The following is a 57,671-nucleotide window of genomic DNA, read 5'->3' on the forward strand; positions in this document are numbered from 1 at the left end:
CACCTCTGACCGTGGGAAAGAATTTGCTTGTTATTCTGACATCGAACAACAAGAGATCGCTTTTTACTTTGCGGATGCTTATAGTGCTTGGCAGAGAGGGACTAACGAGAACGCCAACGGATTACTGAGAGAATTCTTTCCTAAACGCACAGATCTAGCTAAAATTACGGAAGATGAACTTTTCAATGCGCTATGGTTGATAAACAATCGACCTAGAAAGTGTTTAAATTTTAAGACGCCCTTTGAGGTATTCATGCACGAACTTGTTCAGTTAGAATGATTTTTTGTCGCAATAATTATTGCAATTCATCAAATATAAAAAACAGCCCAAAGGCTGTCCAGCCTGAAGACAAAGTCATCGTTTCATTACAAAACCTCTCACAAAATACTGATATAACAGTATTAGTGAGAGGTTTTGTAGTATAATAAGAGTATAAAATAAACAGAAATGGGTGATGACATATGATGACACAAAATGCCGCCAGTAAATGTGCTGAATCACGTAACCAATTTCAATTTGTTGTCCTAGATGAATGAGTCCCTCAAAATCATTTATTACGCCTTATTGATCAATATATAGATTTCACCTTTATTTATGATCTTGTCGAAGAAAGATATTCCCAGAACAAGGGGCGTCCAAGTATTGATCCCATCACCCTCATAAAAATTCCGTTGATTCAATACTTGTTTGGTATTCCCAGTATGCGTCAAACCATTCAAGAAATTGAAGTTAATGTAGCCTACCGCTGGTTTTTAGGGTTAGGCTTGACAGATGAGGTTCCTCACTTCACGACATTTGGAAAAAATTATAAACGACGCTTCGAGAATACATCGTTGGCAGAACAGATTTTTTATCATATCCTATCGCTGTGTATTGACGCAAATTTGATTGATTCGGACGCAATATTTATTGATGGTACGCATGTCAAAGCATGTGCAAATGGTAGAAAATTTCGCAATGAAACCATTCAGGTAGAAGCTAAATGGTTGGCTGATGAATTAGCTCAAGTGATTAATGACGATCGAGATGACCACGGAAAAAAGCGTTAAAACCATCCCAAAAGACTGAGACAAAATCTCAAAAAGTCAGTCTTAACGACCCCGATAGTGGATGGTTTCATAAAGGGGAACATAAGCAAGTGTTTGCGTATAATGTTCAAACGGCTTGTGACGCGCACGGTTGGGTCTTGGGATATGATGTTACCTCAGGAAACACGCATGATACTCAAGCGTTTCCTAATATGTTTGAAAAAATAAAAAGATTCAATCCCGACTATTTAGTGGCAGATGCTGGTTATAAGACACCAACAATCGCCAACTATCTCATTAATGAAGCCCATGTGACTCCCGTATTTCCTTATACTCGCCCTCGACGAAAACCAGAAAATCGTGATATTGTTTATGATGAATATTTTGACTGTTACATTGATGAAGCCCAGCGCATCTACCATTATAGAACAACGAATCGTAAAGGTTATAAAGAATATCAGATGGATAGTCAAGACGACGACTTCTGTGAACGAGTCATTACACGCCATGTTTGGCAAGAAGCTCTAGAAGAATGTGAACATATTCGGCATCAAGTTGGTATGAAGGAACGTTATAAACAGCGCAAAGAAAGTATTGAACGATTATTTGGCACTGCAAAAGAGCACCATGGTATGCGCTATACTCAATTAGTAGGCAAAGAGCTCATGGACTTTAAAGTAGGGCTCACTTTTGCTTGTCTCAATATGAAGAAATACGTCAAACTCTTAGCAGAAAGAAGTTAAGAGCTTTTTTTATTTTCATAGGAACCATTAAAATAACAGAAAAAAGACAAATCACATTCTTAAGAGGTGATTTGTCTTCAGTCTGAACAGCCCAAAGGCTGTCTTTTATTGATTCATTCTTATCTACAATCTTCATCTTATGACCAATATTCTTAGCGTAGCAAATTCTAACAACTCGAGCCAAAGCCCTTGATTTCGATTTCCATTTGATTTACCGGCTATGGCTTAAGTTAGATCAAATCATTCTATTAGGAAGATTACCCCAATTTAGATTGAATAGCCTGCAGTCGCTCACTATTGATTCCTGTGTATGGCAGGATTAATGAAGGGGAAGCCCCGTTTTGCAACATGGTCATGATGCTTCGCTCAAGACCTTCTTCTCGTCCCTTTTTAAGTCCCTTTTCAAGTCCGCTTTCCTCTCACAACCGGTCACGATTGGATAGGTAAGCTTCTAGATTGGCTAGGTGATATTCTCTTTCTTCAATCATTTCAACCTCTCCTTTCGTCATATTATCGTGGTCAATCAATGGGTAAGCCTGGTTGATGTATCTAGGTGCATCTTCTAGAGCCTCTCGACCAATGAAGTAACGCCACCAATGGTAGGCCGGTTCAGATGGTTCTAAGTTACGATTCGTAAAGTCTAAGTAGATCAAGGTCACATGATAGTGGGACTGGCCTCCTATTTGAGATAGGGGTTCGCCAGTCAGCTTGTCGCGCATCTCATAAGCTCTAAGCGCTCGGTAAGAATGGTCATAGAGCGGTGAAGCTGAGATATTGATCCCGTATACTGACCAGGGCTGCTGTATTTATGGTGCGCATCAGCCACCTGATCTTGGACCGCATAGCCCGATACATAGCAAGCGAAGGCATAGTATTCCGTTCGCTCAATGAAATAACTAGGAATTCTAATCTGCATCTCAATGGTAACCAGTTCACCGTCCAGCGTTCGCGCTCTCACATCAACCTCGGTGTAGCTCAAGGGCTCGCTTGTTCAGTCTGCAGTTTTTGGAAGTCGTAAGTGCTGGTTGGAACCACTTCCTTAAACTTTTCACCGGTTAGGTCTTCCACGAGTGCCTGAAGCAAGGCTTCATGTCCCTTATTAGTAATAGTAGTCTCCTTTATAATGAAGTGCTACTTACCTCCTTATCTTTTTCCTATCCTCATTCTACGATGATTGAGCCCTAAGGACTACTTTCCTAGCTATTTTACCAAGATCAACAACCACAAAAAAAGACAGCCCGAAAGCTGTCTACTAGGTCTTAACGGCGACGTTTCTTCTTGAGGAGTTGGCGAATCTTCTTCTGTTCACGTTCCTTGGCCATTTGTTCAGGTGACTTGAGCTTCATGCCTGGCATTCCTCCTGGCATACCGCCTTGTCCCATCATATTCTGCATTTGATTCATCATCTTGTTCATGCCACCCATCTTACCATTAGAGACTTGGCTCATCATCTGACGGGTCTGGTTGAACTGCTTGATGAGTTGGTTAACGGCCTGGAGGTCTTGACCAGAACCTCTGGCAATCCGGCGCCGGCGGCTTTGTGAGATGATATCCGGATGGGTCCGTTCTTCCTCGGTCATGGATTGGACAATGGCCTTGATCCGGTTCATATCCTTGTCGCTAATATCAAATTCATCAATACCTGGCATTTTGTTAAGGCCTGGAATCATCTTGATAATATCCTTGATGGAGCCCATCTTGTTGACTTGGTCCATCTGATCAATAAAGTCATTAAAGTCGAAGCTGGCGTCCTTGATCTTACCAGCCATCTCTTCGGCCTTAGCTTCATCGAAGTCACGTTGGGCCTTCTCGATCAAGGTCATCATGTCTCCCATACCTAAGATTCGGCTTGCCATCCGGTCTGGGTGGAAAGGTTCAAGCGCATCGAGTTTTTCCCCTTGACCGGTGAACTTGATCGGCTTGCCAGTAATTTGGCGGATGGATAGAGCGGCCCCGCCTCGGGTGTCCCCATCCAGCTTAGTGATAATAACCCCAGTGACATCCAAGGATTCATTGAAGGCTTGGGCAACGTTAGCTGCATCCTGCCCTGTCATCGCATCTACCGTTAAGAGGATCTCATCGGGTTGGACGGCTTGCTTTATGTTTTCTAATTCTGCCATCAACTGCTCGTCGACGTGTAGACGGCCAGCCGTATCGATAAGGACCACTTCATTACCATTTAGGCGCGCCTGGTCAACAGCCTTGCGGGCAATGTCAACGGGGTTGGCTTGAGTTCCTTCTTCATAGACTTCAAAGTCTAATTGGCGGCCGATCGTTTTCAATTGGTCAATGGCAGCCGGACGATAGACGTCAGCCGCAACCAGTAGAGGCTTTTTGAGGTTTAGCTCTTCCTTGGCATATTTAGCTAGCTTCCCGACTGAGGTGGTCTTACCGGCCCCTTGGAGTCCAGCCATCATGATAATAGTTGGTGCTTGCTTGGAGACATTGAGTGGCGCTTGTTCGCCCCCCATTAAGTCCGTTAATTCTTCATCCACAATCTTCAAGACTTGTTGGGCGGGTGATAAGGATTCCAGAACCTCAGAACCCAAGGCCCGCTCGTTAACCTTCTTAACGAAGGTCTTTACTACCTTGAAGTTAACGTCGGCTTCCAGCAAGGCGAGGCGGATTTCCCGCATCATTTGCTTGAGGTCCGCTTCGGTGATCTTACCACCCTTACCTACATTAGATATCGCCCCTTGTAGGCGATCAGATAAACTTTCAAATGCCATATTCATTCCCCTTTTATCGTTGGTATTCTTGTTGGAGTAGCTGGTCGAGAGTCTGGTGAACTTGCTCTAAGTCCTCCGTGTCCAAGAGTTGACGGTAGATGAGCGCTCGTTGGTTGGAACGCTCTAGGTTGCCCAAGACTTCTTCATAGTGAAGCAAGGTCTTCTCGCTTCGCTTGATCGTATCATTGACCGCTTGACGACTCACCTCATATTGGTCAGCTATCTCCCCTAGGGACCAATCTTCCTGGTAGTAGAGACGCATCATTTCCTTTTGCTTGGGTGTTAATAATTCCATATAGATGGCTAGCAATTGGTTGATATACATGGTCTTTTCTAACACGTGGGTCCCTCTTCTCTTCAATCATATCTTCCATATTCTACCATGATTACTAGCCAGTAACAAATATAATTCGCTATCAATTCTGCCTGTGGTTTGCTACAATGGTCCTATTCTATTCAAAAAAGGGGAAGTCTATGTTTAAAAGAATCTTACTTGTCGCACTTGCTTTTGTCCTCTTGCTGGCCTTGGTCCTAACCGCCAAGCCCTACATTCCAGCCCTGGACGCCCAGGTGACCCAATTCCTTGTTGACCACCGTCAAGATTGGACCACTGACTTGTTGCTTATTATCACTCAACTAGCAGGTCCCATTATGACCACTCTATTGGTGATTGTTCTAGGCGGTCTGGTCTACTATTATACCTTCAACTGGCGCATGAGTGCCTTGAGCCTCTTGCTTCTAGCTATAGGCTCTCTGGGGGTGAACCCCTTGGTCAAGAACCTCGTCCAGCGACCTAGACCCAATGAAGCCTTACGCTTGGTCACCGAGACGACTTATTCTTTTCCAAGTGGCCATTCCTTTAATGCCACGCTCATCTTCGGCTTGCTAGCCTACCTGCTTCAAGCCCTCATTTTCCAAGACAAAAAGCCCGCCGTCAACTGGCTCCTTGCCGGCTTGGTCGCCCTGATAGGCTTCAGCCGCATCTACCTCGGCGCCCATTTCCTAACAGACGTCCTAGCCGGCTTCGCCCTCGGCTACCTCTACCTCACCCTTGCTACCCAAATCTTCGACCACTACCTAGCCAAGTACGGCCTGGACCTCGAAGACCAAGACCAGTAAACCAACAAGCCACCCTCTGCATGATCTGAGGGTGGCTTGTTTAGTGGGAATCTTCATTTGAAGTAGCTCTCGATAGAGGCTATTGCACAGTAAAAAAATTGACCCCGTCTATCGCACTCATAAATTATTTCATGGGCAATTGGAAGGGCCAATCACACTCAAAAATTAGTTCATGGGTGATTGGACGCTCCCATCGAACTCCAAAATTATTTCACACCCAATTGAACTCCCTCATCACACTTAAAAATTATTTCAAGGGTAATTGAACTCCCCTATCACACCCCAAATTTATTTCATGGGTAATTGGACGTTCCCATCGAACTCCAAAATTATTTCACACCCAATTGAACTCACCCATCACACACCAAAGTTATTTCATGGGGAATTGAACTCGCCCATCGCACTCCAAATTTATTTCATGGGGGATTGGGCGTTCCCATCGCACTCCAAAATTATTTCACACCCAATTACCCCCCTCCCATCAAACATCTTACCTATCACCCTAAGCCAACCAGCTAAGAAGGCCACTTAAGGTTTGGTGTTCCCAGAGGATATAGAGGCCCAAACCAATAAATACCACTGGTACAATCAGGCGTTCATATTTTTCGATCGTTTCTTCGATCATCGGTAGGCCCGCGATTCGCTTGGCAAACCAGCATAGGCCGTAGGTGGCTAGCGCAAATATGAAGACGACCCCTAAGATTTGAGCTGGCGTGAGTCCTGTGAAGTAAGGAATGTAAATTCCCAGATTATCTCCTCCTAGTGCGATGGATAAGGCTGCCACTTGCATGACTAAGCCAGACGGCCCGCTGACCTGCTGGCGCACCTCCTCTTCCTCGACATCTTCATCCACATACAGCGAGCGAATACCCAAGAATAAGGGTACCAATCCCAAAAGGCCGATCATCCATTCTTGGGGAAAGGCCTTCAAGAAATAAGCTGCGATCAGACTGGCAACCACTAAGACTCCTATTCCTAGAAGCTGGCCTCCAAAGACGGCATTTGCCCGCCGCTCGCCGACCACAGTGAATAAGATCATTATGACCAGCAAGTAATCAATTGACGTCGAGGCAAATACGAGTATGGCTGATAATAGCAATTCCATAGCTAACTCCTTTCAATTCAGGGCACTAACCCAATTAAACGAGCCCATCACATAAATTCATTATACACTGCCACCCCAGAAAGCAGATCGACAAGGCATTTTGTTGTCTTTTTATCTCTATAAAAGCGTATAATAACACAAAATCCCTTGGATAATTAATCAGTCAATTCGCTGCCCAATCTTATCCATAGAAAGAAAGTAGGTACACCGTGACCAATGAAGAAGCACTCCAACTCTTGAAAGATATAATCGCGATTGATTCCGTCAACAGCCAGGAAAAAGCCGTCGTCGACATCATCCAACCGGTCCTTGAAGAGGCTGGCTTCCACTGCCATCAAGTCGTTTTTGCCGGAGATACGACCCGGACGCAACTCCTCGCCACCCTGGACGGACAGGAAGCCGGCCGGGTGCTCGGTTTTTCTGGGCATACTGATGTGGTTCCTGTTGGACAAGTGAAATGGCGGACCGATCCCTTCCAAGCCACAGAGATTGATGGCAAGCTTTACGGCCGTGGAACGGCTGATATGAAGGCCGGTCTGGTGGCTCAAATTGCCGCAGCCACTCAAATTGCCAAGGAGAAAATTCCCTTCAAGGGGCAAATCAAGCTCCTGATCACTGCTGCCGAAGAAGTGGGGCTCCAAGGAGCGGGAGAATTAACGAAAGCCGGCTACGCGGATAACTTGGACGGGCTGGTAATTGGGGAGCCGACCGATCTTCAAATCGCCACCGCCCACAAGGGAGTCTTCTGGTTACAAGTCAAGACCTTTGGCCAGTCTTCCCATTCTTCTAGACCCCACCAGGGTATCAATGCTATTGACCACTTAATTCTAGCCATTCAAGCTATCCAGGCTGAGCTTAATCTTGAGGCCAATGACCCAATCGTTGGGCCTTCTACTCTATCCTTGAACCATATTGGCGGGGGGAATGGGAATAATGTGGTTCCCGATCATGCGGAAGCGCTCTTTGACATTCGAACCATCGCCAGCCAGGACACCCAAGCCATCTATAATCAAGCCCAGACCATCCTCGACAAGCTAGCGACTCAAGTGGATGCCTTCCATTACGAGCTGACGGTTGAAGCCGATGTCAAAGCTGTCTCCACGCCCCGAGACTCCGACTTAGTTCAAGCCACTGAATCCGCCCTTATCAAACATCAGCAACCGATTAACTACTCTAGCTTTTCCGGCGGAACCGACGCTTCTCAGTTCACCCAGGCGGGGGACTTTCCCATGATTATCATCGGACCAGGCAAAATGGACATGGCCCACCAACCCAATGAATATGTGGACCTTCAAGATTTTTATACCATGATCCAAGTCAACAAAGACCTAGCCCTCAACTTCCTCAACCAATAACAACAAAAGCTGACCTTCACCGGGTCAGTTTTTTTGCTTGTGTGGTTTGAAAGTTATAGATGATTTTTATACCTAATAGAATCAGGTTATTATACGCCAAATTTTTTTCGTACTCAATTGAACCGATCATTTATACACCAAATTATTTTCACACCTAATTAGACCGATCATTTATACGCCAAATTAATTTCACACCTAATTAGACCGACCTTTTATACGCCAAATTATTTTCGCACCTAATTGAACCGATCATTTATACGCCAAATTATTTTCGCACCTAATTGAACCGATCATTTATACGCCAAATTAATTTCGCACCTAATTGAACCGATCATTTATTCACCAAATCATTTTCGCACCTAATTGAACCGACCTTTTATACGCCAAATTAATTTCACATCTAATTGAACCGCTCATTTATACACCAAATTAATTTCGCACCTAATTGAACCGCCAATTTATACACCAAATCATTTTCACACCCAATTGACCCAACCCTACCAAAGGCCAAATCCTTTTCTCACGCAATTGAAAGCCCACCCATTGGGCTTCCAATCACTTACCACCTCATCATAACTTTCTCAACAAGCAAAAAAGGCCAGCTCCAGCTGACCCTGGCTTCGATTCTATTTACCTAATTGGCGGCTCACTTCGGTGGCTGCATCGATGGCTTCGTGTAGAGCCTGGCGGAAGCCGTTGGCATCCAAGGCCTTGACTCCGGCGATGGTGGTGCCGGCCGGGCTGGTTACTCGGTCTTTGAGCACAGCTGGGTGGTCGCCACTTTCCAGTACGGTCAGTGCTGAACCTAGGACTGTCTGGGCGGCTAGGTGGATGGCCTTGTCTCTTGGGATTCCCTGGCTGACGGCTGCGTCGCTCATGGCTTCGATCATAATATAGACAAAGGCCGGGCCGGAACCTGAGACCGCTGTGATCGCATCAAATTGGTCTTCAGTGAATGGTGCAACATAACCGGCTGCATTCAATAACCCACAAAAAGTCTCGACCGATTCTTGACTCGTCTCTTGCCCGGGGCAGTAGGCGATGGCTCCTTGACCGTAGTGGGCCGGTGTATTGGGCATGATTCGAATCCATTGGTGACCCCGACCGCTTGGCGTCAAGCCTTCTAGCTTGGCCAATGGGACACCCGCAGCCATAGAGATCCACAATTTTCCCTCACTAGACGCCAGTGCTTGAGCCAAGTCAGCAAAGACGCCTGGAACATCCTTGGGCTTAGTGCCCACGAAGATTACATCGCTTTTGGCTAAGATTTCTTCAGTGGAAGCAACAATCTGTCCGTCCACCTCCCGAGCAAAGTCCTTAATCTTATCTGGATAGTGGTCTGACAAATAAATAGCTACATCCAAATCCGATTGGTGAACAGCCTTCACCAAGGCAGAGGCCATGTTTCCCACTCCGATAAATCCTACTGCTAAAGTCATCTATATTCATCCTTTCGTATCCAATGTTCAAACCAATGTCGATAAGCATTCCGCTCATCTGCTTCTTGAAGTTGACGGTCCACTAATTGCCACTGGCTCTCATCAATAACCGGCGCATAAGTATCTGCTTCAAAGGTGTCATCAATCACCGTGCGGTATATCTCTTGACAATCATCCATGAATGCTTGGTAGATCTGACCGCCACCCATGACAAACAATTCGCCTCCTAATTCCCGGTCCCATTCACGGATCTGGCTGGGGCTACTCACCACCTCCACCCTTGAATCGCCTGGGTCAAAGTCGGACTGACGGGTTAGGACAATGTTGCGCCTTTTTGGCAGGGGCTTGCTGCCGATTGATTCATAAGTCAAGCGACCCATCACCACTGGGTAGCCCAGGGTGGTCTGCTTGAAGTGCTTCAAATCATTGGGGAGGTGCCAGGGCATCTGACCGCCTTGGCCAATGCCACCCGCTAGGTCTTGGGCATAGATATATTTCATCTGGTCTCCTTACTGGCTTAAGCCACTCAAGTAGTCGTAGCGTTCATAATAGTGGTCCAATTGCTCCTTATTGGAGTCCAACTCCCGCTGAAGCTCCATCAAGCGACCCGCATCATGGCTATGGGTTAACATCTCTTCACCAATCTCATCCTGGCGCGCTTCCAATTCAAAAATATCATCTTCCAAAGTCACCCACTCTTTCTTTTCCTGGTAAGTCATACGCTTCTTCTCAGGAGCAGGCTTTTTGGCCTTAGCTTCTGACGCTGGAGACGGTGAGGCTGAGGAAGTCTTAGCCTCCTCCTTGCTGTTAGCCTCTTGGCTGGCTAGGTATTCACTGTAGCTGCCGTAGTAGAAGTCATAGTCTCCTTGCCCCTTCAAGACCAAGAGCTTATCGACGGTCTTATCTAAGAAGTAGCGGTCATGAGAGACCACAATAACGACGCCCTGGAAGTGGTCCAAGTAATCCTCAAGCACCGTTAAGGTATCGATATCCAAGTCATTGGTCGGCTCATCCAAGAGCAAGACATTCGGTTCTTGAATCAAGAGGGTTAACAAGTAAAGACGACGCCGTTCGCCCCCAGACAAGGTCTTGATCTGATTGCCATGCGTGATCCGAGGAAAATTAAATTGCTCTAACATAGAAGAAGCACTGGCTACCGAGCCATCCGGACGCTTGAATTGGTCAGCCACCTCACTCAAATAGGCCAAGACCCGCATGTCACCAGGCAAATCTTGGTCCAACTGGCGGTAGTAGGCTAACTTGACTGTTTGGCCCATCTTATAGACACCGGAATCAATTGGATGAAGGCCAGCAATGGTATTCAAGAAGGTAGACTTACCCACCCCGTTGGGACCCACCAGACCAACCCGGTCACCCTTGACAAAGTGGCGGGTGAAGTCTCTAATCACTGGCTGGTTGTTTATCGAGACCGACACGCCTTCCATCTCCAAGACTTGGTTACCCATTCGAGCTTGGTCGAAGTTTAATTCAATATTATTCGGATCCTGATGGCGACCCTTAATCGAATCCGACAAATCATTAAAGCGGTCAATCCGAGCCTGTTGCTTGGTAGTTCGAGCCTTAGCCCCTGCCCGCATCCAGGCTAATTCTTGCTGGTAGAGTCGGTCCTGCTTGTCCTGTTGCTTGGCTAGAATTTCCGCCCGCTCAGCCCGCTGGACCAAGTAAGCTTGGTAATTACCTGGGTAGACTTCTAGTTGACCGTTCCGCAGTTCAACAATCTGATTCACCACCCGGTCCAAGAAGTAACGATCGTGGGTCACTAAGAGTAAGGCGCCCTTGTAATTAGCCAAATACTTCTCCAACCATTGAATAGAGTCTACATCCAAGTGATTGGTCGGCTCATCCAATATTAGAAGGTCCGGTTCGGCAATTAAGACTTGGGCTAAGCCAATCCGTTTTTGTTGGCCGCCGGAAGCTTGGCCGACCCGCTTGTCGAGATCAGAGATACCTAATTGGCTAAGAATCGTCTTAGCCTTGACTTCCATATCCCAGCCTTGGTCACGGTTCATAGCCTCACTCACCTGGTTGAAACGATCCTGAATCGCTTCTTTGGTCGGATCTTCCGCCAGGGCCAGGCTAACTTGCTGGTAGTCCAAGACTAATTGCACTAAGGGAGACTCGGATTGGTAGACCGTCTCTAGAACTGTCTGGTCCGGATCCAAGTCCGGGTGTTGGCTCAAGTAGGCAATGGAATACTGGTTGGGATGGCTAATTTCCCCCTGGTCATAATTATCCAAGCCGGCAATCACCTTCAAGAAGGAAGACTTACCGGTTCCATTTGGACCGATTAGGCCCACCCGGTCGCCCGTTCGAATCTTCAAGTCCACCCCTGATAAGAGTTCCTTGGTCCCATAAGTTTTGTGTAAATTTGTAATTGCTAATTCCTTCATCTTGTCTATCCTTTATCTTTGATTTGCCAATCAATTGGTTCTTGCTGCCACTCGGCTAGCTTCTCATTGATCTTGGAAAAAGGCTTGGAGCCAAAAAAACCACGGTAAGCGGACAGCGGGCTGGGATGAGGAGCTTGAATCACATAGTGACGGTCTTGATTGATTAATTTGGCCTTTTGTCTGGCTGGACGTCCCCAGAGGACAAAGATCACCGGCTCTTCTCGTTGGTTGAGTCGCTGGATCACCAAGTCCGTTAATTCTTCCCAACCCAAGCCGCGGTGGGAGTTGGCTTCATGAGCCCGGACGGTTAAGACAGTATTCAAGAGCAGGACTCCTTGCTTGGCCCAATCAGACAAGTCTCCATGGTTGGGGGCTGGAATATTCAAGTCGGATTCCAGCTCCTGGTAGATATTGCGTAAGGAAGGCGGAATCTGAACGCCCGGATGAACCGAGAAGGCCATCCCGTTAGCTTGTCCTTGGCCATGATAAGGATCTTGACCCAGAATCACCACCCGCACCTGGTCAAAGGGCATCAAATTCAAAGCCCGAAAGACTTCATCTTGAGGGGGAAAGACCGTCTGGGTCTGATACTCTAGGCCAATGGTCTGCTCCAAGACCGACCAATTCGTACTTTCTAAATAATCTGCTAAGTGGTCTTGCCAACTAGCCTCCAAGTCAAACATCCACTCACCCTTTCCAATTGTAATCACTCTCTATTCTAGGTCAAAACCGGCTTAATAACAAGACAGAGCTTATGCTAAGCCTCGGATTTTTAGCCTAAATACCTACCTTATAACCAAAAAAGCCGAGCAGCTCCTTGAATGGTTAAACCATTCAAGAAAAGCTACTCAACTCTACTTATATATAAGCCTTCATCTAACCGGCTGCTTCTTATGCGAATAATCCTTGGAAGAATCCAACAATCGCTTGCCATAAATCACTTAAGAAGCTCATAATGGCATTCTTATCTGCTTGATCCCAAGCCGTTTGGGCATCCTTGAAGAGTTGACCGCCTTGTTGGGTAATCTTCTGACCCAATTGACGGAACTGGGCTTGTTGCTCAGGTGTGAATTCCAAGCGTGAAAAGTTATTCATTTGATTGACCAGCATTTGCACATTATTATCTGAGATCACGTTGTTCAGATTATAATTGTTGATGACGTTATTGACGATATTGTGAACTTCTTGGTTGGAAATATTGCCGTTACCAGTTTGCTTAACTTCTTGAATATTCGTCTTAATTTCTGCGATAGCGGCGTTCAAGACTTCATCAGAATAGTCACTGTTGGCTTTATTTTCTTCGGTGATCTGGGAAGTGACCGCTAATTCATCTTGGGCCACACTCACAGCTTGAGAGTCCAAGGCCTGCCCCGCTTGTTGGAAGGACTTGTAGACACCCGCCAAGGCTCCCGACCCATCTACCCGAACAGCAGAAGCAACCTTGATATTCACATCCACTGCCCCAGCAGTAATCGCAGCATTCTGGTATTGGAGCGGCGTGATATCCGTAATCGTTTGTGGGGTCACAATCTCTACGGTCACGCCCCCTTCATTCTTAGCCGGGGTAATATAGGTGGATGAATAGACTTGGTGATAAGGATAGGTATCGTTCAAGAGGCCGTTAAGTTCATTGATCTTAACTTCGATCTCTTGGACGCCATCAGCCACTCCCAAGGCCTTCTTGGTCTCTTGGTATTGACTGGGGCTCAAGGATTCCCCATAAGTGAACATGGGGTCAATTGCCACCCGATCCGCCAGAGCCACCGGTGTACCAAGCGCTAGAACAGTCAAGGCTGTTAAGAGTAAGTAAGTTATTTTTTTCATGATTCTCCTCCTTGCTTGCTAAGTATACCATTTAATGGAAGCAATTCCCGCTCAAAAAATAGAAATCCCCAAATATTTCATTGGGGATTCATGATTTCATCAATCTTTAGGAATAATTAGAAGAGACCGGTGATCTGACCTTGACGGTCAATATCAATCCCCTCAGCTGCTGGATGCTTAGGAAGGCCAGGCATGGTCATGATGGAGCCTGTTAAAGCTACGATAAAGCCAGCGCCAGCTGATAACTTCAACTGACGAATGGTCACATCGAAGTCTTCCGGTGCCCCTAGGCGTTTAGCTGAATCTGAGAAGGAGTATTGGGTCTTGGCCACACAAATTGGTAAGTGGCCGTAGCCCAAGTCCGCCAACTGTTGGGCTTGCTTTCTGGCAGCTGCTGTTAGGACGGCTCGTTTACCACCATAGACCTTCTCAACCAAGGTTTGCAACTTATCTTGAATGGATAAGTCTAGGTCATAACTGAATTGTCCTTGAGACTCTTCTTGGCAGAGGTCTACGACTGCTTGAGCTAAGGCTAAGCCTCCCTTACCTCCTTGAGCCCAGACATCGGATTCGACGATTTGAACACCTAGGCGGTCAGCTTGACCAGCCAACCAAGCTTGCTCCTTGGCTGTATCTGTCGGGAACTTATTGATGGCCACAACGACGGGCAGTTGGAAGACCTGACGAATATTAGCCAGATGACGCTCCAAGTTCACCAGACCTGCTTCTAAGGCTTGAAGATTTTCCTGCCCTAGGTCATCCTTGGCCTGGCCACCATGCATTTTTAAGGCTCGAATGGTCGCTACTAGAACCACTGCATCCGGCATCTTCCCTGTCTGGCGGGCCTTGATGTCAATGAATTTCTCAGCCCCAAGATCAGACCCGAAGCCGGCTTCAGTTACCACATAATCCGATAGGTCACGGGCTAATTCAGTGGCAATCACTGAATTACAGCCGTGGGCAATATTAGCAAAAGGGCCTCCGTGAATAAAGGCGGGGGTTCCTTCCAAGGTCTGAACCAAGTTGGGATTAATCGCTTCCTTCAGTAAGGCCGCCATGGCATGGTGGGCCTTCAAGTCTTCGGCAGTCACCGGTTGGCCCTCATCATTAAAGGCTACCACAATCCGTCCCAAGCGATCCTTCAAGTCTTCTAAATCACTAGCCAGACACAAGATAGCCATTACTTCAGAAGCCACAGTAATATCAAAGCCATCTTCACGGGGAACCCCGTTGGCACGTCCGCACAGTCCATCGACAATTTGGCGTAATTGGCGGTCGTTCATATCGACCACCCGCTTCCAGCTGATGGTCCGTGTGTCAATGGCTAGTTGATTGCCGTGGTGAATATGGTTGTCCAACATAGCTGCTAAGAGGTTATTGGCAGCCCCAATAGCATGCAAGTCTCCCGTGAAGTGTAAGTTAATTTCTTCCATCGGTACGACTTGAGCATAACCCCCGCCGGCTGCGCCCCCCTTCATCCCAAAGACTGGTCCTAAGGATGGCTCTCTTAGAGCTAGAGTGGTCTGATAACCTAGTTGGTTCATCGCATCTGCTAGACCAACAGAGGTTGTGGTCTTTCCTTCTCCCGCTGCTGTAGGAGAAATCGCCGTGACCAAGACAAGTTTGCCTTGCTTATCGGTAAAGCGACCGCGGTCCAAGCGATGGTCTACCTTGGCCTTATTCTTACCATACAAGGCATAATCTTCTTCTGAAAGACCTAATTTAGAAGCAATTTCTTCCATTGGTTGTAACTGATAAGCTTGTGCAATTTCAATATCTGTTAAATGTGACATTCCTTAACCCCCTTATTTTTACTTATTTTACCACGATTAAGGGGCCGTCCATAGATAAAAGACAAATAATTTGTCTTTTATCGATAAACATTCGTAAAAATAACCTCCACCCCATTCGGTTGGAAAATGACAATCCTACTTTACCTGGAATGAGCTCAAAAGTAAAAAAAGATCCGAAAGCCACAGTCTCAAAGGGGTCAAAGCAATATAGGCCTAATGGATTGGCCTGGAAGCTTGATAGCCCGATAAGCAACTGAGAGCCAGACTCCCAGCTTTCCTATGGCAAACGGATCGATTATGTTAATTTTATTAGCTAGTGGGTCTAGCTACATCTTCTATTACTCTTACTTGTCGTCATCCATGGATAAGACCGCCATGAAGGCTTCTTGCGGAATTTCAACCGAACCAACGGCTTTCATTCGTTTCTTACCTTCTTTTTGTTTTTCTAACAATTTCTTACGACGGGATACGTCTCCACCGTAGAGCTTGGCGGTTACGTCCTTGCGGTAGGCCTTGATGGTTGTCCGTGAGATGATCTTGTTGCCAATCGCTGCTTGAACGGGCACTTCGAACATCTGACGCGGTATAATATCCTTCAACTTGCTAGCCAAAGCTTGGCCACGCTTGAAGGCGAAGTCCCGGTGGACAATAGTTGAGAAGGCATCGACTACTTCACCGTTCAAGAGAATATCCAACTTAACCAAGTTAGAGGCCTTGTTACCAATAACATGGTAATCCAAGGAAGCATAACCCTTGGTATGAGACTTCAAGGTGTCAAAGAAGTCATAGATAATCTCTGCCATCGGCATCTCATAGACTACATTCACCCGGTTGGCATCCAAGTATTCCATGGTCTTGAAGTCGCCCCGCTTACGCTCACACAACTCCATGACTGCTCCAACATAATCGTTGGGAACCATAATAGTCGCTTCAACGTAAGGTTCATAGATCTCTTCTACTTCGGTCTGATCCGGCATATCGGATGGATTGTCAATGCGGACGGTCTCCCCATCGGTCTTCAAGACTTCATAGATAACTGACGGTGCAGTGATAATGAGGTCAATATCGAATTCTCGCTCCAAGCGTTCTTGGATGACGTCCATATGAAGCAATCCTAGGAAACCAGTCCGGAAGCCAAAGCCAAGCGCTTGAGAGGTCTCCGGTTCAAACTTGAGAGCCGCATCATTCAGTTGAAGCTTCTCGAGTGCTTCCCGTAAGTCATTATAATCGTTGGAATCCACTGGATACAAACCTGCAAAGACCATCGGGTTCAATTGGCGGTAACCTTCAAGTGCTTCAGCTGTCGGATTATCAGCCAAGGTGATAGTATCCCCCACCCGGGTATCTTGGATAGTCTTAATGTTGGCTGTCACATATCCAACGTCACCAACCATCAAGAAGTCACGAGGAACAGCGTTGGGCGAGAAGATACCCACTTCAACCACTTCAAAGGTCTTACCATTACTCATCAATTGAATCTTATCACCAGGTCTTAAAACCCCATCAATTACTCGTATATTCAAGACAACCCCGCGGTAATTATCATAAGCCGAGTCAAAGATCAAGGCCTTCAAGGGGGCTTCCAAGTCACCCGCTGGGGCTGGAACTTTCTCGACGATTTGTTCCAAGATTTCGTCAATTCCTAGACCCACCTTAGCTGAGGCATAGACCGCTTCAGAAGCATCCAGACCAATAATATCTTCAATCTCTTGTTGGACGCGTTCCGGATCAGCAGCTGGTAGGTCGATCTTGTTAATAACCGGGAGAATTTCTAAATCATTATCCAAGGCTAGATAGACATTGGCCAGGGTTTGAGCTTCAATTCCTTGGGCCGCATCAACGACTAGGATAGCCCCTTCACAGGCCGCCAGCGAACGGGACACCTCATAAGTAAAGTCCACGTGTCCAGGGGTATCAATTAAGTGGAAGGTATATTCCAAGCTATCATTAGCTGTATAGGTCAACTCCACCGCATTTAATTTAATGGTAATCCCCCGCTCCCGTTCCAAATCCATGGAATCGAGGAGTTGTTCCTTCATATCACGGTCAGCCACCGATTCTGTTTGTTGGAGAATCCGGTCGGCCAAGGTCGACTTCCCGTGGTCAATGTGAGCAATAATCGAGAAGTTGCGCGTTCGTTCTTGACGCTCTCTCATTTCTTGCAAATTCATCTTATCTTCACTTCCTTCATACAGGTCAATTTATATACCTTCTAATCATATCAAAAAAACAAGGCAAAAGGTAGCTTTTTAAAAGTCTCTTCTCATAGCTCTGAGCTAAGAGGAGGCGATTATTAGCTAACTGGTTTATTCTCTCAGCGGATTCAACCTAGCTCACCAAATCTAATTTACAAGTCACTAGCAAAGTGTTAAAGTAATGGGTGTTGGAATTTTGAGAGATTCAAGGAGGCTTTGAATATGAGAAAGATTGGCTTTTCAACCCCCGCTTATTTAAAGAAACAATCCGAACAAATCCTAAACCGAGTCCAGGATAAGGATAAATTATATCTGGAATTTGGTGGCAAATTAATCGGCGACAAACACGCCAAACGTGTCCTGCCTGGCTTTGATGAAGATGCTAAGATGAAGCTATTAGCAACCATCAAGGACCAGGTCGAGATCATTATCTGTATTTACGCTGGTGACATTGAAAACAACCGCATCCGCCGGGACTATGGGATCACCTACAATGAAGATGTCTTACGCTTGATTGAAGAATATCAAGCTTATGATATTCCTGTTAATAGTGTCCTCTTGACCCGTTATAATGATGAGCCCAATGCCAAGGCCTTTATGACAAACTTAGAGAACCGGGGAATCAAGGTCTACGCCCACCGATCCATTGCCGGATACCCAACCGATATGGAGGCCCTTTTTGGTGAAGAAGGATTTGCTAAGAATCCCTTTATCCCGACCACGAAGCCGGTCGTTGTCGTCTCTGCCCCGGGCGCTGGCAGTGGTAAGCTAGCAACTTGCCTCAACCAGATGTACCACGAACACCAACGGGGCATTAACGCCTCCTACGCTAAGTTTGAGACCTTCCCGGTCTGGAACCTTGCCCTCAAGCATCCGGTTAACATTGCTTATGAAGCTGCCACTGTCGACCTGAATGATGTCAACATGATTGACAATTACCATTATGAAGCTTATGGTCAAGTCGCCGTTAATTATAACCGGGATATCAATATCTTCCCTGTGGTTCGTCGGATCATTGAGAATATCACTGGCCAAGATTCTGTCTACCAATCCCCGACAGACATGGGCGTCAACTGTATTGCAGCTGGTATTACCGATGACCAAGTGGTTCAAGAAGCAGCCCTGCAAGAAATCATTCGCCGCTACTTCGACATCGAAAACGACACCTTCAAGGGCACACAAAGTCCAGAAGTGCGTCGCCGGATGCAGATTATAATGGAAGAAAGTAATCTCCAAGATACCGACCGCCGGGTCGTTCAACCCGCTCGTGACTATGAGGATGAACTACGCCAACGCTATGATAGTAATGAAGTAATTGGAGCGATCGCCTTGGAACTTCAATCAGGCACCATTATTACCGGCCACTCCAGCCCACTGATGGATGCTTCAGCAGCGGTTATTATTAATAGCTTGAAGTCCCTGGCTGACATTAATCCGGATATGGACCTATTGGCACCTTCTGTGCTACAGACCATTCAGGAATTGAAGTCCACTGCCCTACACAGCCGCCATCCTATCTTAACTGCCAAGGAAATTCTAATTGCCCTATCAATTTCAGCAGTAACCAATCCTACAGCGGCCTTCGCCTATGAGCAGCTTGTTCACCTGGAAGCCTGCCAAGCGCATGCCACTTATATTCTAACCAGAGAAAATGAACAGACCCTCAAGCGCCTTGGCATCGACATTACTAGCGACCCTGCCTATCAATCCAATAAGTTTTCTGAAAATTAACCATCCCCGCTCTCCTCAAAGGGAAATCCCGATTCATCGACCGTCTTTTAGCCTATTAGCTGAGAGGTGGTCGATTTTTGTTTACAAAATAAAGAGACGACCGAAATTTCGGTCGCCTCAGTAGGTAAGAACTCGTTAACTCAAGGGATGTTAGGTGGGGGGATAATTTTGGTAGGAGAATCATCCCCTTCCCTCAAGTTAACTCATTATCGTAGCTAGACACTCGCTCCATCTAGCTACCCAATTATTATACACTCTTTTTTTAACTCAGTGTGAACTTTTTGACAGAAAATGGATTATAAATCCAGATTTTAACAATTTTTATTCGATTTAGGATAAATAATCTCATTCTTGCATTCCCCTTACTTCTATTAGTTGAATAAGAAATAAAATAAAATTGGTTAAGCGTTTTCATAGCTATCATTAATCGCTTTTGATATATTTATGTCAGTTAGGAGGGAGCGAGATGACAAAATTTAAGGCGATTGTTGTCCGTGAAACGGAAAATAAAGACGTTGACTATGCTTATGAAGATTTGACAGTGGACCAATTAGATAAAGGAACTACCCTCGTGGAAGTTCATTATTCATCCTTGAATTACAAGGATATGTTAGGCTTCCAGAAGAATGGCGGAGTGATCCGCACTTACCCGATGATTCCAGGAATTGATGTGAGTGGTGTGGTCGTTGAAGATACCAGTGGCAACTTCCAAGCGGGAGACGAAGTGGTCATTAATGGATGCAATATGGGAGTAGACCATACGGGAGGCTTCAGTGAGTATGTCCGAGTACCAAGTGAGTGGATGATTAAGTTACCGGAAGGTCTATCCATGAAGGATGCAATGATTATCGGGACAGCTGGCTACACAGCCGCCCAGTCCATCTATGAATTAGAGCAAGCAGGTATGAGCCCTGATGAAGACCCAGAGATCCTAGTGACTGGGGCATCTGGCGGCGTTGGTTCAGTGGCCTTGGCTATATTGAAGAAGATTGGTTATTCCAACTTGACCGCCTTGATCCGTAAGGACTATCAAGAAGAGATCGTCCGCCAAGTTGGAGCGACTGCTATTATCACGCCTGATGAATTGGGTCCAGTTAAACCCCTGGGCTCACAGAGATTCCACCATGTCGTCGATACTGTCGGCGGTGAGACAGCTGCCAGTGCACTGTGTCAGATCTATATGGAAGGATCCATGTCCATGTGCGGAAACGCTGGCGGCAATGACTTTCCAACCACAGTCCTTCCTCTCATTCTAAGAGGGGTTAAGATCTTAGGTATTAACAGCCTAGGTGGTTCATGGAAGAAACGAGAAGAAATCTGGCGTCGCCTCGGTCAAGAATGGCAGGTCATCGCTGACTTAAATTACCATGAAATCAGCTTTGAGGAGATTCCAGAGACCGTCCAAGCACTAAAAGACGGCAAGCACTTGGGACGAACCATTGTTAAGATGAAGTAAATTTTAATCCAGTTAAATAATCCATGTGACCGATCCAAAAGACGGTTGCATGGATTTTTTTGTGGATGATTTTATATATCAGACTTAACAGACCTAGCTCCTATAATAATGAAGAGCTGGCCCCAACTTATGGATCCTGTAGACGATTGGCGTCTATGTGATGTATAGATAATTTTGATATTACATTGGCGAGCTCTATGGGATATATCAATGGTTTTCACATAACGTAGGTACGGTCTATGTGGTGTATAAATTTAGTTTATATCACGTAGACTAGTTCTATATCATGTATAGATAATTTTCATATAACATAGCCAATCTTTATCCTATGAAAACCTGCTGTCATTCTTCCTCAATTTATTAACTATGCACAAAATATAAATAATCCCAATTATTTTAATGGATTTGGCAAAATTATGTGTATTTATATAGTAGAGAGGAAAGGAGCTGCCTTATGAAAAATATAGCTTTGCAGGTTTGGGAGGCCAAGGCGCGCCGGCGCTTAATAAGCGAATGGGAAGTTGCAGACTACCAGAAGACCAAGCGAGGGTTTATTGGAGAATTGACTATGGCCGGCTTGTTGCAAGAATTTGGCTTGAAACATTATCAGTTAGTCCATGATTTAGCCTTGGATTTTCAGGGAAAATTTCAAGTGGACTTCTTGTTGGTGTTTGACGACGTGATTTATCTCCTTGAGGTAAAGAATTACCTTGGGCGCTTTGACTATGTTGCTGGTAAGACTTGTCAGCTTCGAGGGAAATCGATGAGTGAAGATATTATCAGCGGCTTAGCGCGACGAAGCCATAAGTTCCATCAATTGCTGAAAGAGTTGAATTTGGGACATTTTCGAGTCGAGCCGGTCTTAATTTTTGTGAATAATTACTGCCAAATCGGTGAGCTGGACCACCCTCATGAGAACCTGCAAGTCATCGCTCGAGCTTGGATTCCTAACTGGATCTATCAGCTAAAGACCCGACATCATGGCAGGATCCAGACCGAAGATTATCGATATTTATTAAGTGGGCTTGATCTTTATCGTGATCCAACCAACTATTTACCTGATCCTGTATCCAACTTGTCTCACTCAACCAGCAGACTCGGATTGTTCTGTTCAAAGTGTAGACAGTATCTTCCAAAGGTGGGCAAAATTTATACTGAATGTGGTGAGTGTGGCACGCGCCACCACAAGGGTAAGCTTTTGGACCTAGCATGCTCAGACTTGGCATTGCTTTGCCATGATGATCCTAAAATTCTCACTTGCCCTCAACTTCAAGTAATCGTTGGCTCAACCATTAGTCGTCAATTCATCCGTGCTCACCTCAATACTCACTACCAAGCTCATAGTCGCTTTCGCCATCGTTACTATACCTTTCTACCCGATCAAGACCCAGCCCGAAATTTCTCACCAGCAGATCTGGCTATCTTAGAAAAATACTGGTAACGTCTGTTTAAAAACCAGCTGATAATGAGTGATTTTGTTTCCATGCTGTCTAATTCTATAGATTCAGTATAAGCACTGGGACGCTATGTAATACCAAACTATTTTATACATCACATAGATTCAGGCTATGTAATACAAAATTATTTTATACATCACATTGACTCAGGCTATGGAATACCAAACTATTTTATACATCACATTGACAATAGACACCCTTACCCTACCCGGTATTCAAGGCCATCTTCCGAGACAGCCATTTACTTATCCGACAAAAAAACACCCGACAAAACGCCGTCAACCAGCATTTTGTCGGGTTTTTAAAATATAAAGCAAGATCCGCAGCAGAGTCGACTACTAAAGCTAACTCCAGCTAAAAAATCATATTAATCGCCATCAAAGACATCTCGAACCTTGTCGAAGAATCCCTTAGAATTTCCCTTGACCGATTGACCAGATTCCTTGGCCAATTCCTTGTAAAGTTCTTCTTCACGTTCCGTTAATTTCTTCGGTGTCACTACTCTGACCTTAACGTGTTGGTCCCCATTAGAACCCCCACGAAGGGACGGAGCACCCTTGCCTCTTAAGCGGAAGCTGGTACCTGTTTGAGTACCGGCTGGTATCTTGAACTTAACATCGCCGTGGACGGTCGGTACTTGCAGTTCATCCCCTAGGGCTGCTTGAACGAAGCTGATTGGTAAGTCATAGTAGATCTCTGTTCCTTCACGGGTGAACTTGTCACTGTCTTTAACCTTGAAGACCACATACAAGTCCCCATAAGGGCCACCATTCTTACCTGCTTCTCCTTGACCGCTCAAGCGAATTTGTTGTCCGGTCTCAACACCAGCTGGAACAGTAACCTTAACCGTGTGCTTGCTAGATTCAATCCCTGAACCATGACAAGTTTGACACTTGTCCTTAATTTCCTTACCGGTTCCTTGACATTGGTCACAAGTTGCCTGGGTCATAACCCGACCAAATGGGGTATTTTGTTCCACTTGAACAACACCACGGCCGTGACACTTAGAACAGGTGACTGGTTCAGTACCCGGTTTGGCCCCTGATCCATGACAAGTGTGACATTCTTCTTCACGTTGGTAAGATAAAGTCGTCTCCTTACCAAAGATTGCCTCCTCAAAAGTCAAGGTTACTTGGTACTGGAGATCGGCACCCTTTCTCGGAGCATTCGGATTGCGGCGACCGCCGCCACCCCCGGTAAAGAAGGATTCAAAGATATCTTCAAATCCACCAAAGCCACCTGATTCAAAGCCGCCACCGAAGCCACCAAAGCCACCGCCAAAACCACCAGCGCCAAAGTTGGGATCATTGGCTGCATGACCGTATTGGTCGTAAGCGGCTCTCTTTTGTGAGTCGGAGAGGACTTCGTAGGCTTCTGCTACTTCCTTGAACTTATCTTCTGCATCGGGTTCCTTGTTAATATCGGGATGGTATTTCTTGGATAATTTCCGGTAGGCCTTCTTAATCTCAGCTTCCGAAGCATCCCGTGAGACGCCGAGGACTTCATAATAATCGCGTTTTTCAGCCATATTTAACCTCCTTTAATTCTTTCTCCTTAATCTTATAAAAGCCAAGGGTTAGTTCCCTTGGCTTCAATTCGATCTGAAAGAACTAATTATTTGTCGTCTACTTCTTCAAAGTCAGCGTCTACTACTGTGTCATCACCAGAGTCTGCTTGAGCTTCGCCGGCTTCTTGGCTAGCTTGTTGCTCAGCCGCTGCTTGTTCATATAATTTAACGGTTAGCTCTTGAACGATTGAATTCAAGGCGTCACGTTTTTCTTTCATTTTTTCTAGGTCGTTTTCTTCAACGGCTGCCTTCAATTCGTCGCGGGCTTCTTCTGCCTTCTTAACTTCTGCTTCGTCAACCTTGCCTTCTAATTCACCTAAAGTCTTATCGGTAGTAAAGATTAATTGGTCAACTTCGTTACGTAAGTCAGCTTCTTCACGACGTTTCTTATCAGATTCAGCGTTGGCTTCTGCATCCTTAACCATGCGGTCGATTTCTTCATCAGATAGACCAGAAGAAGACTTAATGGTAATGGATTGTTCCTTATTGGTTCCTAAGTCCTTAGCGGATACGTTTACGATACCGTTCTTATCAATATCAAAGGTTACTTCGATTTGAGGCACACCACGAGGGGCTGCAGGAATATCGGTTAATTGGAAACGTCCAAGTGTCTTGTTATCAGCAGCCATTTCACGTTCCCCTTGAAGGACATGAACATCTACAGCTGGTTGGTTATCAGCGGCTGTTGAGAAAACTTGAGACTTAGAAGTTGGGATAGTTGTGTTACGGTCAATTAGCTTAGTGAAGATACCACCCATTGTTTCAATACCTAGTGATAATGGAGTGACATCTAGTAGGACAATATCCTTAACGTCACCGGAGATAACGCCCCCTTGGATAGCAGCACCCATAGCTACTACTTCGTCTGGGTTGACTGATTTGTTAGGTTCCTTGCCTGTTTCTTTGCGAACAGCTTCAACAACAGCAGGGATACGAGTAGATCCACCAACTAAGATCACTTCGTCAATTTCAGAAGCTGAAAGGCCAGCATCAGATAAGGCTTGACGAACTGGTGTCTTAGTCCGTTCAACTAATTCATGTGTTAATTCATCAAATTTAGCACGTGTTAGGCTTGTTTCTAGGTGAAGTGGGCCATCAGCAGATGCAGTAATGAACGGTAAGCTAATTTGAGTGGTTGTTGTTGATGATAATTCTTTTTTAGCATTTTCAGCAGCATCTTTTAGACGTTGCATAGCCATCTTATCGCTAGATAAGTCGATACCATTCTTGCTCTTGAAGTCTTGAACCAAGTAGTCGATAATCTTCTTGTCGAAGTCGTCCCCACCTAATTCATTGTCACCAGCTGTTGCTAGTACATCGAAGACGCCATCTCCTAATTCAAGGATGGATACGTCGAAGGTACCGCCCCCTAAGTCAAAGACTAGGATCTTTTCGTCGCTGTCTTCATTGTTCAAGCCATAAGCTAAGGCAGCAGCCGTTGGTTCGTTAACAATCCGTTCAACTTCAAGACCAGCGATCTTACCAGCATCAGTTGTTGCTTGACGTTGAGAGTCATTGAAGTAAGCAGGAACAGTGATAACTGCTTTAGTTACTTTGTCTCCAAGGTAATCTTCAGCATAGCTCTTCAAGTGTTGTAAGATCATGGCAGAAATTTCTTGTGGGGTATAAGACTTGCCACCCATTTCTACCTTATGGTCTGTCCCCATGTAACGTTTGATTGATGAGATTGTATCAGGGTTAGTAACAGCTTGACGCTTAGCTACTTCACCGACTTGGATTTCATCATTTTTGAAGGCGACAACAGATGGAGTTGTACGGTTACCTTCTGGGTTAGGAATAATTTTAGCTTCTCCACCTTCTAGAACAGAAACGGCAGAGTTAGTTGTACCTAAGTCAATACCTATAATTTTACTCATAATTTATCGTTCTCCTTTATATAGATTCGTTGTTCATTAAATAAATTCTTTTATTTTTCAGTGACGACAACCATGGCCGGTCTCAAGACTCTTTCATCGAGGATGTAACCTTTTTGGAGGACTTGAGCCACCACATTGTGGTCTTGGTCTTCTTCAGCAGGAATTACGCTCACTGCTTGATGGTAGTTAGGATCAAAGGCTTGGCCGACTGGATCAACGACTTCAATCTTTTCAGATTGGAAGGCATTTTGGAATTGGTTTAAGACCATTTCCACACCCTTTTTGAGCGCCTTACCGTCTTCAGATTCAATCTCTGTATCCAAGGCCCGTTCCAAGTTATCAACCACATCCAATAAACTGGTCGCTAATCGTTGAGAACGGTAACGTTCTGCTAATTGACTGTTGCGAGCATTGGTGCGTTGAATATTGGCAATCTCAGCTTGAAGTCTTAAGACTTGATCTTCAAGGGCTTCTTTATCTGCTTGAAGTTGGTCTAATTCGCTAACTGCTTCTTCAACGGTCTCCTGGGCATCTGCTTCTGCTTGAGTATCCGCTGCTTGTTGATCTGTATCAATTGATTCTACCTCTTCAACTTCTGGATTATTCTTTTCTTCAGCCAATGGACACCCCTCCTTCTATGTATTTGCTAATTGTTTGGTCATTGCTTGCATGAGTGGAATCACCCGCGTGTATCGCATGGTGGATGGCCCAATTAGACCGATCGTCACCTTTCGGTAGTCCTTGATATAGGTTCCCGTAACAATCGATAAATCCGATTGTATGCTAGGGCCGATATCGAGTCCGAAGATAATATCAATACCAGCCTCAAGGGATTCCAACCGGTCAAATAAGAGCTTACTGCCATCCACTAACTCAAAGATATAACGTAAATCTTGACTGCGAACTTCTTGGTCCATCAGGTCAAACAAGTTATTCTTACCGGTAACCCAGTATGCATGGTTTTTGAGTTGATGAATCGACTTCTCTAACAAAGCCGAAAAATCATACTGGTAACCAATCACTCGTTGGGTTAAAAGTGGAATGGAAAACCTTAAGCGTTGGTAAGCATCCTCTAAAATCAAACCCTTTAATTCAGAGTTCAATAAGTCTGCTAAGTCCGCCAAGGCTTGACCGGATAAATCACTAGGCATTTGGAAAATGTAATTATCTACCTTACCCTTATCGGTAAGGATAATTCCAATTACACGGTGATTATCTAAGGAGACAAACTTAAACTTCTCAACCGAATGGCTGTCCTGCCCTTGGGCAAAGACAAAGGCTGTATAGTGAGATGAATCCACTAACAAATCCGCTGCCATCTGAGCTTGTTGGTAAGCATCTCCTTGATTGATACTAAAAATTTCGTTAAAGGCCTGGTCCTCTTCAGATCCCTCCCTGGTCGCTTCGCTATCTTGGCCTTCAATCAAGCCCGCTACGTAATGACGGTAGCCACTAGTTGAAGGAATACGGCCACTGGATGTATGAGCCTTCGATAGAAGACCCACCTTCTCCAAGGTTGCCATATCATTACGAATCGTTGCCGGAGAGACCTCTAGATAGGATTCATTCAACAAAGTCTTAGAACCAATCGGTTCATGATAACGACTATAGAGTTGAATGATCAATGCCAGTACCTCGGTTTGTCTAGGTGTTAGCATTCTCTCACCTCTGTTATTTGAATTAGCACTTATAAAGTCTGAGTGCTAACTCTATATATATAATACATCCTTGGTCAGAGAATGTCAAGGGGTAATGGCCATTTTTTGACAAAAAATTAGCACTCTTTCAAAAGAGTGCTAATTCAATCGATTATTATTTCTTTTCAGCGAAAAAAGCCCGCGTATCCACAAGGTCCTGGTCGAGTTGATCAATTAAGCCTTGAACATCATCAAACTTAACCTCACCTCGCAAGTACTTGTGCCAACGAACCTTGACTGCTTGATCATAGATTATCTGGTCAAAGTCTAGGATATAAACCTCACAGCTCAAGTCACGCTCGCCAGCGAAGGTAATATTGTAGCCAATTGATGCCATGCCTTGGTACCACTGGCCCTGTACGTAGAATTCCACCACATAGACACCGATACCCGGAAGCACTTGTTGGCCATAGGTTTGGACATTAGCGGTGGGATAACCTATTTGCCGGCCCCGCTTCTCGCCGTGAATCACCCGGCCCCAGGTCTCATAAATATAACCTAATTCTCGGTTGGCCTCCTCTAATTGCCCCTGTCTTAAGAGGTCTTTAATAGTTGAAGAGCCGACCTTATGGTTTTGAAGGGTATACTCACTAACTTCCACCACTTCAAAGCGTCCCGCTGCATCTTCAGGAAGGGTCTGCATATTGGCCTCTTCTCGTGGCCCATAGGTATAGTCAAATCCTGCCACGACCACCTGGGCATTCAAGCCCACTATATAATTGTCAACAAATTCTTTAGGCTTTTGCGTGCCAAAGGCCACACTATAATCAATTAGATAGGTATAGTCCAGCCCCAAATCTTCAAAAAGTTCCAACTTACGCTCAATTGGCGACAAGTATTGAACTGAAGCGGCTTGGATATTGGAATAGATAATCTTAGGATGCTGGTTAAAGGTCATCACCGCTACCGGCAAGTGTCTATTCCGACCGATCTCAAGCGCCTCCTCTAGGACTTTTTGGTGGCCCAAGTGAACCCCATCAAAAAAACCTAGGGCCAAGACAATGTCTTCTTGAATAATTTCTTCCTTATTATAAGGATGACTTAATTTAATTAATTCCATAAACTCACCTTTCATTAAGGAATAAACATCTTACGCGGCTTGACATAACCGGGCTTGCTGGGATGAGGTTGGTAGAGGCCGATGAAATTCCCTTGATAAACCAAGGCCAACAAGTCGACCTCTCCTTCCGTGAAGCAGTCCCCGAAGGCATCAATAGGTAAGACTTTACCGAACTTGACGGCTTGATAGAGGTCTGGGTCCACTGAATAGGTCGTGAATTCACTGAGACTGGCTTCCATGGGCTGCAAGACTTGGTCTAATTGCCCTTGATCCACCAGGGTTTGAAGTTGGTCCAAGCGGACTGAATCCGCTTTGCCAAATCCTGCCGTTTCTAAGCGTTCCAACCGGGACATATGAGCTGGCAGACCTAATTGAGCTCCCAGATCAACCGCCAAGGTCCTAACGTAAGTGCCCTTGGAACAAGTCACCTCAAAGGGGAAACTTTCCGATCCTCTCTCCGGATCAAAGCTCACTGGACCAATTCGCTTGAAGTCATAGATTTCAACTTGTCTTTTGGGTCGTTCTACTTCGATCCCCGCTCTAGCATATTCATAGAGTCGCTTGCCCTTTACCTTGACGGCTGAATAATAAGGAGGAACTTGGGTGATAGGTCCCAAGAAGGCGGTCATGGCCTGATCAATCGCTTCTTCAGAGATCGGTTGATCCAAGCACTGGCGCTCAATGATTTCCCCTTCACTGTCTTCCGTACTAGTTGACCAGCCCAAGGTAACTTCTCCTTGATAGACCTTACGTCCATCTTGTAAGAATTCAACTAACTTGGTCGCCTGGCCCACACAGAGCACTAAGACTCCTTCTACACCTGGATCCAAGGTGCCGGTATGACCAATCTTCTTGGTCCCTAGAATCTTACGTGCCTTGAAGACCACATCATGGCTGGTCATGCCCGTCTCTTTCCAAATAGCTAGAATACCATCCACGCTCATCCCTCCTTGTAACTAGAACTATTATAGCAAAAGCAAGCGCTAACGACCATTATAAAGAAAGACTAGCACTAGTATTTACCCAGCAAAAAAATCCATGAAGCCGCCAGCTACTTGCTGATGGCTTCATGGATGGATTCCTAAAATTTAAAACTATCCGCGACAATCAAGACCGTTGATAAGTTATGGAAGGTTGCCAAGGCGGATGATGGCATCAAGCCCAGCAGACCCAAGGCAATGAGACTGGAATTGATTCCCACCGCCATCTTCAAGTTATGATCCAGTTGATCTTGTAGGCTTTGGTGGACTGCTCCCAGATCAAAGAGAGAGGCTAGATTATCACTCAAGAAGATAATGTCACTGGCCTGACGAGCCAAGTCTGATGAATCAGCCATCACCACGCCCAAATCTGCTTGAGCAATGGCAGCTGAATCATTCAAGCCGTCGCCAATCATCAAGACCTTTTTACCTGCCCTTTGCTGAGCTTCAATAAAGTCCAACTTATCCTGAGGCGTCACCTGGGTCTTGATTTGGTCAAAGTCGATTAAGGCTTGCAGTTCCAAGGTTCGCTCAGGTACGTCTCCAGTTAATAAGACAATCTCCTTGCCCGCTTGCTTGAGTCCATTAAGCACTTCTAAAGCATTATCTCTTAATGGCGTATCAATACAGAAGATAGCAATCAACTCCCCTGCCCGGGCAAGATAGAGCAAGTTAAACTGTTGCCGGTATTGGTCGATAAAGTCTTTTTGTTCTGCTGTGAGAACGATGCCTTCCTCCTTGATAAAGTGTTCACTCCCAATCAAGACCTCATCTTCTTCGATCGAAGATTTAACCCCTCTGGAAGCAATATGAACCAGGGGACCATGCATCTCTTCATGGGTGATCCCTTCATCGGCTGCCTTGGCCACGACGGCCTGGGCAATTGGATGGTAGAGATGTTCCTCCAGACAAGCGCCTATCATCAAGACTTCTTCATATGAATGGTCACCAAAAGGAACAACTTGATTGATTACCAACTTAGATTCCGTCAAGGTACCCGTCTTATCAAAGATAAAGCAGTCGACTTCAGGATAGAGGTCAATAAAGCGCGACCCCTTCACAACCACACCCTCATCCATTGCCTTGCGGATAGCCGTCAAGTAAGTCACTGAAGTGGATAACTTAATGGCACAGGAGAAGTCGACCAGCAAAAAGGACAAAGCCTTAGTTAAATTCCTAGTCAATAACCAAGTCAAGGCCATGCCTAAGAAGTTGTATTTGACCAAGCTATCTGCCCGGTGACTGAGGCGGTATTGGTTGGCCGATTGGCTCTGACTGGATTCGTGGATTGAAGCGACCAAGTCCTTCAAACGGGCATTAAAGGTGGCATTGGTCACTTCAACCACCAATTCTCCTGCTTCAAGACTGGTATTGGAATAGACTTGGTCGCCTATGGTCTTAGCTACTGGGAAGGGTTCTCCCGTCAAGTTACTTTCTTGGCTGGCTCCTTGACCCTTAATGACCCGACCATCAAAGTAAATCTCTTGCCCTTCCTGAACAACCACAAGGTCTCCCACTTGAATCAAGTCGCTGGCAATTTGCCGGCGCTCGCCTTCTTTATCTTCAATCCATAAGAGGACTTGCTCTTGCCCCAAGGATTCCGTTAGATCACGAATCGACTTATCCAGGGTCCAAGCATCAATTTGCTCGCCTAATTCCAAGATAAACATAATTGTCCCGGCTGAATGGTCATCTCCTAAGCCGATGGCAGCAGCAACAGCCGCAAAATCCAAGACCTCCATATTGACCTGACCAGCCCTTAAAGCTTTAAGGGCTTCAAGCCCATATAGTCCGGCCTTATACAAGGTCCAGTAGAATCGAATGGGTTTAGGAACTAAGGTCAAGTATACGGTCCGCTTAAGCATTTGCTGGGTCACAATCTTACCAGGATTAGTCATCAGAAATTCTTTCTTGTCTGAATATAGCCGTTCTAGGTCAGCCAAGTTGATGGCTTGGAGGAATTCAAGAACCTCTGGTCTGGAGCCTAGCTGATAATGAATTGTTAAGCGAGATTCATTTAAGTAGAATTGCAGACGAATTATACCAGGGTAATCCATACTTAAGCGGTTCAAATAGGCTTGAACCGATGGCGTACAAATAAAAGGAACTTCCAAGCGCAACCGCCCCCGGTTGGAGGCTAGCACTTGAAAGTTAGCAAGCCTATTCTTGAGCGTCATCGTCGGCTTTAACACTTTCTAATTGATCGAGGGCATTGGCTAATTTCTCCTCAGCGTAGATGTCCTTGGCATCTTCATAGACATCTTCAGCCCCTTGTTTAATGTTTGAGACCGTGGCATTGACCTCATCGGCCACGTGTAGACCTTTGGCAATGACGTTGGCATACAACTTCTTAGCATCCTTACTAGCTAAGAGCTTACTAGCCACACTGGCCGTCAAGGCGCCACCAGCAAACAAGCCCAAACTTTTACTACCCTTTAACACATGTTTTAAATCAATCACTAGGATCACCTCTCTAAAAATATTTAATGCTAATTATACTCCTTTAGGGAAAAATTACCATAAAAATTTTAATCTAAATTCCGTATGTTTCTTGGATAACAGCCAAACTGGCCCGGCCTGCTTGGGTTAATTGGTAAATATCTTGACTGGAATCAATCCGGATCAAGTCTTTCTTGAATAGGTCCTCAAGAGCTTGGTCTGTTTCCCGGCTGGACCACTTGAAGTGTTGGTTCAAGGTTCCCACCTTAAGCTCTTGGTCTTCTTCACCTTTAGCCGTATGACTAGCAATATGCAGCAAGACCAAGTCGCGCTTCAATTGAACGGACTTTTGATGGCGTAACCAGAGAGAAGTAATTAATCCTTCTCGGTGGAAGAGGAAGGTCATAAAGAAGGTCAAGCCCGTAATAGTCGCTGCCATCCCTCCCATGGATAAGTTGAAGATAATTGCCAAGACATAACCAACTGTTGCATTAATCACACTATAGATCACTGATACCCAGAGCATTTGCTTGAGATCCTTACAGATCAAGTAGGCGGTTGCCCCAGGTCCTACAATGAAGGCGACCACTAAGATGGCCCCTACAGCATCAAAGGCAACGACTGTCGTCACTGAGGTAAGAGTCATTAAGGCGTAGAATAAGAGCCCCGCATTGAAGCCAGCCAAATGACCAAATTGCTCATCAAAGGTCGTAATCTTCAATTCCTTGAAGAAGAGACCGATAAAGATCATGTTGGCCACAAATAAGACACCCATCTCAGCTAGAGCCTTAGGTAAGGATAGTCCCAAGAAGTCGACCCGATTCAAGGGTGCTAGAATAACTTCCCCCATAATGACGATATCGGTATCCAAGTGAACGTTACCCGCATAACGGGTGATTAGAATCACCGCGATAGCGAAGAAGAAGGGATAGATAATCCCAACGGCATCATCATTTTCAACCAGTCCCGTTTTGGTTAGGGTCTCAGTCGACCAAACGGTCAAGATTCCGATGGCTGCCGCCCCTAGAATCAATAAGGGCGAATCCAGGTCACCAGCGATAAAGTAACCTAGAACAATCCCCAGAAGCACCGAATGCGAAATGGCATCCGAGATCATGGATAATTGTCTCAAAACCAAGAAGCAACCAATTAAGCCACAGGTTACAGCCGTTAATAAGAGGATAAACCAAGACTCATAGGAGGCTGCGAACAGATTCATTATTTCACTTGTTGTCATCTTAATCCTCTCCTTTTAATGAGTGTTGAAACGATACCTCGAGGTCCAATAATTAGTGAAGCCAAGGCAATCAAGGTCATCACAACAATAATCATCGGACCCGTGGATAAGCCGCGGTAAACAGTTGAGAAATAGGTCCCAATTACTGCGGATACGCCCCCAACCCCTGCTGCAATCAAGGAAACATACAAGAATTTGTCACTCCACTGCATAGCAGTAATGGCTGGAACAATCAGCAAGGAGGCAATCAAGATAGTACCCACCAATTTCAAGCCCACACCAATAATACCCATAGTCATTACCATCACCAGTAAGTATAGGACAGTCGCATTAATGCCAATCGTTTGAGCGTAGACTTCATCAAAGACAAAGACCTTCAACTCCTTATAGAACAAGGTAAATAAGGCCAGAGAAATAATCGCGACAATTAAGATTAACTGCACATCTCGTTCCATAATATAAGCGGCCTGACCAAAAATATAATTAGCTAGTCCGGCTTGTGACTCACCGGCAAAGGTTGGGTGTCCTTGAATCCATGACTTCAAGACCATCCCGAAGCCGAAGAAACTGGACAAGACGACCGCTAAGATGGCATCCAAGTCCAACTTAGAAAAGCGGTGAATCACTTGAATCAAGGCAAAGGCAATGGCTCCGGTAAGCAAGGCCCCTAATAAGAGATACAAGGGATCCTTAGTCACAGTTACCATAAAGGCTAGAATAATACCAGGATAAGCAGCGTGACCAATGGCATCCCCGATCAAGGACTGCCCCTTCAAGACCGATACGGTCCCAATCACGCCAGCGGCTGAAGCTAGGAGAAAAGTTCCCAAAGCAATCAAGAGAAAGGAATAACTCGTTAAGACTTCCCAATTAATCACTGAGAACCGCCCCCTGACTTGATTGACTGTCTACCTTTAAGCCTTCAAATAGGGCTTGGTTACTAACAAGCATCTCAGCCCGGGCCAAGTTATCAGCGGTAAAGGTCGTCTCAACCGGCCCTGAAGCAATCAGCTTCTTATTCAAGATCACTAAGTGGTCAAAGTAAGCAGATATCGTATTCAAGTCGTGGTGAACCACAACGGAAGTCTTGCCCTCTTTTTGGACCCGGCCTAAAAAGTCAATAATAACTCCTTCGGTTCGCTTATCCACCCCAGCTAGTGGCTCATCCATAAAGTAAATATCCGCCTGTTGGGCAATGGCTCTAGCGATAAAGACTCTTTGTCTTTGACCACCGGATAATTGAGAGATTTGCCGTTTACGGAAGTCACTCATGCCAATCTCTTCAAGCGCAGCTAGAGCGATCTCCTTGTCTTCCTTACTTGGGCGTTTGATCCAACCTAGGTGAACATAGCGCCCCATTAAGACCACGTCTTCAACCGTGGTAGGGAAGTTCCAATTCACGGATGAGGTCTGGGGAATATAGGCGATACGCTTGATGACCTTGTCAACCGGTTGATCAAAGATCTTAACCGCCCCAGATAGCGTCTTCTCTAAGCCCAAGATTCCCTTAATCATCGTTGATTTACCGGCTCCATTAGGTCCAATTACCGCCGTCCGTGAGTTGTTAGCTATTTCCAAGTCAACATCCCATAGCACGGGTTTTTCATGGTAGGCCATGGTTAAATCGTGTACTTCTACAACTGCTTTCATTTTCTTACTCCTTCATCGATTATCAAGAATTTTATTCATATGAGAGACGATTCATTTAAATCGTAATGATTACGCCTGTTTTGTACGCAAAAAGCACCTAAGTGGAGAGTTAGGAAACTTGACTTAGGTGCCCTTTGGAGGTCAAATAATTATTTTAAGTTGCTTGTAATAAGGTCAACGTTATGACGGACCATATCAATAAAGGTGTCGCCCACTTGACCTTCTGGGGCTAGAGAGTCAGAGAAGAGTTCTTGACCCTCACCTGAGACTACCTTTACATCGAATCCTTTGGCCTTACAAGCTTCTTGTAATTTCTCCATCCGTGCTGGATCGGTGGTTGACTCTGCAAAGATTGCCTTAACTTTATTGTCAACAATAAAGTTCACTGTTTCTTCAATATCAGCACTGGCTACTTCAGAGTCGGTACTTACGCCTTGTGGCGCGTGAACTGGAATGTCATATGCACGTGAGAAATAATTGAAGGCATCATGAGGCGTAATTAAAAAGCGGTTTTCTTCAGGAATCGATCCAATTTGCTCAGCCGCATAAGCATTCACCTCATCTAATTGAGCTAAGTAATCTTTAGTATTAGCTTCAATTTGATCTTTGGCTTCTGGAACCAATTCAATTAGCTTCTTGCTGGCATTCTCTGTCGCTTCCTTGTATAGGTCAATATCGAACCAGAAGTGAGGGTCTACAACAATCTCACCATCTTGGTCCATCTCACCTAACTTTTCTTTGTCAAAAGTTTCAGAAACTGGATAGCCGGCTTCTTCTAAGACGTGCACCATCTTCCCTTCAAAGTGAAGACCGTGGTACAAGACTAGGTCTGCATCCTTAATCTTGGTTAAGTCTTGTGGCTTAGCAACATACAAGTGAGGGTCTTCCCCAGCTGGGATGACCATCTCTACATTGACATAGTCTCCGGCTAATTGTTTCACCATATCGTTCAAGAATGAAGTGGTAGCAGTAACTGTCTTCTTCTCTTCAGCTTGAGCAGTTCTAACATTTGCTCCAGCGACAAGCAAAAATAAGGCCATCACAGCAACCATGACGCGTTTCATTAATTTCATCAATCGTCCTCCTATAGATAATTATTCGGTTACCCGTAAAATCCTAACTCTATTATGAATGATAACTTATTTATGTTTTTAGGTCAACCTAAAGATTGAGTTTTTAAACAAAATTATTAATTCAAAAGGGAATCTTATGAATAAGATGCAACTGCACAAAAAAAGGGTTGAAGGATAATATCCATCAACCCAGGTAATATATTTAATGTTTAGTCTTCTTCTTGCTTGATCTGGTCCAGTAGGCTATCAATACGGTTACCATAGTCTACTGAAGGATCCCGTTGGAATTCAATCTCTGGCACCTTATACAAGCTTAAACGCTTGCCCAATTCACGGCGCACCAGACCGGTTACCTTAGCTAGGCCTTGTTCGGTCTTTTGACGGGCTCCAGCCTTATCAGATAAGGTAGAGTAGTAAATGGTCGCCTGTTGTAAGTCACCGGTCAAGTCTACATCGGTGATTGTCACCCCTTCAACACGAGGGTCCTTAATTTCCTTGAGCAAAATATCATTGACTTCACGTAAAATTTCTTGACGGACTCTGCCGACACGATAGTTAGCCATACTTAGCTCCTCTCTTAATTAGGTTTAACTTCCACCATATGGAAAGCTTCGATGACATCATCAACCTTGATGTCGTTATAATTCTCGATCATTAGACCACATTCATAACCCTTACGGACTTCCTTAACATCATCTTGGAAGCGGCGTAAGCTGGAAATATCGCCTTCATAGATAACAATGTTATCACGAATCAAGCGTACTTGGCTGGAACGAGCGATATACCCATCGGTAACAAAGGATCCAGCAATGGTTCCTAACTTAGAAACAGTATAGGTCTCACGAACAATAGCTTGACCTTGAACTTCTTCCACGAATTCTGGATCTAGCATACCCTTCATGGCTGATTCCACTTCTTCAATTGCATCATAGATCACTCGGTAGAGACGGATATCTACTTCTTCCGTCTCAGCTGAAGCGCGAGCTTGTGGGGTTGGACGAACATTGAATCCAATCACAATCGCACCAGAAGCAGCTGCAAGTGAAATATCACTTTCATTGATGGCACCAACGGCAGAGTGGACAATATCCACACGCACGCCTTCAACGTCAATCTTTTGCAAGCTGGCACTTAAGGCTTCAGCAGATCCTTGAACGTCAGCCTTGATAATAACATTCACTGTCCGTAATTCGCCTTCTTGGAGGCTCTCAAACAAGTTATCCAAGGTGACCTTCTTAGTGTTATTACGGGCTGCAATTTGCGCTTGTTCAGCACGGCGTTCCCCAGCTTGACGCGCAGTCTTCTCATCTTCAAAGACGGCAAACAAGTCACCCGCTTGGGGAGCATCATTAAGACCGGTAATTTCTACTGGAGTGGAAGGACCGGCTGTCTTAATGCGACGACCTTGGTCATTAGTCATCGTCCGAACTCGGCCGTAAGTATTACCAACAACAATTGGATCTCCTTGGTTCAAGGTACCTTGTTGAACTAAAAGCGTCGCAGTAGCTCCTTGAGACTTGTCTAAGCGAGCTTCGATAACAGAACCAATCGCTAGACGGTCAGCGTCAGCTTTGAGTTCTTCTACTTCAGCTACCAATAGGATCATTTCTAGTAGTTCATCCAAGTTAAGATTTTGAAGCGCTGAGATCTCAACAAAGATATTGTCTCCACCCCAATCTTCAGGGATGATACCATATTCGGTTAATTCTTGCTTAACCCGGTCTGGATTGGCTTCAGGCTTATCAATCTTATTGACTGCTACAATAATTGGCACTTCAGCAGCCTTGGCATGGTTGATCGCTTCAACAGTTTGAGGCATGACCCCATCGTCAGCAGCTACTACAATAATGGCAATATCAGTTACATCCGCACCGCGGGCCCGCATGGTGGTGAAGGCCTCGTGACCCGGTGTATCTAGGAAGGTGATGACCTTGTCATCATCCACTTTAACTTGGTAGGCGCCAATATGCTGGGTAATTCCCCCGGCTTCGCCTTCAGCTACACGTGCTTGTCTAAGTGAGTCAAGAAGGGTCGTCTTCCCGTGGTCAACGTGACCCATAATGGTTACAACAGCCGGACGAAGAGTTAACTTATCAGGATCGACTTCTTGTTCAAAGTACATTTCCAAATCGGAAACATCCACTTCGACTTTCTCTTCAGCTTCAACCCCATATTCCATAGCGATTAGTTCAATCACATCTTTAGACAAGGCTTGGTTCTGGTTAGCCATGACACCGAGCATCATTAATTTCTTGATAATTTCAGTGGCATCCCTGTGGAAAATCTTAGCAATCTCTTGAATGTTCATGCCTTCAGAATACTCAAATTTTTCTGGCAAATCTTTATGCTTTCTAGCTGTTAAGCCGGCTCCTTGGTTGGTGTTGCGCTTGGCTCCGCGTCCTCTACGGTTACGACGGTTACGGCGTCCTCCACCACGTTTGTTAGCTTCTTGGTCATCGCGTTTCTTAGTGTCATCACGCTTTTTGCTGTTAGCTTGACCCTTGGCTTGATTGCCTTGCTTCTTATTAGTCTTAGCATTATCTTTGCCAGTAGACTTGGCCTGAGACGTGTTTTGCTTTTGCCCCTTGTCTTTATGACTAGGCTCTTGCTTGGCTTGTTTGTCAGAACTTGACTGCTTCTTGTTAGTCTTAGCAGCTGAGCCTTGACTTAAGACTTGCTTGAGTTGTTTTTGTTGGTCGTCATTAATTGAAGACATGTGACTGGCAAATTCCATTCCATTGTTTTTAGCGAGTTCCAACAGGTTTTTACTGGTTATTTTATTTTCTTTTGCGAATTCATAAATACGCTTGGATGTCATACTATCACCTTCCTAAATACTAGTTAACTATCATATACTTCTCCACTTTCATAAGACAAAAATTTCTTAGCCATTCCTCTATTTTTGAGTCCGCAGAGGGTCCGTTTCTTGCCTAAGGCTTGGCTGATTTCCAACCGATTAAAGGCAAAGGAGACCGGAATCTGCCAGTACTCACTTAAGTCTTGGTAACGTTTCTTGGTCTTATCACTGGCGTCACTGGCACAGACAATCAAGACCACTTGACCGGTTTTACTAGCTTTCTCAACAAGTTCATCCCCGGTTACCAAGTAGCCTGCCCGTTGGGCAAGGCCAAGTAGGTTTAATTGTTTTTGCTTAGGACTCATATGATTTCAGATCGGGCTTTCTGATAATCCAAGAAATCATACAATTCCTCATAAAAGTCATCGGAAATCTTTATTCCAAAGGCCTTATCGAAGGTCTTATCCTTCTTAGCCTTGATGGCCAAGTCAGGATCTAGGGCAATATAAGCACCTCGACCGTTCTTCTTGCCCGTTGGATCAATGAAGATTTCCCCTTCTTTAGTCTTAACAATCCGGATTAATTCCTTCTTCGGGTGCATCTCACCTGAGACTACACACTTGCGCATCGGAATCTTCCGTTGCTTCTTCTGGCTCACTGGTTCCGCCTCCTTAATTATCAGTAGGCTCCGTTGCGTCTTGGGCATCGAGGTCTAATAATTCCTCATCTTCCAATGCATCAACGTAAGCTGCCTCTTCTAATAATTCGTCATAATCTTGTTCGCCATCAATCTCAACTTCTGCCACCGCTTCTTCTGCAGCTTCAGGATCATAGTTTTGCTCGGCAATATCTTGGGCTTCAATCATAGCGTCGACTTCTAATTGTGAGGCGTTAGACTCTGCTTCTTCTAATAATTCTACTTCTTCCAAGTCCGCCTCGGTCAAGGCGCCGGCTTCTTGATCTTCTTCAAGGAGCTCAGCTTCTTGAGCGGCTTGATCAGCTTCTAATTCTTCAATCTCATCTTCTAATTCGCTAGCCAAAGCCTCTTGCTCAGCCACATAGTCTGCATAATCACTATCAGACTTGATATCAATCTTGTGACCGGTTAAACGAGCAGCTAGACGAGCATTTTGTCCCCGTTTACCAATAGCTAGCGATAATTGGAAGTCTGGAACAACAACAATCGCTGCATTCTCTTCTTCCTTGAAGACTACTTGGTCGACATCTGCTGGGTTCATCGCATTGGTAATGAAGACTTCTGGATCGTCACTGTATTCAATGATATCCATATTCTCACCATTTAATTCATGGACAATCGCTTGTACCCGTTGACCACCCGGGCCAACACAAGTTCCCACTGGGTCTACTTGACTGTCGCGACTACGAACGGCTACCTTAGACCGGTCGCCGGCTTCTCGAGCAATGCTCATCACTTCAATAATACCGTCATAGATTTCTGGCACTTCTTGTTCAAACAAGCGGCGCAAGAAGTCTGGATGCGCCCGGCTGACAATAATTTGAGGGCCACGTGTCGTCTTATCTACCTTAGCCACATAGACCTTGATCCGTTGATCCATGTCAAAGGTTTCATTAGGAATCTGCTCGCGCACAGGCATAACTGCTTCTACTCGGCCCAAGTTGACATAGACAAAACGATTGTCCACCCGCTCAACGGTACCGGTTAGAATCTCGTCTTCATATTCAATAAATTCGTTATAGATTAGATCGCGTTCCGCTTCACGAATGCGTTGCATCACGACATGCTTAGCCGTTTGAGTAGCAATACGGCCAAAGTCAGCCGGTGTCACTTCAAATTTGATCTTATCGCCAATTTCATAGGCGCGATTAATTTCACGGGCTTCTTCTAAGCTGATCTCTAAGGTTGAGTCGTAGTTGGTTTCAACGACTTCCTTGACAGAATAGACTTTGATGGAACCATTCTCAGTATCAAAGACCACTTCCACATTTTGCGCTTGGTCATAATTCCGCTTATAAGCTAGCTCTAAGGCTGTTTCTAAGGCATCTTTGATGACTTCTCGGGAAATTCCTTTTTCTTCTTCGAGAAGGTCCATAGCTTGGACAAGTTCGTTATTTTCACTGGTCATATTTTCCCATCCTTTAACTAGAATTTCACTGCTAATCTCGCAAAGGAGATGGCATCTTTATCAATTTCAAGGGTTTTCTTACGAGACTTAATTTGGACTTCCAAGAGATAATGATCCTCTTCAACGCCCAAGAGTGTGCCTTCATGGAAGGTCTCGCCATGTTGGTGATTATAATAGTCAAAATGAACATAAGAGCCAACAGCTGCCTCAATGGCTTCTGGTGTTGGGAGTGGACGTTCTGCTCCTGGAGAAGCCACTTCCAAGTAATATTCTTTAGGGAAGGGATCAGGTTCTAGATTGTCCAAGACCTCACTTAGATCTTCACTAATGGCGACGCAATCATTTAAGTCGATGCCACCGGCCTTATCAGCGTAGACCCGCAAGTACCAACTACCTTCTTCATGAACATACTCCATACTAACTAGCTGACAGTCATGGCTAGCCACAACTGGCTCAACCACTGGTTGAATCTTATCAATAAGTGTTGTCATTTTTCACCTCTTTATTGTAATAACCCCGTTATAATAATGAATAGGAGCGAACCACAAAGGTCCCCTCCTTCATCAACGTAATCACTTATTAGATTATAGCACAGACTTGCCCTAGCTTCAAGGACAAGATCAGGCTTAGGCTTCTTGGCGGTAATAGATTGGTTCAGGCATTGAGATCTTGTGACTTTCGAATAAATCATAGAGATTATTTTGCATGATCATCTGATTCTTACCAATCTCATCAAATCGACTAAAGTATTGGATATATATGCGGAAACCATTGCTGTCTAAGACGGCCCGGATGCTAGGCTTGATGTCATAATCTTGAGCCTCGATACTACGGTCGAACTTCTCCAACTCTTCTTCAGAATACGCTTGCTTGAATTGATCGTACTTCTCGTAAGCCAACTTGCCCGCTAACTTCATAGCCAATTCCCGGTCCGCATCAAAGCCAATCAAGATATACACTTCCTGCATCACAAAAGGCGTGCTCCGGGTATAGTTGAACAAGGCCTTGTCAAAGATAAAACGGTTGGGCATGGACACATACCGTCCAGTTGGGGTTAAGGAATCCACCAAGTGGCCCATCTCCGCCACATTAAACTGAAGAAAGTCCATGTCGACGACTTGGCCCACTACCCCATCAACTTGAATAATATCCTCCATCTCAAATGGATGACGAAAGGAAACATAAATATAAGCCACCACATCCACAATCATATCCTTCAAGGCAAGACCCGCTAAGGTAGCCAAAACCCCAAGAATAATCCCAATCGACTGCGTATGCGAAAACCACAAGTTAAAGGTGAAGGCCAAGGTCAAGACCATCAAGACCACCCGCTCCACTTGGAAGATCCGCCGAAGGATCTTATCCTTATCAATCAACTTGGGCAACACGTAATGAGACAACTTAGAAATTAAGATAGCAGCAACAATAATAATAACCGTCACCAGCACCTGCCTCAAGAAGACACTCGAGTCCTCCACACTGGAGACAACCATATCGGAAATCTGATTCATAAAAACCTCCTCTACACTTCATCTTAAAACTAGCATGAAATAAGATGGATTTCAAGTGGAAGCCAGGTGGGTTGGGGAGTTGAATGCAGATGTGGGGGTTTGGGAACTGTATTGAACTGGGGGTTACGATACGCTTGGTGGGGGAAAGCGTATTGAAGTTGAGGTTTTCGATACGGTTGGTGATGGGGAAACGTATTGAACTTGGGGTTTTTAACACGCTTGGTGATGGGGAAACGTATCGAACAGTGGGGGGTCAATACGCTTCGTGGTAAAAAAGCGTAGCGAACTTCAGATTGATGGCCTTTGCTTTTGCGATAAGCGCCGCTTCACTGGTGTTATTATACGCTTCAGGCAATTAAAGCGTATGATAATTAACTGTTATCATACACTTCCCGACGTCAAAACGTATAATATCTCCGCCTTATCATACAGTTGCTATCGTCAAAACGTATAATAACTGCCCCTTATCATACACTTACCAACGCCAAACCGTATAATAAACTGCACTTATTATACGCTTCCACCAGCATAACCGTACAATAAGAAGCCACCCCACGCCTCACCTCCCAGACTCACCAAAAATCCCACCGAAAGACATTTTTCGGTGGGAGAATGAAGGGTTGAGTTATTTAGATAAGATTAGATGTGTTTCTTGACGTGGTTTACAAATGATTCAGCGACAGTTCCTAAGAATTGACGTGTATCTTCATTTGTTAATTCACCAGCTTCATTGAAGTAATCAGCTGAGTTACCTAAGTATACCTCTGGTTGGTGCATCAATGGCATATCTAAGAATGATAAGGTTGGCTTCAATGATTGCGCAGCAACTGCACCAGCCATACCTGAAATAGAGTGGCTTAAGATCATAACTGGTTTACCACCCCATACACTTTCACCCCAAGGACGAGAAGCGACATCTAGAGCGTTCTTCAAAGCTGCTGAAGTTGAACGGTTGTATTCTGGTGTTGCTAAGATAATGGCATCTTGACGCTTAACTGCTTCACGGAAGTCGATATATTCTTGTGGATTATCTTGATCGTATTCTTCGTTATATAATGGAAGATTGCCGATTTCTAGGAATTCAACTTCAAAATCAGATGGTAATTCAGCGACCAAGGCCTTTGCCCATTTGCGTGCATAAGATTCTTTACGTAAACTACCAACTAATACGCCTACTTTTGTCATTAATAATCATCCTTTTCATGTTAAAATTTTTGGCTTATCTCTTAAGCTCTGTCTATATAATACTTCGAATCCGAAATAATTGCAAGTCCTATACTCAAAAAATTATTTGAATATTTAATGAAGTTTCTATTCATTCGACAGACCCCTTGTCAAATCAGCTCTAAATGATAAAACCGCTAGTTCCAATACGGCTGAAACTAACGGCTAAGCTTTTTATCTAAACATTGACTAACATATTTACAAAGGCTGGCAAGAGACCACCAGCCATAGGGCCAAGAACAGGAATCCATGCATATCCTCGGTCACTGTCTCTTCTATAGGTAAAAGGGAGGATATTTCAAGAGCCTTAATCATGGGCAGGATTGATAGCATAACCAGTCGGCCCTCCAAGAGAAACACCGATACTGACAATTAGCATGCTCACAACAGCTGTAGCATTACAAGCCACCATCTCTGAGTAACCAAAGGCCATAATGCCATAGGATAAGATGAAGATTTCGCCTATTTATGAAATCAAGTTATCTACTGGAGACTTAATAGCGGCTCCCGTTGCGAATGTGCCTAGAATCGCTGGTGGACCTTAGGTCGCTTCAAAGTGAGGAGGTAGGTCAACCACACCTGTAGAGCCTCCGGAAAAGCAACAGCCATCTTTATTCCTCCTAGCTTATTAATTTTTTAAGGCTTTTAAGTCATTTTCATCAATGATTGCTTGCAGACGGTCAGCTTGAACTTTGCGATCCTCTGCACTCCAACCATAAGCTTGCGCCATCCGGTCCAATATAGGTTCCACTAGGTGATTTACTTCTTCCCGTTTGAATAATAGATAATTGGTGCGCCGTAATAAATAATCAACAGGTGTTAAGGTCATTTCATATTCCATCGCATAAGCTAACATCAGATTCTCTTTGAGGCTGAGTCGTTGGTCGAGATCTATTTCCCCTACTAATCCGAAGACTTTAGCTGCATTTGATCCATATAATGAAGCAATCTCGTAAGCATCTTCATTGGATAGACCTTGATTAACTCCAACTTCGGCGTAAGATTTAAATTCACGTTCGATATTATTTGGGTTTAACTCACCGCCAGATACTGGATAAGTCCGTGAATTAACTGAACGGAAGTGGCGATTATGATCACGTCTTAGAGTCTCAATAATCTTTTCAAGAGCTCCGGCTGCCATCTTACGATAATCGGTAATCTTACCACCAGCCAGTGTGAAGAGGCCATTATCATCAATATCTAAACTTGAACCACGAGAAACCTCTGATGGGTTCAAATTCTGTTCAGAAAGGCTTCCTTCTAGTCCGGCTACAACTGATTCGACATCTGCACGCGTTTGTTCTTGATTTAAGTAACCTTGAACGGATTCAATGAGTTGATTGAAGCTATGGTCCGTTAATTTACCACTATCTCCCCCGTTATAATCGGAAGAAGAATTGCCAGCCAATAAGGGACGAAGACCCGCCCAAGAGGATTCAACATCATCCAAGGTTAAATCAGTGGTTGAGAAACGTCGATTAACAGCTTCTAGCAAATAATCCACATCTTCTTGGGTTACTGTCGGATGTTTAAGGTCCCCATGATAATCTGTATCGGTGGTACCAAAGTAAGTCTTATTCTCGCGCGGAATAACAAAGATCATCCGTCCATCCCCATGACCACTATCAAAGTAAACTGGATGCGATACGCTTAATTTATCCCCATCAACAACTAAATGGACACCTTTAGTTGGGCGCATTTGCCGAATTCTATCTGATCCTTCGCGGTCAAGATTACGCGTCTCATCTGACCAAGGACCGGTCGTATTAATCACTACTCGCGCTTTGATATCAAATTCTTGATTGGCTAATAAGTCTAGGGCTTTGACACCTCTTACTTTACCCTCTTCATTATAGAGATAACCGATCGCTTGAACGCAACTAGCAATAAGAGCGCCGTCTTGGTGCGCCCGCTTAATATTTTCAATAACTAGACGGATATCACTATTATTAAAATCAAGATAGCGACCGCCACCTTGCAGCCCTTCTTTTTTAAGACCAAGTTCTTCTGCCAATACTTCTTCTGGCGAGAGTAGCTTGTTAGCATAAGAAGACATCTGAATCCCAGCTAACAAATCATACAAATCCATAGCAACCTTTAATCGAAATAAGTTAAAGGTTGCTCCGGGCTCATCATAAATAGGTAATATCATCGGATCAGGCTTAGGGATATGCGGTGCAATTTGTTGAACCACTGCCCGTTCTTGTACCGTATCGGATACGACTTCCACATCAAAATGCTTCAAATAACGAATACCACCGTGGACTAACTTAGTAGAACGACTGGATGTCCCCTCTGCAAAGTCCTGCATTTCAATGAGGCCGGTATCCATTCCAGAAGCAGCTGCTTGAAGCGCAACTCCTGCACCCGTAATCCCTCCACCAATAATTAATAAGTCTAATTCTTGTTCCTGCATTTTTTTAATGGCATTTTGACGGCTTTCATATGAAAACTTCATGCTGATTCTCCTTCTCTGGTCTTAGCCTTAATCATCTTCCGCTTGAGCAAATACTTGAGTCGCCTTGACAGCTCGCTGCCAACCTTTATAAAGTTGTTCCTTGCAAGCATTATTTATAAAAAGATTAAATTCCTTACCAACTGCATCAAGGTCTTCAACTCATCCATATTCTCCCAAAAACCAACTGCTTGATTTGTTAGGAAGGTCGCTCCTAATACGATTGCTTCTAAGTGTTGGGCACGAGCAATTTCTATTCCTAGTATATCAGATTGAAACTGCATCAAGTAGTCATTCATCACTGCTCCACCATTAACTTTTAAGACATTGATCAGCATCTCCCTATTTAATTCCATGATATCGATAATATCTCGCGTCTGGTAAGCCAATGATTGAAGCTTCAAAAGCCTTTTCTTATAGTCAAACCTTATTGGAAGAAAAACAGATAATTCAAAGTATATCCCATATGGGTAAGTGTAACCACAATGAACCGATAGAGAACTTCTTTAGTGTGATGAAACCAGAGAGCTACTATGGAAAAGTTTATCGAAGTTATAAGGAGTTGGACAGAGCAATCATTGATTATAATTCATTACAATAACAAGTAACATATTAAGGAAAAGTTGAATCGGTAAAGTCCTGGTGAATATCGAGAAGTACAGGTTGCGTAATTACATCCCAAACAATTTAAAAAGAGACAAGCAACATATGCTTATCTCTTTGGTTCAACTATTCGAGGCCACGCTAGATGACCCGAGTTGAATTAATGTTTTTCGAAAGTTCCAAATACTTTAGCTTGACCAGCTTCTACCATGACTTGCCCCTTAGCAATTACCGTATCAATAGCAAGACTTTCCGGATCGAGCAGGAGAATATCGGCATCATAATCCGCTCTTAGGTGCCCTTTACCAGCTAGCTTCAAGATGCGTGCGACGTTTGAAGTAACTGCCGTTAAGGCAATTTCTAATGGAATGCCACCGTTTAGAACCGCATCTTGGATACCCACGATTAGAGCTTGGGCAGACGCGACACCAATTCTCAAGAAGTTACCTGCTTCATCAAAGCGCGGCAAACTTCCTTGACCATCAGAGGACATGGTGATCTGTTCATGAGAAATCCCACGGTCTAAGAGTTGCTGTAAGATGACTCTAAATGGAATCTCACCATCTCGTTCATAGGCTTGAACGGGATCTTCATTACCGGTGACATCGATCACCCCACCCATTTCGGCAAATTTAAGACCTTCATCCACTAATTCCTGACTACGTCCAATATGAGTTGGCAAGAAGTTAGTGATTGGGATATCCGTTTCTTCCAGGGCTTGGAAGATGAATTTCAAGCGGTCTGGACCAGGCCCCACGTGGATATTAACCACGCCAGATTTACCTGCAAGTAACCCTCCAACACGCGAATCTGCACAGGCATGCGCAAATTCTTCAAAGGTTGGCGCCCCATTACGATGGTCAGCAATAGCAATCTCACCTACACCGATACACTTATCGATTACCATAATATCCTTGATAATGGAATCAGTGACCGTTTCAACCGGCAGACGATAATTACCTACATACATATAAGTAGTGATACCTTCAATCTCTAAAGCATGGGCCTTAGATAATAGGGCCGCATCGTCGCGCCCCACACCGTCTGTTCCTAGTAACCCACAAGCAGTTGTAACACCCGCTAATGTTAGGTCTGTGAGTTGAACTTCAGGAGTGCGGTTCTGGAAGCCATTCTCACCTCCACCACCTAATAAGTGGAAATGACCATCAATGAAGCCCGGGGTCGCAATCTTGCCTTGCCCATCGATTTCATGCACGTCCACTCCGCTGATCGCTACTTCAATCGCTTCATCAATAGCTAGAATCTTGTTGTTAACCAATAAAATATCTTTAACACCCAATGGTTCTGGCGCATACACATTGACATTACGAATTACTGTTACTGACACGTTCATTCCTCCTTAACGATAACCAAATGCAATCGCTGCAAAAATGGCTAGAGACCCTAGTATAAATAAGAATATTTGCATTTTGCCTTGGAACTTGGCCCAATCCACCCAGTCCAGACGAGCGGCTGCCAAGCATCCAATCAAGCTTGCTGATACAGGCGTAAAGGCATCTACGAAACCTGACCCTAACTGGAAGGCTAGAACTGCTACTTGACGCGATACCCCAATAATATCAGCCAACGGTGCCATAATCGGCATAGTGAGGGCTGCCTGACCTGAGTTTGAGGTGATCACTAAGTTGAATAGGGATTGGAAGATATACATGGCCCAAGCACCCAAGAAGGTCGGAATCCCTTCAAGTAGGTTCCCCACTGAATAAAGAATCGTATTCAAGGCTGAGAAGGTTCCAGCATCTGATCCACCAAGAACCAAGAGAATCCCCTTAGCCATCCCAACTACTACCGCTGTTGGTGCTAGATCAGAGACTCCTTCCTTGAAGGCATAAGCTAGATCATTAACAGTTAAATCATTCAATCCAAAGGCCAAGGCAGTAATTCCAGAAGCTAGTCCCATGACAAAAAATTGAGAAGCTAATTCTGGAATCGAGTACCCAAGCTTCATTACCCCTAGAACAATCCAAACTAATCCAAGTAAGAGTTCCAGCAAAATAACTTTATGGCCTAATTTGAATTCAACATTATCCATATCCTTGCCCTCTAGTTCGTCTCTAAAGTAAGCATCAGAATGATAAGAAGCTGAAGATTCAGGATTGGCTTTAACGCGTTCGGCGTAGATCATGGTAAAGCCAGCAGCTAATAAAGTTATAATCACCCATAGTAAGATACGATAACCCGCACCTGATAAAGCAGGAAGTCCCGCAATCCCCTGAGCAATAGCAATACTAAAAGGACTCATCCAAGAAGTGGCATTACCAATCTGTGAGGCCGCAAACGTAACGGTCACAGCTGTAATCGAGTCATAACCCAAGGCCACGCAGAAGGGTGCAATAATTAAGACAAATGGAATCACCTGTTCAGAAGCGCCAAAGGTTGCCCCCGCAAATGAAAAACCAATAAAAATCATCGGTAGAGCCAGCTTCTTCAAATTGGTAGCTGATCCGACGAAGGCATAAATCCCCGCATCAATCGCTCCCGTCTTCATAATCATCCCAAAGGATCCACCCACAACGAGCAATAAGGCTACGATTCCAATTGCTGACCCGCCCCGGTCTCCAGTGACTAAGCCTTCAAACAAGTAGTTCAAGAAGCCAAAGCCGCCGGTTGCTTCTGTTCCCCAAATACGGGCCGTTTTATTTAAACGAACCGAAGTGTCATAAATATCGTCTCCATATAATTGATATAATTCCGATTCTTCAATCCCGACCTCTTCCAATTGGTCTAAAGTCAAATCCTGTCCTGAAGCTAGTATTGTCTCTAATCCCTCAGGATCAGCTTCCAATTCCAATAAAGCCTTATCGTCATTCGCTAAATCTTTCAAATGACTGGCTAATGCTGGTTGGTCAATAGGATGCATATACCGGAAGGACCCTGGCTCTAGAACCGTACGGGTGATCGTGTTATTGTTACCCGCATCATAAGTCATCTCATTAGTGGTATACTTACCCGCTGGTATGACAAAAGTCAGCAACCAAGATACAATCACGATGCCAAAGATAATAATATAAGTATCCGGCATCCTAAAACGCTTTTTCGCTTGTGTAGACATTGCTTACACCTCCAAATAAAATTGGATTCATTATAGCACAAATGGGGAGAAAGTTAAGAGAAAATGAGAAAAAAGTGGGACAATTAAGCTAACATTGACGATCAGTGAACCAATAGCTCTTAGATCAATTCTGCTACTCTCAACAGGGCGGTGAGATAAATAAATTCCCATTGGACGATAAAAATTTGTAAAAACAATTTATTGAAAAACTCATTCAAATTCATTTCATCACCAATTATCGGATTTTCCACCATTTAAATCGGTTTTTCCTTTTGTCTAACTCTTCCTATTTCGTTATGCTTGTATTATAAGATTCGCAAAGGTGTTTTTTTATAATTCGATAGCGTTTACTATATTCAATATTGATATGTAGAAACACCTGCCAATCTAAATATTAGTTAAGTTATCTTAACAATCTAAAAGTTAGAAGGTGTATTTTATGTTTAATTCGCTAATGGACTTTATTAGTCCGATCAATGACTTTCTCTATTATCCGGTATTAATTATTTTACTTATCGGGGTGGGGCTCTACTTTACTGTTCGTACTGGCTTTATCCAAGTCACTCAAATGAAGGAAGCAATTAAGGTCATTTCCGAAAAGCCTAAAGAAGAAGGATCCGTCTCTTCCTTCCAGGCCCTAATGGTCTCAACTGCTTCCCGGGTGGGGACAGGTAACATTGTGGGGGTCTCAACTGCGATCTGCTTAGGTGGCTACGGTGCCATCTTCTGGATGTGGGTCGTCGCGATCATTGGCGGAGCTTCCGCCTTTGTGGAGTCCACTCTTGCACAAATCTATAAGAAGCGTGGCAAATCTGGCGAATCCTACGGGGGACCGGCTTATTATATTGAACAGGCTTTAAATCAACGCTGGTTAGGAATTACTTTTGCTGTCTTCTTGATCTTAACTTATGCTGTTGGTTTCAATATGTTGGCCGCTTACAACCTGCAAGACAGTTTCCGGATTTATTCTTTTTATCACCCTACCCTTTCACCGATGATTATTGGTGGAATTCTAGCCCTTGTGACTGCTTATTGTATCCTAGGTGGTGGCAAGAGAATTATTAAGGTCACTTCCTTGATTGTTCCTTTTATGGGGGTGATTTATGTTCTAGTCGCCTTAATCATGGTTGCCTTGAACCTGGATTACCTACCGACCTTATTCAAGCTAATTATTGAAGATGCTTTTAATTTCCAGGCTATTTTCTCTGGGATTGCTGGTTCTAGTATGATGTACGGAATCAAGCGAGGACTTTATTCAAACGAAGCTGGTATTGGGTCCGCTCCGAATGCAGCAGCGGCAGCTGATGTATCGCACCCAGTCAAGCAAGGTTTGGTTCAAATGGTTTCAGTCTTTATTGATACCTTGATTATTTGTACAGCGACCGCCTTTATGAGTATTTCCTCTGGTATTGCTCCTACTGCTGAATTATCAGGTGCTCCTTTTGTTCAAGAATCCTTGGCGACCGTATTTGGACCGTTCGGTCCCATTTTTGTCACAACTGCCTTGGTTCTATTCGCCTTTACAACTTTAATCGGGAACTTATTCTATGTTGATAATAACCTTGCCTATATCTTCGGCGGAACACCAAGCCGTAGCTTTATGATTGGCTACCGGATCTTGGCTGCCCTAATCATATTCGTCGGAGCCTTGCAAGAAGCTAGCTTTGCTTGGTTAGCAGCTGATTTCTTGATGGCTTTGATGGCGCTAATTAATTTACCTACAATCATGCTCTTAGGCAAAACAGCCCTCAATACCTTAGATGACTACCGTCGTCAACGCCAAGCTGGCCAAGATCCAGTCTTCTACGCCAAAAACATTGGACTTGATGATAGTAAGTTGGATTATTGGAAATAAGACAAATTAAAATAGGGATAAACGTTAAACCCACCTTTCGATAAACTGACCCCCTAAAGTTGGATTTCTTAGTCCACTTTAGGGGGTCTGTCTATTCATTAAGTTCAGGATTTATTATTTTCCTATGACTCTTATTTCAATCTAATGACTAACTTTTTCTTTCAAAAGATCAAAATCATCTTGACTGGTTGCGATACCCACAAAGAAATCAGGTGCTTCTTGAGTCGAGCAATTCAGATCTATATCGTTTAGCCTTAAGAAGGTTGTCAAGGCTAACCAAGCAGTCCGCTTGTTTCCATTATGGGAAGGGTGCCTTTTTATAATATTCATCGCTAATATTGCTGCTTTGTTGTAAACACTTGGATATAGTTATACCACAAATATTTCTTGCTTGGGTTGTTCAACAGCCATTAATAAAGCAGGTTTGTCCTTAACACCATTTATCTCTTGCGGCGAATATTTTTCAATGAGTCTTTGGTTGATCAGCTTTAGAGTTTCAACATCTAAATAAGTCATAGATCTACCAGTTTCTTAAATATCTCATCATCCTCATTCAAAATATCTTCTATAACCTTAGAAACTCGACTCTTATATTCTTCAGAGCTATCTTCCAAGACCCCTATCCCCTCCTTAATCGGAGTGGCCGTATGGGTATTTAATTGGAAGGGGATCCCCTTTTCGCGGACAACAGCAGCCAGAAAGACATTGACGCCTGTAGACATATTCATACCTAAGTCTTCAAAGATTGCCTGAGCTTTTTCTTTTATTTCCTTATCGACACGTACGTTAATATTAGTTGATGACGTAGCCTTCCCTCCGTATAAAATTATCCATTACTCATCCATTGTCTGTCTTGTGTAAAGGATAAGCAAGCTGAGTCATCAGCCATTTAGCTATTATTTTGCGTTTATTTTTGCTTGATTTATAATAAGACTACGATTATGAAGAAAGGAGTTCTCCCATGGCCTCAACCCCGCTTGATTTATTATTTACTCTCAATGCTTCTTACATCCAACCCCTACAAGTTGCCCTGTATTCCATTCGAGTCAACCACCCCCAGCAAGCGATTCGCATTTGGTTGGTTCACGAATCCCTGAGTCCAGAGGAAATCCGGTCTCTAGAAGAGGTCTGTCAGTTGCTGGATTTTAGCTTCCACCCGATTCAAGTGGATGGTAGTCGTTGGCAATCGGCTAAGACAGCTAAGCGCTACCCTAAGGAAATGTATTTTCGCTTGTTGGCCGGTGAGATCCTACCAACGACATTGGACCGAGTCCTCTATCTGGATCCAGATATCTTGGTTATTAATTCACTGCTAGATCTCTGGCAATTAGACTTGAAAGACCATGTCTTCGCGGCTGCTTCTCATACGGGCTTGACCGATGCGAGTACTCGGATCAATCAATTGAGATTGGATATGGACCATGCTTATTTTAATTCAGGTGTGCTCTTAATTAATTTAACCCAAGCTCGCCTCAAGATTCATTGGGCAGATATTCAAGACACATTGGATAAGTATAATAACTTCTTATTGCTACCTGACCAAGATGTTCTCAACTACTTATATGGTAAGTACACCCTAGAGATCCCTGAAGAGATTTGGAATTATGATGCCCGCAAGTACTTACGCTATCTAGCTCGAAGTATGAATCGACATGATATCCACTGGGTTCTAGACCATACCTCTGTGCTGCACTTCTGTGGCCAACCCAAACCCTGGCAAGAAGAACACGATAACCGCTTTACCGGCCTCTACCTGGATTATCAGAAGCGAATAGACCAATTACTGAAGAATAACACGAAAAAACAATTCAATTAGATGCTTAAAGACCAAATGTGTCCGCAACAGTCGCTCAGGGCACATTTGGTCTCTTTTACTATTATTTTTACGTTCAAAGCCATTCAAACCAAGACTTCAATTGTATTCGTCAAAATACAAATAATCAATTTGTCTTACAGTCTAGTTTATTTGCTTGACTGCTCACTTTTTGGGACCACTGGTAATCCTTGCTTGCGGGCTCTTTTCTCCATGAAGTTAGTGACAATCGGCGTAAAGATCGATGTTACAATCACGGATGCAGCTACGATTGCAGTAGCTGAATCAGCAACTTCTGTGAATTCAGAACTGACCTGGCCAATAATAAAGGGAACTGATACAGCGGCTCCGGCAGTAGAAGCGGCTGCCCAACCAGCCACGCCATCTGACTTCAAAACATAACGGTCAAGCCCGGCCATGAAGCCACCTGATACAAGAATCACTAGGAAGCCAACAATAATACCGGCAAATCCTGCTGAGAAGATCTGGTTGAAGTTTAAAGTATAACCTAATGCAAAGGCGAAGAATGGAATCAATATACCTACACCAGGGGCAAACATTTCTCTCATCTCATCGTCCAAGGCACCAGCAATCAGTCCAAGGACAAAGGGAACTAATGTTGATATGAGCGAAGGTAGAGGGAAGGTTGCCACACCAGCTAATCCTAGAATTAACATGGTAAAGAATGGACCTGATTGAATGGAGATAAAGGGAAAGGCTGCCATATCTTCTTCTCGCTTATAGGGTTCCAAGACAGCTATATAAAGCCCGCCATTTGTCTGGCTAAAGGCAGTAACAATCGCTAAAGTTGATACCCCAGCAAAAATACCGCTTTGAATGCCCTCAGGTGGCAAGATTCGTCCTAAGACTACCCCTAGGATGGTCGCCAGTAACAATTTCCCTCCGGAAATCAAGATCCCCTTCTTGGTGACATAACCTGAAGAGGACTTCAAGTTAACAGATGTCCCAACACAGAAGAAGAAGGCAAATAGAATGGCAGACGCACCGTTTAAATAAGCGCCAGTTACTCCTCCAAAGAACTCAGGTAGATCAGGAAAGAGTGTGTTCAAGGTTGTCCCTAAAATCAAGGGAACAACAACCATACCTCCGGGTACTTTTTGAATCGATTGTTTGATTTTCATGAGAACGATCCTTTCTAATCAATAATCTTCTTGTTTAATATCTTTGTGTATTTTCTTGGAAGTCCTTCAATTCTTCGCGGTTTGGCATTCCATCATTGTCCCCTTCAAAGGTCACTTGACGAGCGCCACAGGCGTTTCCTCTTAGAATCGCTTCTTCAATTGATAGGTCGTCCAATAATCCTGAAGCAAAACCAACTGCAAAGGCATCTCCGGCCCCTACGGTATCAATTGGTTTAACTTGATAGCCGGACACGTGACCGGACTGACCATCCGCTGTCTTGTAGAAGGCACCGTCTGCTCCAGTCTTAACGACAACAATCTCCTTGACACCTAGATCTAGATAATAATCACAAATTTCTTCTGGATCAGTTGATCCCATCAACATTTCAGCTTCGTTGATACCTGGTAAGAAATAGTTAGCATATTTAGCTAGATTGTGAACGTTCTCAATCATTTCTTCCTTGCTATTCCATAATTGAGGTCTCAAATTTGGGTCAAATGAGATCGGAATTCCTGCCTCAGAGACGGCCTTGGCTGCTTCATAGGTAAAGGCTAAGGTATTCTCATTAAGAGCAGCAAAGATAGTTGTCATGTGCATTAGCTTGGCTTGCAAGAAGTAATCTTTATCAAAGTCTTCCACAGACATAGTTGAAGCCGCAGATCCTCTTCTGAAATATTCAATTTCTGGGTCTCCATCCGGGTTCAATTCCTTCATATACATACCAGTGAATTGTTGATCAGTGAATTGGATACCATCCGTTTCAATGCCTTCGGCCTTCATGGCTTCGATAATAAATTTACCAAAAGTGTCTTCTCCTAATTTGGTTACTTGACTTGGTTTAAAGCCCAAGCGAGCAAATCCAGTCGCAACGTTAGTCTCGGCTCCTGCTAGAGCTCTAGAGAAATTATTGACCTGCCATAGTGGCCCTTCCTCATTAGCATAAAATAAATACAAAGGTTCTCCAAAAGTAATTACATCTAAAGTCATTATTGTTTCCTCCTATTTTGATAATTTGTTGACAATTTCAGTGAGTGCAGCTAAATTACTGTCCGCTTGTTCAGGGGCATTTAGAACATCCTTTTCAGACAGGATAAAGGACCCGCCTACTGCTACCACCTTGTCATTGGACAAGTATTCTTCTAAGTTAGCTTGGTTAACACCTCCGGTTGGCAGGAATTCCATGTCAAAGAAGGGACCGCTTAAGGCTTTAATTGCCTGGACCCCACCGTAAACATCCGCTGGAAAGAATTTCACCAAGTTTAGGCCATATTCACTGGCTGCTTGAATCTCACTTGGTGTGACCGTTCCTGGATAAACTGGAATTCCTTCGGAACAACAATACTCAACTACACTCGTAACCAGGGCCGGGCAGACGATAAATTGAGCGCCATGGTCTACTGCCTCCTTGGCCTGATCCAAACTTCTAACTGTACCAGCACCAACGACTAATCGGTCTGAGCTCGCTAATTGCTTGATCGCTTTACTAGCTAAGTCACTCCGGTAAGTCACTTCAATCATGGGAAGGTCATGCTGGATCAGAAGGTCTTCTACCTGATCCAGCACGGCTAGTTCGGTGGCTGTATAGAGGGGTAAAAGTTTCTTGTCATGCAGTTGTTGTCGCAATGCTTCATTACTGATCATATTTATCTCCTTTATCTTGTTATGGGAATTAAAAACTTTAGGTTTATCGGTTAACCTAATACGAAAAAATTATAAGGACTCTCCTATTACCAACTTCGCCTTCACTTCTTCAATCCTTCGACTGGGTTGGCCTTCTAATTGATTAAAGGTTAATTGGATAATACGCTTACCTAAGGCATGGGGATCTTGCTGGACCGCTGTTAACTTGGGGTTAACAATATCACCGATGTGCCAGTCATCATAACCACAGACCCCACAATCTCCTGGATAAGAACGTTCACACTGGTTGATCACCCGAAGTAGCTGCTGTAAGACATTCCCGTTGGCAGCAAAGAAAGCCGTCTTAATCTGCCAGTCCAAATGATCTATCACTTGATGGATTTGATCTAAAGGATTCGTTAATTCATGCAAGTCAAAGTCCACCTGGCTCCCAGCCAGGGTAGCCTTCATAGCTGTATAACGTTCAAAACGGGGACTAACTTCTTCAACTGGTTCCGAGAAGTGAATCACGCGTTGATAACCCTTAGAAATAATCAATCCTGCTAGCTCCTCGGTTCGGGTCAAGTTATCGGATTGAACCACGGACCAAGAACTTTGCTTCAAGGACCGGTCAAGTAAGGTAATCGGAAACGACCGGTTGGTTAAGAGATCATAATCACTTAAGTTTGAAGAGACCGGCTGTAGGATTAATGCTTCAATATTATGATTCAAGAGTCGCTGGATGGCCCTTCTTTCTTCCTTAAGAGAGTTGTTACTGTTCAAGATAATTAATTGGTAGTCAGTATCCTGCACCTGCTCAAACATGGCTTCCAGAATATAAGCCGTATAGAGGTTTCCAATATCAGCAACAATCACACCTATTAGATAGGACCGATCGGACTTCAAAGACTGAGCCTGTCGGTTTGGATGATAATCCAACTCCTCAATCACTTCTTGGATCCGCTTCTTGGTCTCCAGACTCATCTTCTTATAGTTACCGTTGATGTAACGGGATATAGTCGTCTTAGACACTCCTACCCGCTCAGCCACATCATTAATCGTGACCTTATTGTTTGGCATCGCCTCACCCCTTTCTCTAACTAAGTCTATTGTAACCGATTGCATAAAATAGGTCAACCGGTTAACCTAAGGGAAAGTGGTTAACCTGAAGAATAAATAACCATACAAAAATAATCTCTAAAAATCTTTATCAAGTTATTAAAATGCTTGTTTCATAAAATCTTCAATTCAATGAACAATTATGTTAGCCTTATTGTAGTGATATTTATTGATTAAGGGGAAGCAAATGAACGAATTAATTATTGAACATAAATCTTTTACCCATGAGGATCTAACTCAGATTGACCAAGTCTTTTTGAATAACTATCCGATTGTTTATATGCTCTATAATCCATCAAAATCCGGTCAAAATAAAAGAAAAACTGCTTATATTGGTCAAACCGTCAATGTCAATCAAAGAATGAAAAATCATCTGGAATCAGGAAA

The 57,671-nt window shown here is 44.3% G+C and carries 51 protein-coding genes and 2 pseudogenes (1 of these 53 running past the window's edge); 11 read left to right on the forward strand and 42 right to left on the reverse strand.

What is annotated here, in order from left to right; all coding sequences use genetic code 11:
* Positions 1 to 280 (forward strand): IS30 family transposase (locus T408_RS10870; RefSeq protein WP_028118713.1); only part of this gene is annotated, 280 nt, incomplete at its 5' end.
* Positions 281 to 465: 185 nt separating this feature from the next.
* Positions 466 to 1,772, forward strand: a pseudogene (locus T408_RS11960) (IS1182 family transposase).
* Between the two features lie 419 nt (positions 1,773 to 2,191).
* Here the strand turns inward: T408_RS11960 and T408_RS0104545 are convergent.
* From T408_RS0104545 to ylxM, 3 genes are all read right to left on the reverse strand, one after another.
* Positions 2,192 to 2,491 (reverse strand): hypothetical protein, encoded by a 300-nt coding sequence (locus T408_RS0104545; protein WP_028118899.1) that lies wholly within the window; start codon positions 2,489 to 2,491, stop codon positions 2,192 to 2,194.
* A 540-nt stretch (positions 2,492 to 3,031) separates the two neighbouring features.
* On the reverse strand, positions 3,032 to 4,501 hold the full coding sequence (ffh, locus tag T408_RS0104555) for a signal recognition particle protein (RefSeq protein ID WP_028118900.1): 1,470 nt from the start codon (positions 4,499 to 4,501) through the stop codon (positions 3,032 to 3,034).
* Between the two features lie 13 nt (positions 4,502 to 4,514).
* Complete coding sequence (gene ylxM / locus T408_RS0104560; RefSeq protein ID WP_028118901.1) at positions 4,515 to 4,841, reverse strand: YlxM family DNA-binding protein; 327 nt, start codon at positions 4,839 to 4,841, stop codon at positions 4,515 to 4,517.
* Positions 4,842 to 4,975: 134 nt separating this feature from the next.
* On the opposite strand from ylxM, the gene T408_RS11720 reads away from it, so the two are divergent.
* Positions 4,976 to 5,620, forward strand: coding sequence for a phosphatase PAP2 family protein (locus T408_RS11720; protein WP_051444791.1), 645 nt, complete (start codon positions 4,976 to 4,978; stop codon positions 5,618 to 5,620).
* A gap of 502 nt (positions 5,621 to 6,122) precedes the next feature.
* Here the strand turns inward: T408_RS11720 and T408_RS0104570 are convergent.
* Positions 6,123 to 6,725, reverse strand: a complete 603-nt coding sequence (locus T408_RS0104570; RefSeq protein ID WP_028118902.1) for a cadmium resistance transporter — start codon at positions 6,723 to 6,725, stop codon at positions 6,123 to 6,125.
* A gap of 209 nt (positions 6,726 to 6,934) precedes the next feature.
* Here T408_RS0104570 and T408_RS0104575 point away from each other — a divergent pair, with 209 nt between their 5' ends.
* Entirely contained in the window at positions 6,935 to 8,080 is a 1,146-nt protein-coding gene (locus tag T408_RS0104575; protein ID WP_028118903.1) for an ArgE/DapE family deacylase, read from the forward strand.
* Positions 8,081 to 8,706: 626 nt separating this feature from the next.
* On the opposite strand, the gene proC is transcribed toward T408_RS0104575, so the two are convergent.
* The 7 genes from proC to lepA all read right to left on the reverse strand — a co-directional run bounded on the left by proC (position 8,707) and on the right by lepA (position 17,718).
* Complete coding sequence (gene proC / locus T408_RS0104585; RefSeq protein WP_028118904.1) at positions 8,707 to 9,519, reverse strand: pyrroline-5-carboxylate reductase; 813 nt, start codon at positions 9,517 to 9,519, stop codon at positions 8,707 to 8,709.
* Positions 9,516 to 10,019: a dihydrofolate reductase gene (locus T408_RS0104590; RefSeq protein ID WP_028118905.1), complete on the reverse strand. Its 504-nt coding sequence runs from the start codon at positions 10,017 to 10,019 to the stop codon at positions 9,516 to 9,518. Before T408_RS0104590 ends, proC begins: the two co-directional genes overlap by 4 nt.
* 9 nt (positions 10,020 to 10,028) lie before the next feature.
* Positions 10,029 to 11,930: an ABC-F family ATP-binding cassette domain-containing protein gene (locus tag T408_RS0104595; RefSeq protein WP_028118906.1), complete on the reverse strand. Its 1,902-nt coding sequence runs from the start codon at positions 11,928 to 11,930 to the stop codon at positions 10,029 to 10,031.
* Positions 11,931 to 11,935: 5 nt separating this feature from the next.
* On the reverse strand, positions 11,936 to 12,613 hold the full coding sequence (locus tag T408_RS0104600; RefSeq protein WP_028118907.1) for a uracil-DNA glycosylase: 678 nt from the start codon (positions 12,611 to 12,613) through the stop codon (positions 11,936 to 11,938).
* 208 nt (positions 12,614 to 12,821) lie between these two features.
* Positions 12,822 to 13,754: a DUF1002 domain-containing protein gene (locus tag T408_RS0104605; RefSeq protein ID WP_028118908.1), complete on the reverse strand. Its 933-nt coding sequence runs from the start codon at positions 13,752 to 13,754 to the stop codon at positions 12,822 to 12,824.
* 116 nt (positions 13,755 to 13,870) lie between these two features.
* Positions 13,871 to 15,547, reverse strand: a complete 1,677-nt coding sequence (locus T408_RS0104610) for a formate--tetrahydrofolate ligase (RefSeq protein WP_028118909.1) — start codon at positions 15,545 to 15,547, stop codon at positions 13,871 to 13,873.
* Between the two features lie 344 nt (positions 15,548 to 15,891).
* Positions 15,892 to 17,718 carry a translation elongation factor 4 gene (lepA, locus tag T408_RS0104615; protein ID WP_028118910.1) on the reverse strand — a complete coding sequence of 609 codons (1,827 nt, stop codon included), beginning with the start codon at positions 17,716 to 17,718 and terminating at the stop codon, positions 15,892 to 15,894.
* 246 nt (positions 17,719 to 17,964) lie between these two features.
* On the opposite strand from lepA, the gene T408_RS0104620 reads away from it, so the two are divergent.
* From T408_RS0104620 to T408_RS0104630, 3 genes are all read left to right on the forward strand, one after another.
* Positions 17,965 to 19,473 carry a DUF1846 domain-containing protein gene (locus T408_RS0104620; protein WP_028118911.1) on the forward strand — a complete coding sequence of 503 codons (1,509 nt, stop codon included), beginning with the start codon at positions 17,965 to 17,967 and terminating at the stop codon, positions 19,471 to 19,473.
* 466 nt (positions 19,474 to 19,939) lie between these two features.
* A complete protein-coding gene (locus T408_RS0104625) occupies positions 19,940 to 20,929 on the forward strand; it encodes a YhdH/YhfP family quinone oxidoreductase (protein ID WP_028118912.1) in 990 nt (329 codons plus the stop codon).
* Positions 20,930 to 21,383: 454 nt separating this feature from the next.
* Complete coding sequence (locus T408_RS0104630; RefSeq protein ID WP_028118913.1) at positions 21,384 to 22,370, forward strand: nuclease-related domain-containing protein; 987 nt, start codon at positions 21,384 to 21,386, stop codon at positions 22,368 to 22,370.
* A 383-nt stretch (positions 22,371 to 22,753) separates the two neighbouring features.
* Here T408_RS0104630 and dnaJ read toward each other — a convergent pair whose 3' ends face one another.
* The 22 genes from dnaJ to T408_RS0104750 form a co-directional block, all read right to left on the reverse strand.
* Positions 22,754 to 23,914, reverse strand: a complete 1,161-nt coding sequence (gene dnaJ, locus T408_RS0104635) for a molecular chaperone DnaJ (RefSeq protein ID WP_028118914.1) — start codon at positions 23,912 to 23,914, stop codon at positions 22,754 to 22,756.
* 86 nt (positions 23,915 to 24,000) lie between these two features.
* Positions 24,001 to 25,830 (reverse strand): molecular chaperone DnaK, encoded by a 1,830-nt coding sequence (gene dnaK / locus T408_RS0104640; protein ID WP_028118915.1) that lies wholly within the window; start codon positions 25,828 to 25,830, stop codon positions 24,001 to 24,003.
* Positions 25,831 to 25,880: 50 nt separating this feature from the next.
* A complete protein-coding gene (gene grpE / locus T408_RS0104645; protein WP_028118916.1) occupies positions 25,881 to 26,450 on the reverse strand; it encodes a nucleotide exchange factor GrpE in 570 nt (189 codons plus the stop codon).
* Between the two features lie 15 nt (positions 26,451 to 26,465).
* Positions 26,466 to 27,488 (reverse strand): heat-inducible transcriptional repressor HrcA, encoded by a 1,023-nt coding sequence (gene hrcA, locus T408_RS0104650; RefSeq protein WP_028118917.1) that lies wholly within the window; start codon positions 27,486 to 27,488, stop codon positions 26,466 to 26,468.
* A 154-nt stretch (positions 27,489 to 27,642) separates the two neighbouring features.
* Positions 27,643 to 28,587 carry a riboflavin biosynthesis protein RibF gene (gene ribF, locus T408_RS0104655; protein ID WP_028118918.1) on the reverse strand — a complete coding sequence of 315 codons (945 nt, stop codon included), beginning with the start codon at positions 28,585 to 28,587 and terminating at the stop codon, positions 27,643 to 27,645.
* A 14-nt stretch (positions 28,588 to 28,601) separates the two neighbouring features.
* Positions 28,602 to 29,525 carry a tRNA pseudouridine(55) synthase TruB gene (gene truB, locus T408_RS0104660; protein WP_028118919.1) on the reverse strand — a complete coding sequence of 308 codons (924 nt, stop codon included), beginning with the start codon at positions 29,523 to 29,525 and terminating at the stop codon, positions 28,602 to 28,604.
* Positions 29,526 to 29,668: 143 nt separating this feature from the next.
* Positions 29,669 to 31,744, reverse strand: coding sequence for a heavy metal translocating P-type ATPase (locus T408_RS0104665; protein ID WP_035420131.1), 2,076 nt, complete (start codon positions 31,742 to 31,744; stop codon positions 29,669 to 29,671).
* Positions 31,728 to 32,027 carry a DUF6110 family protein gene (locus T408_RS0104670; protein WP_157060760.1) on the reverse strand — a complete coding sequence of 100 codons (300 nt, stop codon included), beginning with the start codon at positions 32,025 to 32,027 and terminating at the stop codon, positions 31,728 to 31,730. Before T408_RS0104670 ends, T408_RS0104665 begins: the two co-directional genes overlap by 17 nt.
* A 73-nt stretch (positions 32,028 to 32,100) precedes the next feature.
* A complete protein-coding gene (locus T408_RS0104675; protein WP_035420110.1) occupies positions 32,101 to 33,243 on the reverse strand; it encodes a metal ABC transporter permease in 1,143 nt (380 codons plus the stop codon).
* Positions 33,240 to 34,121, reverse strand: coding sequence for a metal ABC transporter permease (locus T408_RS0104680; RefSeq protein WP_028118923.1), 882 nt, complete (start codon positions 34,119 to 34,121; stop codon positions 33,240 to 33,242). Before T408_RS0104680 ends, T408_RS0104675 begins: the two co-directional genes overlap by 4 nt.
* The gene (locus T408_RS10885) at positions 34,114 to 34,893 is read right to left on the reverse strand and encodes a metal ABC transporter ATP-binding protein (RefSeq protein ID WP_051444793.1); all 780 of its coding nucleotides are present in this window, start codon (positions 34,891 to 34,893) and stop codon (positions 34,114 to 34,116) included. The genes T408_RS0104680 and T408_RS10885 overlap by 8 nt, the downstream gene beginning before the upstream one ends.
* A gap of 149 nt (positions 34,894 to 35,042) precedes the next feature.
* Positions 35,043 to 35,957: a metal ABC transporter solute-binding protein, Zn/Mn family gene (locus T408_RS0104690; RefSeq protein ID WP_028118924.1), complete on the reverse strand. Its 915-nt coding sequence runs from the start codon at positions 35,955 to 35,957 to the stop codon at positions 35,043 to 35,045.
* A gap of 218 nt (positions 35,958 to 36,175) precedes the next feature.
* Complete coding sequence (gene rbfA / locus T408_RS0104695; protein WP_028118925.1) at positions 36,176 to 36,529, reverse strand: 30S ribosome-binding factor RbfA; 354 nt, start codon at positions 36,527 to 36,529, stop codon at positions 36,176 to 36,178.
* 14 nt (positions 36,530 to 36,543) lie between these two features.
* Positions 36,544 to 38,784, reverse strand: a complete 2,241-nt coding sequence (gene infB, locus T408_RS0104700) for a translation initiation factor IF-2 (protein WP_028118926.1) — start codon at positions 38,782 to 38,784, stop codon at positions 36,544 to 36,546.
* A 23-nt stretch (positions 38,785 to 38,807) separates the two neighbouring features.
* Complete coding sequence (locus T408_RS0104705; protein WP_028118927.1) at positions 38,808 to 39,128, reverse strand: L7Ae/L30e/S12e/Gadd45 family ribosomal protein; 321 nt, start codon at positions 39,126 to 39,128, stop codon at positions 38,808 to 38,810.
* Entirely contained in the window at positions 39,125 to 39,391 is a 267-nt protein-coding gene (gene rnpM, locus T408_RS0104710) for an RNase P modulator RnpM (RefSeq protein ID WP_035420135.1), read from the reverse strand. The genes T408_RS0104705 and rnpM overlap by 4 nt, the downstream gene beginning before the upstream one ends.
* Before the next feature lie 43 nt (positions 39,392 to 39,434).
* Entirely contained in the window at positions 39,435 to 40,868 is a 1,434-nt protein-coding gene (gene nusA / locus T408_RS0104715; protein WP_028118929.1) for a transcription termination factor NusA, read from the reverse strand.
* A gap of 17 nt (positions 40,869 to 40,885) precedes the next feature.
* Positions 40,886 to 41,359, reverse strand: coding sequence for a ribosome maturation factor RimP (gene rimP, locus T408_RS0104720; protein ID WP_028118930.1), 474 nt, complete (start codon positions 41,357 to 41,359; stop codon positions 40,886 to 40,888).
* A 135-nt stretch (positions 41,360 to 41,494) separates the two neighbouring features.
* A complete protein-coding gene (locus T408_RS0104725) occupies positions 41,495 to 42,379 on the reverse strand; it encodes a mechanosensitive ion channel family protein (RefSeq protein ID WP_028118931.1) in 885 nt (294 codons plus the stop codon).
* Between the two features lie 639 nt (positions 42,380 to 43,018).
* Positions 43,019 to 43,564: an NADPH-dependent FMN reductase gene (locus T408_RS0104735; RefSeq protein ID WP_028118933.1), complete on the reverse strand. Its 546-nt coding sequence runs from the start codon at positions 43,562 to 43,564 to the stop codon at positions 43,019 to 43,021.
* Positions 43,565 to 44,231: 667 nt separating this feature from the next.
* On the reverse strand, positions 44,232 to 46,061 hold the full coding sequence (gene glpO / locus T408_RS0104745; RefSeq protein WP_028118934.1) for a type 1 glycerol-3-phosphate oxidase: 1,830 nt from the start codon (positions 46,059 to 46,061) through the stop codon (positions 44,232 to 44,234).
* Positions 46,062 to 46,174: 113 nt separating this feature from the next.
* Positions 46,175 to 46,462 (reverse strand): FGGY-family carbohydrate kinase, encoded by a 288-nt coding sequence (locus T408_RS0104750; protein WP_028118935.1) that lies wholly within the window; start codon positions 46,460 to 46,462, stop codon positions 46,175 to 46,177.
* Between the two features lie 62 nt (positions 46,463 to 46,524).
* On the opposite strand from T408_RS0104750, the gene T408_RS12380 reads away from it, so the two are divergent.
* The gene (locus T408_RS12380; protein ID WP_407635818.1) at positions 46,525 to 46,659 is read left to right on the forward strand and encodes an IS3 family transposase; all 135 of its coding nucleotides are present in this window, start codon (positions 46,525 to 46,527) and stop codon (positions 46,657 to 46,659) included.
* A 162-nt stretch (positions 46,660 to 46,821) separates the two neighbouring features.
* Here the strand turns inward: T408_RS12380 and iadA are convergent, their stop codons facing one another.
* Together iadA and yfcC are read right to left on the reverse strand one after the other, a co-directional pair.
* On the reverse strand, positions 46,822 to 48,009 hold the full coding sequence (gene iadA, locus T408_RS0104760) for a beta-aspartyl-peptidase (RefSeq protein ID WP_235731620.1): 1,188 nt from the start codon (positions 48,007 to 48,009) through the stop codon (positions 46,822 to 46,824).
* Positions 48,010 to 48,021: 12 nt separating this feature from the next.
* Positions 48,022 to 49,734, reverse strand: coding sequence for a putative basic amino acid antiporter YfcC (yfcC, locus tag T408_RS0104765; RefSeq protein WP_028118938.1), 1,713 nt, complete (start codon positions 49,732 to 49,734; stop codon positions 48,022 to 48,024).
* 439 nt (positions 49,735 to 50,173) lie between these two features.
* Here yfcC and T408_RS0104775 point away from each other — a divergent pair, with 439 nt between their 5' ends.
* Complete coding sequence (locus T408_RS0104775; RefSeq protein WP_028118939.1) at positions 50,174 to 51,589, forward strand: alanine/glycine:cation symporter family protein; 1,416 nt, start codon at positions 50,174 to 50,176, stop codon at positions 51,587 to 51,589.
* Between the two features lie 141 nt (positions 51,590 to 51,730).
* On the opposite strand, the pseudogene T408_RS12405 reads toward T408_RS0104775, so the two are convergent.
* From T408_RS12405 to T408_RS0104785, 3 genes and pseudogenes are all read right to left on the reverse strand, one after another.
* Positions 51,731 to 51,943 (reverse strand): annotated as a pseudogene (locus tag T408_RS12405) (type II toxin-antitoxin system death-on-curing family toxin); the annotation flags it as partial.
* A 15-nt stretch (positions 51,944 to 51,958) separates the two neighbouring features.
* On the reverse strand, positions 51,959 to 52,105 hold the full coding sequence (locus T408_RS12410; RefSeq protein WP_455331386.1) for a hypothetical protein: 147 nt from the start codon (positions 52,103 to 52,105) through the stop codon (positions 51,959 to 51,961).
* On the reverse strand, positions 52,102 to 52,419 hold the full coding sequence (locus T408_RS0104785; protein WP_211230828.1) for a type II toxin-antitoxin system RelB/DinJ family antitoxin: 318 nt from the start codon (positions 52,417 to 52,419) through the stop codon (positions 52,102 to 52,104). The genes T408_RS12410 and T408_RS0104785 overlap by 4 nt, the downstream gene beginning before the upstream one ends.
* Positions 52,420 to 52,550: 131 nt before the next feature.
* Between T408_RS0104785 and T408_RS0104790 the strand changes: the two genes are divergently transcribed.
* Complete coding sequence (locus T408_RS0104790; protein ID WP_028118941.1) at positions 52,551 to 53,405, forward strand: glycosyltransferase family 8 protein; 855 nt, start codon at positions 52,551 to 52,553, stop codon at positions 53,403 to 53,405.
* A gap of 146 nt (positions 53,406 to 53,551) precedes the next feature.
* Here T408_RS0104790 and T408_RS10905 read toward each other — a convergent pair whose 3' ends face one another.
* The 4 genes from T408_RS10905 to T408_RS10910 form a co-directional block, all read right to left on the reverse strand.
* Entirely contained in the window at positions 53,552 to 54,544 is a 993-nt protein-coding gene (locus tag T408_RS10905; RefSeq protein WP_035420122.1) for a 2-keto-3-deoxygluconate permease, read from the reverse strand.
* A 34-nt stretch (positions 54,545 to 54,578) separates the two neighbouring features.
* Positions 54,579 to 55,532: a sugar kinase gene (locus tag T408_RS0104800; protein WP_028118942.1), complete on the reverse strand. Its 954-nt coding sequence runs from the start codon at positions 55,530 to 55,532 to the stop codon at positions 54,579 to 54,581.
* A 12-nt stretch (positions 55,533 to 55,544) separates the two neighbouring features.
* Entirely contained in the window at positions 55,545 to 56,186 is a 642-nt protein-coding gene (locus T408_RS0104805) for a bifunctional 4-hydroxy-2-oxoglutarate aldolase/2-dehydro-3-deoxy-phosphogluconate aldolase (protein ID WP_028118943.1), read from the reverse strand.
* 69 nt (positions 56,187 to 56,255) lie between these two features.
* Positions 56,256 to 57,245, reverse strand: coding sequence for a LacI family DNA-binding transcriptional regulator (locus tag T408_RS10910; RefSeq protein WP_051444795.1), 990 nt, complete (start codon positions 57,243 to 57,245; stop codon positions 56,256 to 56,258).
* Positions 57,246 to 57,471: 226 nt separating this feature from the next.
* On the opposite strand from T408_RS10910, the gene T408_RS0104815 reads away from it, so the two are divergent.
* On the forward strand, positions 57,472 to 57,671 hold the start of the coding sequence (locus T408_RS0104815; protein ID WP_028118944.1) for a DUF2075 domain-containing protein. Its footprint extends 1,459 nt past the window's final position; only the first 200 of its 1,659 coding nucleotides appear in the window; the start codon lies at positions 57,472 to 57,474; the stop codon falls past the right edge of the window.

The organism is Hutsoniella sourekii ATCC 700629, assembly GCF_000518205.1.
Taxonomy (GTDB): domain Bacteria; phylum Bacillota; class Bacilli; order Lactobacillales; family Aerococcaceae; genus Hutsoniella; species Hutsoniella sourekii.

Coding starts and splice junctions, on each gene's coding strand:
- T408_RS0104610 (WP_028118909.1), bottom strand. CDS start 15,547: ATGTCACATTTAACAGATATTGAAATTGCACAAGCTTATCAGTTACAA.
- T408_RS0104600 (WP_028118907.1), bottom strand. CDS start 12,613: ATGTTTGACTTGGAGGCTAGTTGGCAAGACCACTTAGCAGATTATTTA.
- T408_RS0104800 (WP_028118942.1), bottom strand. CDS start 55,532: ATGACTTTAGATGTAATTACTTTTGGAGAACCTTTGTATTTATTTTAT.
- T408_RS0104590 (WP_028118905.1), bottom strand. CDS start 10,019: ATGAAATATATCTATGCCCAAGACCTAGCGGGTGGCATTGGCCAAGGC.
- T408_RS10905 (WP_035420122.1), bottom strand. CDS start 54,544: ATGAAAATCAAACAATCGATTCAAAAAGTACCCGGAGGTATGGTTGTT.
- nusA (WP_028118929.1), bottom strand. CDS start 40,868: ATGACCAGTGAAAATAACGAACTTGTCCAAGCTATGGACCTTCTCGAA.
- T408_RS0104595 (WP_028118906.1), bottom strand. CDS start 11,930: ATGAAGGAATTAGCAATTACAAATTTACACAAAACTTATGGGACCAAG.
- T408_RS10885 (WP_051444793.1), bottom strand. CDS start 34,893: ATGAAAGCAGTTGTAGAAGTACACGATTTAACCATGGCCTACCATGAA.
- T408_RS0104625 (WP_028118912.1), top strand. CDS start 19,940: ATGACAAAATTTAAGGCGATTGTTGTCCGTGAAACGGAAAATAAAGAC.
- T408_RS12380 (WP_407635818.1), top strand. CDS start 46,525: ATGGGTAAGTGTAACCACAATGAACCGATAGAGAACTTCTTTAGTGTG.
- T408_RS0104545 (WP_028118899.1), bottom strand. CDS start 2,491: ATGCGCGACAAGCTGACTGGCGAACCCCTATCTCAAATAGGAGGCCAG.
- rbfA (WP_028118925.1), bottom strand. CDS start 36,529: ATGGCTAACTATCGTGTCGGCAGAGTCCGTCAAGAAATTTTACGTGAA.
- ribF (WP_028118918.1), bottom strand. CDS start 28,587: ATGGAATTAATTAAATTAAGTCATCCTTATAATAAGGAAGAAATTATT.
- T408_RS0104790 (WP_028118941.1), top strand. CDS start 52,551: ATGGCCTCAACCCCGCTTGATTTATTATTTACTCTCAATGCTTCTTAC.
- dnaJ (WP_028118914.1), bottom strand. CDS start 23,914: ATGGCTGAAAAACGCGATTATTATGAAGTCCTCGGCGTCTCACGGGAT.
- T408_RS0104690 (WP_028118924.1), bottom strand. CDS start 35,957: ATGAAACGCGTCATGGTTGCTGTGATGGCCTTATTTTTGCTTGTCGCT.
- T408_RS12410 (WP_455331386.1), bottom strand. CDS start 52,105: ATGACTTATTTAGATGTTGAAACTCTAAAGCTGATCAACCAAAGACTC.
- yfcC (WP_028118938.1), bottom strand. CDS start 49,734: ATGTCTACACAAGCGAAAAAGCGTTTTAGGATGCCGGATACTTATATT.
- proC (WP_028118904.1), bottom strand. CDS start 9,519: ATGACTTTAGCAGTAGGATTTATCGGAGTGGGAAACATGGCCTCTGCC.
- T408_RS10910 (WP_051444795.1), bottom strand. CDS start 57,245: ATGCCAAACAATAAGGTCACGATTAATGATGTGGCTGAGCGGGTAGGA.
- hrcA (WP_028118917.1), bottom strand. CDS start 27,488: ATGCTAACACCTAGACAAACCGAGGTACTGGCATTGATCATTCAACTC.
- T408_RS0104705 (WP_028118927.1), bottom strand. CDS start 39,128: ATGAGTCCTAAGCAAAAACAATTAAACCTACTTGGCCTTGCCCAACGG.
- T408_RS0104675 (WP_035420110.1), bottom strand. CDS start 33,243: ATGACAACAAGTGAAATAATGAATCTGTTCGCAGCCTCCTATGAGTCT.
- ffh (WP_028118900.1), bottom strand. CDS start 4,501: ATGGCATTTGAAAGTTTATCTGATCGCCTACAAGGGGCGATATCTAAT.
- glpO (WP_028118934.1), bottom strand. CDS start 46,061: ATGAAGTTTTCATATGAAAGCCGTCAAAATGCCATTAAAAAAATGCAG.
- T408_RS0104605 (WP_028118908.1), bottom strand. CDS start 13,754: ATGAAAAAAATAACTTACTTACTCTTAACAGCCTTGACTGTTCTAGCG.
- T408_RS0104735 (WP_028118933.1), bottom strand. CDS start 43,564: ATGACAAAAGTAGGCGTATTAGTTGGTAGTTTACGTAAAGAATCTTAT.
- rnpM (WP_035420135.1), bottom strand. CDS start 39,391: ATGCGCAAGTGTGTAGTCTCAGGTGAGATGCACCCGAAGAAGGAATTA.
- T408_RS0104775 (WP_028118939.1), top strand. CDS start 50,174: ATGTTTAATTCGCTAATGGACTTTATTAGTCCGATCAATGACTTTCTC.
- rimP (WP_028118930.1), bottom strand. CDS start 41,359: ATGACAACACTTATTGATAAGATTCAACCAGTGGTTGAGCCAGTTGTG.
- T408_RS0104630 (WP_028118913.1), top strand. CDS start 21,384: ATGAAAAATATAGCTTTGCAGGTTTGGGAGGCCAAGGCGCGCCGGCGC.
- T408_RS11720 (WP_051444791.1), top strand. CDS start 4,976: ATGTTTAAAAGAATCTTACTTGTCGCACTTGCTTTTGTCCTCTTGCTG.
- T408_RS0104620 (WP_028118911.1), top strand. CDS start 17,965: ATGAGAAAGATTGGCTTTTCAACCCCCGCTTATTTAAAGAAACAATCC.
- T408_RS0104725 (WP_028118931.1), bottom strand. CDS start 42,379: ATGAATCAGATTTCCGATATGGTTGTCTCCAGTGTGGAGGACTCGAGT.
- T408_RS0104665 (WP_035420131.1), bottom strand. CDS start 31,744: ATGACGCTCAAGAATAGGCTTGCTAACTTTCAAGTGCTAGCCTCCAAC.
- lepA (WP_028118910.1), bottom strand. CDS start 17,718: ATGAATTTGCAAGAAATGAGAGAGCGTCAAGAACGAACGCGCAACTTC.
- dnaK (WP_028118915.1), bottom strand. CDS start 25,830: ATGAGTAAAATTATAGGTATTGACTTAGGTACAACTAACTCTGCCGTT.
- infB (WP_028118926.1), bottom strand. CDS start 38,784: ATGACATCCAAGCGTATTTATGAATTCGCAAAAGAAAATAAAATAACC.
- T408_RS0104570 (WP_028118902.1), bottom strand. CDS start 6,725: ATGGAATTGCTATTATCAGCCATACTCGTATTTGCCTCGACGTCAATT.
- T408_RS0104805 (WP_028118943.1), bottom strand. CDS start 56,186: ATGATCAGTAATGAAGCATTGCGACAACAACTGCATGACAAGAAACTT.